The sequence below is a fragment of the Reyranella sp. genome, assembly GCF_004296935.1.
Lineage (GTDB): Bacteria > Pseudomonadota > Alphaproteobacteria > Reyranellales > Reyranellaceae > Reyranella.
This window is the reverse complement of sequence record NZ_SCVH01000075.1, coordinates 1-56367: the sequence shown is the minus strand read 5'-3', so window position 1 is coordinate 56367 and position 56367 is coordinate 1. Positions and strand designations below refer to the sequence as shown.

The following is a 56367-nucleotide window of genomic DNA, read 5'->3' as shown; positions in this document are numbered from 1 at the left end:
AGCTCGGGGGCGCCAATGAAGCTCGCGATCGGCGTACCCTTGGCGGCGTTGATGAGAAACGACACGATCTGCGTCGCCGAGCGGCTGACGGCGCGGCCGAGCAATTCCCGGGTCGGAATCCCCCCCGCCCCCTGCACGCTGCCGCGCTCGGCCCGCAGCGTGTGCATCGCCTCGGCGATGGCCTGGCCGGCATTGCTGCCGTTCATCAGGCCGAGCGCCACAATGGCGGCGCCGATCGCCACGGCCGAGGAATAAGGAAAGAGCGCATGCGCGACGGCGGCGGCGATGACGAGCGTCAACACGACTGGCGAGGACTGCAGCGTGACGGTGATCGCCCGCGCCGGCCAGCGCAGCAGGATCGAACGCGAACTCTGCACGGCACCCAGCACCAGGGCGAACAGCAGCGTGGCCGCGAGCGCACCCGCGACCAGGATGAGCGAGTTCACGATGCCGTCCTTGAACAGCGACCAGGCTGGCATCGTCTTCAGCATCGGCAGCGAAAGCTCGATGCCGGTCACTGTCTTGGTCCATTTCTCGAAGGCCACGACGCGGCCCACGAAGGGCGTCGGCTCGAGATCGGCATTGAGCGCGGGCAGAACGCAGGCGGGATTTTCGCTGCCAGTCTCTGTATTGCACTCGGGTCGCTTCCAGACCGCCTGCTGGCGTTCGAGAAAGCCCAGGCTGACGCGGTTGGCCCGGGCGATCTCGAGGAAAACGCCGTCGCGATGGAAGATCTGGCTCATCAGGTCGAGCGCCCGCGCGAGACGCTCGCTGCTGGCAATGCGGGCCACGGCCATGCCCCAAGGCACCTGGGCGAAACCGAACTTCCTTTCGAAGCGTGCCGCGAAATCCGACTCGATGAAGTAGTAGTCGAAGAAAGAGTCGTCCTGAGCGGCTAGCGCGCAGGTCTCGTCCCGGAGCTGGCCGGGCAGCACGCCCGCCTCGTCGAACAGCATCAGGCGGGCATTGTGCGAGACGATCTGGGCGTTCGAGCCGTTGCCGATGGTGACGCAGACGGTGCGACCGGCGATGTCCGGCCAATCCTTCACGGCGAGCGCACGGGGGCCGACCATGATCGTCTCTGACTGGTAGTAGTGCGGGCGGATGAAGCGAACCTGACCGTCGCGCTGCGTGTTGTGCCCCATGGTCGCGAGGATGACGTCGATGCGGTCCTCGGCGAGCAACGGGATGCGGCTGGCGGCATTGACGCGGACGAAGACGGGCTCGACGCCCAGCCGCTTGGCCAGCGCGCGCGCCACGTCGACGTCGTAGCCGCTGCGGACCTCGCCTTCGCGCGTACCAAACAGCGGATAGTATTCGCGAACGCCGGGGCGGATGCGGCTCTCGCAGAAGATGCGAACGAGCCGGTCGAGATTGGCCGCCGTGCAGGCGGCAGGCGCCGCGGCATCGGCGCGCGCGTCCTCGATCAGCTTGGCGAGCGCGGCATCGGGCGTCTCAGCCGCGGCCGGCAGCGCCGCAAACGCAGCCGCAATGGCGAAAAGCAGGGCTCGCCACGCCCGCATGTCAGCCCGTGACTCCGGCAGCGATTTCAACGATGTGGAGTTCGCCGAAAGTATAGGGCCCGTAGCGATGGATGGTCCGCCCATCCTCGGCACGCAGGACGTCCGGGGTCATGCGGGCGATCTTTTCGGGCGAGATATAGACCAGGGTCGTGAGCGCGATCCTGATCGAAAGCCCGCTTCGCATCAAAAGCTCGCGCGACCGCGCGAGGTCGTCGAAGGCGTTGTGGGTGATGACGGCCCGGCCGCCAGGGGCGAGGTGCTTGGCAAGGCCCACGAGGAAGGGATCGAGCAGGCGGCGTCCATCGGCGCCGCCGGCGCTCCAGGTCGGCAAGCGACCGGCAAACTCGACCGGCTCCATCGGGAAATGCGGAAGATTGGCGACGATCAGGTCGAAGCGGCGGCCGGCAACGGGCTGCCACATGTCGCCCCGGTGCAATTCGAGAGTGGCGCCGTGGCCGAGTTCGTGCAGCAACCGCGTGCTGGCCGCGACGGCATCCTGCTCGATGTCGACACCACAAAGCGAGGCCGCGCCCATTGCGCCCAGCGCCGCGAGCACGACGCCGCTGCCACAGCCGATCTCGAGCACGCGGGCGCCGAGGATGCCGGCTGCCTCGGCACGCAGGGCGTGGATGAGCGCCGAAGTGTATTCGCTGGGACGCAGCGCCGGTACCACCGTGGGGACGGTTGGAGGCGTGGCTGAGCTAGAGTCGAGCAAGGGGGCCTCTCCGCACGCCGTCGGTACTTGCCACGGCCGCGAGCCGCCTCGCCATTTCGGAGGCGACCGGATCGCCGGGATACTCGGCGAGGATCGCGCGGTAACGATCGAGGGCCAGCGCGTTGTCCTGGGCCACGAGCGCCTCGTAGGCGGTGCGCGTCAGCTTGCACAGCCTGACCGTCGCCGCGTCGGGCTCGAACTCGGAGCCCAGCCCGTAGCCGCCCATCACCTCATAGATCGGAATCATCGCCCGGCGGCCCTTGACGGCGACATCGTCGATCGGCCGGACGCATAGCCGGTCACCAGCCTCCTTGAAGACGGAATGGCTGATGCAGATGCGTGTGCCGTATTCCTTGTTGATGCCCTCGAGGCGCGCCGCGACGTTCACGCCATCGCCCATCACCGTGTAGCTCATCCGCTCCTTGGAGCCGATGTTGCCCACCAGGACGGCGTCGCTGTGGATGCCGATGCGGATGTTGAGCGGCTTCAGCCCGTCTGCCTGCCACTGCGCATTGAGCCCCTCCATGCCGCGCCGGATGCGAAGCGCGGCAAAGCAGGCGCGCGCGGCATGATCGTCGAGCAGCGCCGGCGCGCCCCAGAAGGCCATGACGCCGTCGCCGATGAACTTGTCGATGGTGCCCGCTTCCTCGTTCACGGCCTTGGTGACGACCGCCAGGTAAGCCGAGACGCGCAGCAGCAGCTCCTGCGACGGCACCTCCTCGGACAGCGAGGAGAAGGCCTCGAGGTCCGAGAAGAAGATGGTCAGGAACCGGCTGTGCCCACCCAGCTCCAGCTTCTGGTCCGATTCGAGAAGCTGCTTGACCAGGCCCACCGGCACGAAGGCGGCAAACGACTTCACCGCGGCATCGAGCGTGTCGATCGCGCGCGACAGGACGGCAACCTCGCGGATCGGCGATTCCAGCGGCGGCAGGCTCTCGCCTTCGAGATCCTGGATGCGGATCACTTTGTGGGCGAGCTTCTCGAGCGGCGCCGAGATCACGCTCGACAGGAAGTAGATGATGCAGACCTGGAGCACGATCGCGACCACCCCGAAAAGGAAGAGGCGCTTGTTGTGTTCCTGGAAGGCCTCGGTGAAGTCATCGAGCGGCGTCACGACGAAGAGCTGCCACCTCTTGCCGAAGTCGGCCGGCAGGGTCGTCAGGCTTGCCACGTAGTCCTTGCCGGCGTGGGTGAACGAGAACAGCTTCTCGCTGTCGCGCGGCCGGGCGCTGAAGGCGATCGCCGGCAGGTCGTTGCCGAGCGACGTGATGTGCTGCAGTTCCACACGGCCGTTGTAGTTGGTGTAGGTCTTGATGCGCTCGGAATTGGCAATCACCCGGCCCTGATGGTCGAGGATGTAGCTCAGCGTGCCGGGGCTGATCTTGCGCTCGACGAGATACTCGGACAGTCCGTCGAGAGTGATGTCGGCGGCCGCGACGCCCAGCATCTTGCCGTCATGGAAAATCGGTGCGGCGACCGTGAAGCCGATCAGGCCGAGGGCGGCAAAGACGTCCGGATCGGTAATGACCGGCGTGCCGGCCTGCTGGGTCATCCGGTACCACAGGCGGGCGCGCGGGTCGTAGGCCGTGACCTGCTCGGACTTGCCGACTTCCTTTCGCTGGGCATCGAGGAAGAGGTAGTGGTCGATCGGCGCCGTCCCGCGCGGCACCGCGTCGATCCAGCGATCGGCGTATCGCGCATCGGGTGGCGGCAGCCTGCCCTGGACCTCGACCGTGGGTTCGATCTGGCGCGCCTGCCGGAACGAGCCGTCGGCAAGGCCGACGTACATGCTGACGATCTTGTCGCTGTGCTGGATGATGCTGAAGAGGTACCGGAGCGAGCGGTTGTCGGAATAGAAGTCGGGCTGGTCGGCGCCGACGGCGGCGGCGCTCCGCACCAGCGACTTGATGGGGTCGAAATCATTCTGGATGTTGGCGATGGCGTCGGTGCGAAAGCGCTCGACGAGCTGGTCGGCATTCGAGCGCGCGATCTTCTCGTTCGAGAAGTAGGTGACGGCGACGATCGCGAAGAAAACCGGCACCGTCAGCAGCACGAACAACGTCAGAATGCTCGGTCGCAGGCGCAGGTTTTTCACGAGGTTGTTTTTCATGCGCCGGCTGTTGAGGAAGGTCGAGTACTATAGGTGAAAGAGGATTCAGCGTCCACGCAGACAGCGAGCCGGTTCAGGGCGGCGGACGCCTCAAATGCCAGTCGCTCAACTGCTGATAGGCGTGCCCGGCGGCAAGAATGCCTGCCTCGTCGAAGGCGCGGCCGACGATCTGGAAGCCGGCCGGGACACCATCGCGGGTCATGCCGCCCGGCAAAGTGAGCGTCGGATGACCACTCAGGTCGAAGGGTGCCGTGTAGCGCAGGCGCGCCGCCACGCTGTCGGGATCGCGTCCCGCCTTTTGGATCGCCTCGATCGACCATGCCGCCGTGCCCATCACCGGCACCAGCAGGAGATCGACCGACGACATCAGGCTGTTGAGCTCGCCGGCGAGTGCCGCGCGTCGCAACTGCAGCTTCGCGAGATCGGTGGCGGAGAGCTTGCGGCCCGTGTCGAGCAGTCCGGCGAGCACTGGGCCATATTCCTTCGCACGGGCGGGATAGGTCGCCTCGTGGGCGACGGCAGCCTCGACGGCGCAGAGCGGCACCCAGTCGTAGCCGGCCTGGTCGAACGACGCCGGCAGCTTCACGTCGACGACACTGGCGCCCGCCTGTTTCAGGGCCTCGGCTGCGCCGTCGAGCGCGCGTTGGGCATCGCCATCGATTCCGTGCAGGTTGGTCGGCACACCGATGCGGCGACCACGCACGCCGCCACCGATCGACCCGGCATAGTCGGGCACCGGCAGGCTCACTGACGTCGGATCGTCGGCATCGGGGCCTGCGATCACGCCCAGGACGAGGGCGGCGTCGAGGGCGCTTCGTGTCATCGGCCCGATATGGTCGAGCGATTCGGCGAGTGCAAAAACGCCGGCGCGGCTCACTCGGCCCCAGGTCGGCTTCAGGCCGGTGAGACCATTCATGGTCGAGGGAAACCGGATCGAACCCCCGGTATCGGATCCGAGCGAAGCGAAGCAAAGCCCCGCGGCGGTGGCCGCCCCCGAGCCCGACGACGACGAGCCGGTCCAGTAGGCCGCGTTCCACGGATTGAGCGGCGCGGGAATGTCGGGATGGTGGGCACCGTAGGCGCCTTCGGTCATCTGCAGCTTGCCCAGGATCACCGCGCCGGCCGCCTTGAGGCGCGCCACCACCGTCGCGTCCTTGGCCGGCACGTTCTTGCGATGGATCGGCATGCCGGCGGCCGTGGCGACACCGGCGGTGTTGCAAAGATCCTTCACGGCGATCGGCACGCCATGCAGCACCCCGCGCGACGTGCCGGCGGCGGTCTCGGCATCGAGGCGTGCGGCGTCGGCCAGCGCGCGCTCCGTCGTCAGCGTGGCGTAGGCCTTGAGCTTGGGGTCGAGCTTTTCGATGCGACCGAGGATCGACCTGGTCGCCTCGACCGAGGAAAGCTTGCGCTCCTTCAGGCGCCGCGCGACCTCGTCGAGCGACAGATAATGAAAATCTTCCGGCATGCCCGTTCCCTTACAGCGTCCTGTCCATGATCTGGATATGTTCGCCGCGATAGTCGCGCCGCTCGAGCGGTCGCCAGCCGAGGCCTGCGTAGAGATCGGGCGCGGTGGAGGTGAAAAGATAGAGCCGCGAGTAGCCCAGCCGACGCGCGGCGTCCTCGACGGTGCGCACCAGGGCCGACGCGATGCCCTTCTTGCGATGCTCCGACGGCACGAAGACGCTCGCCAGCCAGGGATTGCGCGGGTCGCCCTCGAGATCGTCGAAAATGAGCGAGGCGGTGCCGACGATGCCGCCGGCCCCAGCGCCGGAGTCATCGAGGGCGACGAAGGCAACCGGCACACGATCGAGGTTCATCTTGCCCTCGATCCGGATGACGCGTTGCTTCAGCGTCTCCCCGGGATTGAGATGGCCCCACTCGGCGAAACCCCAGGCCGCGACCTGGGCGGCGAGATCGGGGCGCTCGACGAGAGGAGCGATGGTCACCGTCACATCGTTGCCCCGATCTTCCACGGCTCGAATTCGTCGTCGCCGATGCCCAGCACCTCCGACTTCGTCTTTTGCCCTGACGCGGTGGCGAGGATCAGCTCGAAGATGCGCCGGCCGTTCTCCTGGATCGTCTCCTCGCCGTCGACGATCGTGCCGCAGTTGATGTCCATGTCGTCGGTCATGCGCCGGTAGAGCGAGGTGTTGGTCGCGAGCTTGAGCGACGGCGTGGGTTTGCAGCCGAACACGCTGCCGCGGCCTGTGGTGAAACACAGCACGTTGGCGCCGCCCGCCACCTGGCCGGTCGCCGAGACCGGGTCGTAGCCCGGCGAGTCCATATAGACGAAGCCCTTGGCCGTGATCGGCTCGGCGTACTTATAGACATCGACCAGGTTGGTGGTGCCGCCCTTGGCGACCGCGCCCAGCGACTTCTCGAGGATGGTGGTGAGGCCGCCTGCCTTGTTGCCGGGCGAGGGATTGTTGTTCATCTCGCCGCCCGTCCTGGCGCAGTGGTCCTCCCACCACTTGATGCGCTCGACGATCTTCTCGCCGACCTCGCGGCTCACCGCACGCCGCGTCAGCAGATGCTCGGCACCGTAGATCTCGGGCGTCTCCGACAGCACCGCCGAGCCGCCGTTGCGCACCAGCAGGTCGACCGCCGCGCCCAGCGCCGGATTGGCCGAGATGCCGGAGTAACCGTCCGAGCCGCCGCATTGCAGCGCCAGGATCAGCTCGCTGGCCGGGATCGCCTCACGCTTCACGTTATTCGCCTCGGGCAGCAGCTCCTTCAGGAAACCCACGGCGCGCATCACCGTCTTGCTGACGCCGCCTTCGTCCTGGATCGCCATCGGGATCAGCTTCGGGCCTTCCTTGAGACCCTCGGCGTTCATCAGGCCGGAAATCTGGTTGGTCTCGCAGCCCAGCCCCAGCACGACGACGGCCGCCATGTTGGGATGGCGCGTGTAACCCGCCAGGGTGCGGCGCAGCACATCCATCTCGAGGCCTGAAGCTGCCATGCCGCAGCCGCCGCCATGGGTCAGCGGCACCACACCGTCGATGTTGGGGAATTGGGCGAGCAAGGGCTCGATGTGACGCGCGATCATGCGGCTCGTAGCGGCCGAGCAATTAACGGTGGTGACGATGCCGAGGTAGTTGCGTGTGGCGGCGCGGCCATCGGTGCGGCGGTAGCCCCGGAAAGTCGCCGGCGGCACGAGGTAGTCGGTCGGGTGCGCGTCGGCGCAGAAGGCGTAGTCGCGCTCGAAGTCGCCCATGACGCAGTTGTGGGTGTGGATGTGGGCGCCCGGCGCCATGTCCTCGGTGGCGAAGCCGATGATCTGGTTGTACTTGCGCAGCGCCTCGCCCTTCTTGACCGCGCGGGTCAGGATCTTGTGGCCGGGCGGCACGCGCGTGGCGGCCGCCACCTCGCCCTCGACCCTGGTGCCGGGAAGGATATCCATGCGCGCCACGATGACGTTGTCGCCGGGATGCAGGCGGATGGTGAGCGGTGCGGTCATGATGATCTCCTACGCCGCACGCCTGGCGCGGATGTTGTCGACAGCGGCAAAAAGTTTCACGCACTCGGCCTCGGACAGCGAGCGCAGCGGCGCGCGCATGCGCGACCAGGCCACCGGATCGTTGCGCCGGTGACCGACCAGCGCCTTGCAGGCAGCGGTGAAGGCGAAGGGCACGAGCTCGGCGATGATTTCGGCGATGCGTGGCTCCTCGATGCCGGCGACCGGCGCTTGCATCAGGTCGGGCGCGATGTTGGCGAGACCGCAGATCGTGCCCGAGGCGCCGAGCTTCATCGCCCTGGCGAGGAGCCGCTCGTCGCCGATCAGGATGTGCAGGTCGGCGTGGTGCTCGAGCAGCGCCTGGCTGTTGGCCCAGTCGCCCGACGAATCCTTCACGCCGGTGACCTGCCTGGGAAAGGCCTTCTTGAGCCGGTCGATCAACGCGACCGAGAGCCCGACCGAGGTCACCTGCGGGATGTGATAGAGGATGACGTTGCTGGCCTTGGGCCCGAGCCCCGTCAGCACCGCGGCGAACCAGTCGAACAGCCCCTCGTCGCCCGCTCCCTTGAAATAGAACGGCGGCGCCAGCAGGAAGCTGGGACACCCCAGCATCAACCCCGCGCGGCCCTGGGCGATCGCGTCCTCGACCGAAGAGGCGGCAATGCCGACCACGAGCTGCGTCGCGGGATCGATGCCCGCCCCGACAAGAGCCCCCAGCGCGCGCTGGCGTTCGTTGAGCCCGAGCGAGGCGCCCTCGCCCGTGGTACCGAACACGGTGAGGCTCGCACAGCCGTCGGCCAGCGACTGGCGGCCGTGCGCCACGAGGCGCGGCAGGTCGATCAGCCACTCACCGGTGAAGGGTGTGGCGAGGGCGACCGAGAGGCCGAAGCGGCGGCTGCGAAGCGGCACGATTGACTTTCCTTCCCGTTATTTCTTGGCCCGGATGATAGCGGCTCAGGTGCCGACCAGCAGCAAAATCACGCCGGCCACGCTCACCACGATGCCCAGCAGCCCGACCGCATGGAGCTGCTCGCCGCGCAGGAAGAAGAAGCTCAGCACCACGGCGAACAGCGGGAACAGCGCCACCAGCGGCGCCACCAGGGCGATCGAGCCCAGCCCCAGCGCGGCATAGAGAAGGAACGTCGCCGTGCCGTTGGCGAAGCCCACGGCCAGGAACCAGCGCACGCCCGCCGGATGGCCCGGCCCGGCGCGCCACGCCCGGCGTCCGACCAGCGACAGGATCACGACCGTCGACATGGTGTAGCCGATCGCCGCGGCGGCCAGCGGCTCGTGCCACAGCGCGAGGCCGGTCTTGATCGCGGGCTGGATCGAGCCGCGCACCAGCGCCGCCGCCAGCGGCAGGCCAAGGACCCAGACCGACCAGGTCCGGCCGCCCGCACCCCCACGCAAAGCCAGGAGCGCCACGCCGCCCACGACCATGGCCAAGCCCGCCACCTGCCCCGGCCCCAGGCGCTCACCCAGGAACAGCACGGCGCCCAGCACGGCGAACACGGGCGTCACGTTGCCCACGGCGCCCGACACCGCGGGGCCGAGCTTCTCGTTGGAGCGCACCGCCAGGATCGAGACGGCGACGGGAAAGATGCAGCCCACGGCGGCAAAGATCAGGGCTGCTTCCAGGCTGAAGCCCCGCCAGTCGACGAACACGACGGACAACCCCCACGCCACCACCAGCGCCCCGCCGATCGAATAGAGCGGCGAGCGCCACGACGGCATGGTCCGCAAGCCGTACTGGGTCAGGATCAGGGCCAGCGCAAAGCAGAAGGCCGCGGCAAGCGCCAGCAGGACCGGGGCGAGGTTGGCAGCGCCGCTCATCGTCTGCTAGAAGCGCCCGCTTCCGCAGCGGAGAGAAGAATGGACACGCTCACCTACTGGAACGGCACGTGGCACGAGGGCAACCCCGCGATCCTGGGCCCGCGCGACCACGCCATGTGGCTGGGCTCCATCGTATTCGACGGCGGCCGCGCCTTCGAGGGCTGCGGCCCCGACCTCGACCTCCATGCGGAACGCGCCGTGCGCTCGGCCCGCGCGCTGGGCCTGAACCCCAAGCAATCACCCGAAGAGATCCTGAAGCTGATGCACGAGAGCGTGCGCCGCTTCGGCCCCAAGGCAGAACTTTATGTCCGGCCGATGTTCTGGGCCGGCAAGGGCGGCCAGGGCCCGATCTCGGTCGATCCCGACTCGTGCCAGTTCCTCCTCTGCACCTATCTCTCGCCGATGCGCGCCGGCACGCCGCTGACCCTCGGCCTCTGCCGCAGCATCCGCCGGCCGACGCCCGAGAGCGCGCCGACCGACGCCAAGGCAAGCTGCCTCTATCCCAACTCCTCCCGCGGCGTGGCCGAGATGCTGAAGCGCGGCTTCGGCAACGGCATCGTGCTCGACGCCATCGGCAACGTGGCCGAGACCTGCAGTTCCAACGTGTTCCTGGCCCGAAACGGCATCGTCGCCACGCCGGTGCCCAACGGCTCCTTCCTGGCCGGCATCACGCGCAACCGCACGGTGAAGCTGCTGCGCACCGCCGGCATCACCGTCGAGGAGCGGACCGTCACGACCGCCGAGCTCGACGAGGCCGACGAGATCTTCACCACCGGCAATGCCGGCAAGGTGCAGCCGGTCAGCCGCTACGAGGACCGCGACCTGCAGCCCGGCCCGATCGCCGCCCGCGCGCATGAGCTTTATATGGCGTTTGCGCGGACGCAGCGGATCATCTGAGACCAGGCAACGGCACACGAAACGTGCCGCGAAAGATCGCCAGCCGTGCCGCTGCCTGTGCCGCTGCCGGCAAATCGCCGAGCGCGATCAACGATTTGGCAGAAGGTGCGGCACAGCGCCGACGAGCTCGCGAAGCAGGTCCGAACCGCGGCGTTGTTCCACATCGGCTTCAGCATTCCGCGCGTGCGGCCGTGTCGCCGGTGAACACGGCGATCTCGTCCATCACCTGGTCGGCCATGTGATCCCACGAGTCGGGATCCTCGGCCAGCCAGTCCGCCATGCCGCGGCCGCGGGCTTCCTGCTCGGCCGCGACGAGTTCCTCGGGTAGCCGCAGACCGCGCAGCCGATACTCGGCCTCGAGATCGAACATGCGGACGAGATCCTCGTCGTCGCCGATGTCGGCCGCGCGCGTTCCCTTCATCATCCCAAGCTGGTAACAGATCAGCGACAAACCCCGAGCATCCTGCTCTCGCGGGAGGAAGCCATGGCAACCCCATTCGACCTCGTGGTGCGCGGCGGCACCGTGATCGACGGCACCGGCAGCGAGCCGCGCGAGGCCGACATCGCGGTGAAGGACGGCCGCATCGCCGCCGTGGGCAAAGTCGCCGGCGCCGGCCGCGAGGAGATCGGCGCCACGGGCCTCGCCGTCACGCCGGGCTTCGTCGACATCCACACGCATTATGACGGGCAGGCGACCTGGGACGATCGCTTCACGCCCTCGTCCGGCCATGGCGTGACCACGGTGCTGATGGGCAATTGCGGCGTCGGCTTCGCGCCCTGCCGGCCCGAGGACCGCGACACGCTGATCAAGGTCATGGAGGGCGTCGAAGACATCCCCGAGATCGTGATGCGCGAAGGCGTGCCGTGGAACTGGCAGAGCTTCCCCGACTATCTCGACGCGCTGGCCGCGAGACGCTGCGACATCGATTTCGCGACGCAAGTGCCGCACGCGCCGCTCCGCGTCTTCGTGATGGGCCAGCGCGGCGTCGAGCGCGAGCCCGCGACGGCGCAGGATATGGCGGCGATGAGCGCGCTCGTCGAGGAGGGCTTGAATGCGGGAGCGCTCGGCTTCTCGACCTCACGCTCGCTGTTCCACCGCACCTCCGAGGGCGCGCTCACGCCCACCATCACCGCGGCGGAAGAGGAACTGACGGCGATCGCGCGCGGCCTCGGCCGGGCCGGCAAGGGCGTGATCCAGCTGCTCGACGACTTCGCCGACACGACGACCGAGGGTTCGACCGAGTTCGCCATGCTGCGCCGCCTGGTCGAGGCCTCGGGCCGGCCGCTCTCCTTCACCCTGCTCGACATCTCGATCTATCCCAACCGCTGGCAGACGCTGCTGCGCGAGATCGATCGCGCCAACCGCGACGGGCTGGCGATCCGCGGCCAGGTGGCGGCGCGGCCGGTGGCGCTGCTCTACGGGCTGGAACTGTCCTTCCATCCTTTCTCGACCTGCCCGAGCTATCGCGCGGTCGAGGGGCTGCCGCTCGAGGCGAAGCTGGCGCGGCTGCGCGAGCCGGCGCTGAAGGCGCGGCTCCTGGCCGAGGAGCCGGTCTATCGCAATCCGCAGATGCTGGCCTTCATGAGGAGCGTCGGGAACATGTTCGTGCTGGGCGATCCGCCGAACTACACGCCGCCGGCCGCGGAGCGGCTGGACGCGCGCGCCGCCAAACTCGGCATCCCGCCGCTCGAGCTCGCCTATGACCTGCTGGTGGGCGGCGACGGCCGCACCATCCTGTTCCATCCCGGCGCCAACTACACCGACTGCTCCGACGCCAACATGGCGGCCATGCTGCGCGATCCCAACACGGTGATCGCGCTGGGCGACGGCGGCGCGCACTACGGTCTGATCTGCGACGCGAGTTATACGACGCACGCGCTGACCTACTGGATGCGCGACCGTCCCGGCGAACGCCTGCCGCTTGGCTGGACGGTGCAGCAGCTCACCGACACACCGGCGCGCGCCGTGGGGCTGGGCGATCGCGGCCGGCTCGCTGTCGGCTACAAGGCCGATCTCAACGTGATCGATCTCGACCGGCTGAAAGTGTCGGCGCCGCATCCGGTGCACAATCTGCCGGGCGGCGGCCGGCGGCTGGAACAAAAGGCCGAAGGCTATCGCGCCACGGTCGTGGGCGGCGAGATCACGTATCGCGACGGCACCTTCACCGGCGCCCTGCCCGGCCGGCTGGTGCGCGGGGCGCGGTAACTCGTTCTCCTCCCCTTGCGCAGCAGGGGAGGTATTGGCCTCATAGGCTGACGGAGGGGTAATGAATCTCCACTGGAGCTTCTTACCCCGCCGTCGTCGTAAGACGACGATACCTCCTCTTCGCGAAATCCGCGAACAGGGGGATCGAGCCGGCCGGTCTCCTTTACGCTGCTCGACATCTCGCTCTACCTTGATCGCTGACGGACCCTGCCGCGCGAAGTCGAGCGTGCCAATCGCGACGGACCGCCGATCCGCGGGCGGGTGTCGGCTTCACTGATCATACGGCCGTCCTATTCAGGTGCGGCTGGAATTTGAATCTGGACCTTGGTCTCGGCCAGTGTCCCAGGAAGCAAAGCCGCCGCAACGACATTATCGATATAGAGCTGATAGGTTTTTCTACTCAATCCCATCGCTCGTCCAGCGGCAGTGGCAGCTGGATCCGAGAATAGGTCGGACCGCCATATCAGCCGAGTGTAGAGCGCCGGCAACAATCTCGACGAGCTACGAATCCCTAAACTGCCTATGATCACAAAGGTGGAAACTACTCCCATAGAAAATGCTGTTATCGGACCGAAGGTGCCCAACAGATCTCCACGGCCTACTGAAGTATATGCTTCGTAAACAGCGAAAAATGCACCCAAGGATAATCCCGCGCCAAATGTCCAAAAGTACATCTGCGTTAGTCGATCGCGGACTTCTCGATTGGTATCAGCTCCTCCAAAAATAAGGGCCACGAAGCGATCACTTTCGCTTTCCAACCGCTGTGCGTCCCCAACGCGGAAATACTTCCTAAAGATCGAAACGACGCTCAAAGGGGCTCCCACAACTTCGAATACTAACCTCGAATTGAGCCACATCGCGTGCCCTCCCAACCAGGATGATGAGAGACTCAAGTTCGCGAATACGTCCGGTTCTCTCAGATCGCTCGACCGATCCCCAACGACCGCGATATCTCGAACAAATGATAGAACGACCCGTTGAGCCAGAACGTCCGTCATGCGAAGGGCGCGCCACAATACCGAGAGAGCATGGTGTTCTCTTAGCCCCCTGCAACAATCGCATTAGCCGCTAGGGCTTCGGCAAAAGACTTGTGAGAAAACTTGTAGTGGTCGGCTCTCGCTGGGTCCAATTCGAGAACACCATGCGTCCTTACTGCATGTGCGCATGACTCGATTCTTTTCTCAAGATCAGGAATGCGTTCCGACAAAGGCAATCCCACCGAGCCGCCATCGTGGGTCGTCAACCCAAACCAAGACTCCGGTGCTCGCTCTATAAGTTCGGCGATGGTCTTCCGATACTCAACGGCTGACAGGCTATTGCTTCGCCCGCCACTTAGGGCTGCGATCGCACACCCGCTAACAAAGTAGTCAAGTTCTGACCGTCGCAAAGGAATGAATCTCGCCGCTTGCTGTGCGTGGGAAATGTCCGTCACCTGCTTGTCGACTTGACGATCTAGAGAGTAAGAAATGAAGTCCAATATGACATTTGCCGAGTAGACTGTATCACTATCAATTCTGAGAAGGCCGAGGTGCCAAAGACGTGAGACTTGAAAAAGAAAGCTAGGCCTTCGAACCAGTGACAGCAATTCGGCCTGCGCTGTAACTGCTTTGATAAATTCGCGGAGGCGATATGGCTCCATCCATCTCAAGGCAATCTTCATTTGATCCAGATCAAATGGCTGTATTCTTAGTGCCTGGCAATATGCGCCTGACGCGCTAGCTTCACCGACGCGCAGGGCATTCTTTAACTCTTCATCGTCCAAGAAAAAATTCGGCCGGCCCGTAAACAAAACTTTCCCAGTGGGGCAGGCGAATCGCCATAACATTGAAAAGTGATCAATCCGATCAGCGTGGTCGGAAACATTGGCCATCTCATCAAAGGCATCAAATATAAGAAGCGTCCTGCCTGCTCGATGCAACGCCAATAATGCTCGCCCGTTGAGGCCAAACCGACCGCCCCAAGCGCTCAACAATTCCTCTGGGCTAGATGTCTTCGGACTCTGGCCAGTGAGCCGAACTAGAATTGGCAAGCGGCCACCGGTTGCTCTCGCAAATGCCTCATCAAACAGCATTCGATATGTCAGCGCTAAGACTGCCGTGCTCTTCCCCTGTCCATAATCACCGAGCAAGGCGATCTGTCGATTTTGATCGCCTTCTATCCAAGTGGTGATGTGCGCCTCGAACTGTTCAACGACATCGCTTTCGCGGATCTGACCAGATAAGGCCAGCGTCACGGTGCGTATAGATGCTGGAGCAAATATTTTCTTTGCCGGGAAGGATGCGTTCGGAAGATCCTGTTCGGCGAATTGCCGGGCAATTTCTCGACGATATTGTGCAAGAGGGAGCGCGCGAGAAATCAAATCATCAAACTTAATAATTTCTACGTCAGGTGACATCGAAATCAAATCCGTCTGAATTTGCTCTCGGCCCGCGTCGTTATCGATAACTAGCACTAACCTCGGTAATCTCGCCGCCTTCGCTCCGTGGTGGAATTGCTCTCGCAATCGCAGTGAATTCCATTCACTTTGGTCAACACAACACACAATCCAAAATGGTTGATCTAAAGCTGCGTTTGTTCCACGCCATGTCCTCGTCTCCGCTGTCCATGCGTTTCGTTCAACAAGCAATTCAGGCCATGCTGCTTGGGCAAGATCCAGAACTTGCTCATGAAAAGGAAGGTCAATTAGTGGAGATGCTAAGCGTATTCCATCCAATACCTTTCGCCGCTCAACGAACAGCGGATCCCGCGGAGCACGGCGGATCATTCTAAATGACTCAGTTAGTCCATCAGACAAAAAAGAGGTCTGCTCGCCGCGAAGGCGTGCTTCTGCGCCGGATTGAGTAAGCTGCCCATTCCAGGACCGAGCCCAATGCGAGGCGAGCGCCATGAAGCCCAGCACAAAGCCTACCCCTAAGGCCTTATCACTGAAAGATGCAGGCTCGACTGGGAGGCCAAGATATCGAAGCAACGGCTCCCATGGAGAAACATTGAACAAGACGAACAGCGACGACGTGGCCAACAGGCAACACGCTAAGAACGCATAGAAGCTAAAGCGCTTCTCAGTGTAGGTGTTTCGCTTTATGTGAACATACGCCGCGAAGGCCGCAAGAAGAACACCCAACACCAGCGCCAAAAGGGCAATGAATTGCAACCCAAGCGATTGATACCAAGACATTTTGGCGCCCCCCCAAGGGGACGGTAACCAAAGAGTTCAGGGTTAGTCTACGTGAGATTGAGCCTTAGTATGAAAATTCAACTTCGAGCTACCTCAGCGCAAACCCCTCATACCCGTTGGCCGCAATCTCCTCGCACTTCTGGCGGTATTTCGGCGCGCCGCCGGCGTAGGCCATGAAGGTGCGCTTGAGGCGGCCGGGGACGTTCTTGTTGACGCCGGTCATCCAGGAATCGACCTGCATGGCGAGCAGCCGCGAGCCGGTGTCGTGGACATGGGCGGTCCACGCCTCCTCCGCCTGCGGCGTCGCCTCGACGCGCGCCAGGCCCTTCTTCCGCATGTGGTCGAGCAGCGTGGTCACGAAATCGACGTTCTGCTCGATGCAGCGCGGGATGTTGCAGAAGGTCGCGGCGTTGTGCGGGCCGACCAGGGTCAGCATGTTGGGGAAGCCTTCTACGTTGAGGCCGAGATAGGTGTGCGGGCCGTCGGCCCATTTCTGCCTGAGCTTCTGGCCGCCGCGGCCGGTGATGTCGATGCGGTCGAAGGCGCCGGTGATGGCGTCGAAGCCGGTGGCGAAGATGACCATGTCGAAGTCGTACTGGGCGTCGCTGGTCTTGATGCCCGTTGCCGTGATGCGCTCGATCGGCCTCTCGCGCAGGTCCACGAGCCTGACGTTGGGCTGGTTATAGACCTCGTAGTAGCCGCTCTCGAGCGGCACGCGCCGCGTGCCGTAGCCGTGGTTGGTCGGGATCAGTCTGTCGGCGATCCTCTGGTCCTTCAGGCGGGCGCGGATTTTCTTGGTCACGAACGCCGTCATCGCGTCGTTGGCATCCTTGTCCATCAGCACGTCGCGGAAGTTGCCCTGCCAGAAGGCGAACCCGGGCAGGGCATAGAGCTTCTCGAAGAAGGCCTCGCGCTCCTCGGGCGTCACCTCGGTCGCGTGGCGCGGGTCGGCGGTGTGGATGAAGCAGCCCCAGTTGTCCCGGCACTGGGCGAAGATCTGGTCGTAGCGGGCGCGGATCTCCTCCATCTCCTCGGGCGCGATCCTGCTGTTGCGCAGCGGCGTGCACCAGTTGGGCGTGCGCTGGAACACGGTGAGATGGCCCACGGTCTTGGCGATCTCGGTGATGGCCTGGACCCCCGAGGCGCCGGTACCGATCACCGCCACGCGCTTGCCGGCGAAGCTGACGGGATGATGCGGCCACAGGCCCGTGTGATAGCACTCGCCCTTGAAATCGCCGGCGCCCTCGATCACCGGCATGGTCGGCGCCGACAGCGGCCCGATGGCGGTGATCAGGAAGCGCGCGCGGGCGCGGCGTCCATCCTCGAAGACCGCTTCCCATTCGCCGGCCGCGTCGTCCCAGCGCGCCGCCTTCACGCGGGCATTGAAGGTGATGTCGCGGCGCAGGTCGAACTTGTCGGCGAGGAAGTTGCAGTAGCGCAGGTTGTCGGGCTGGCCGGAGAAATGCTCGGACCAGCTCCACTCCTTCAGCACCTCGGGCGAGAAGGAGAAGCCGTAGGTCCAGCTCTCCGAATCGAAGCGGCAGCCGGGATAGCGGTTCCAGTACCAGGTGCCGCCGACGTCGGAACCGGCCTCGTAGACGCGGGCCTTGAAGCCCATCTGGCGCAGCTTCAGGAGCTGGTACATGCCCGACAGGCCGGCGCCGATGACGATGGCGTCCCAGCGCTCGGTGGTGGCTTCGGCTGTGTTGGCCATGGCGTCTCTCCTTGAACCCGGCCCCAGTATAGACCCTCGCCGCGCCGGAACATCCGGCGGCAATGCGACCCGTTCGACGTGCGAATGGCGCCCGTCAGCCCCGGTGCCGCTCGTGGCCGTACATGTTGGCCAGGCGCGCGATCAGGAAGGCCACGTACATGACCCCCAGCACCTGCTCGATGATAATCAGCGCGCGCGCCAGCGGCGTGGCCGGCGTGATCTCGCCGAAACCGGTAGAGGTCAGCACGGTGAAGGAAAAATACATCAGGTCCGACCAGTTGAGCCGGCCGTCGGGCCCGTGGGCCACGGCGGCATTGAAGGCCTGCGGCTCGAAGACCTGCAGCAGGCCGAAGAGGCTGGCGAAGGAAAGCGCGATCAGGATGTAGGCGGCGACGGCGCCGAACACCTTGTCGGTGGTGATGGCGCGGCGGTCGAGCACGTAGCGCAGCAGGGCCACGGTGACGGTGCTGATGAAGGCGGCAGTGGCGGCGAGCGCCAGCGGGCGTATCCAGGTTTCGCCGAGGCGATCGGCCACCAGCGCGTCGATGGTCAGGAAGGCGAGCGCCGCCAGACCCCAGACGAACGGCTGGCGGACGCGCAGCGCCCACACCGCCAGGATCAGGATCACGAACAGGCTGGCGGCGAGCGCCGTGGCGCCGACCATCGATCCCGAGAGCAGCGGATTGAGCAGGATGAACAGGCAGAGCACGGCCACCAGCACGCTGCAGCGGTTGCGCCGGGCATAGGCCACGCGGCGGAGCAGACGGCTGCGGATCACTCGGTCTGGGGCGGCAAGGGTTGAGCGTCGAGCCACGCACGGGCGGCGTGGAGTTCACGGAAGATCGCCAGCGGGCGGCGGACCTGGGCCGCGGCGGCGAAGATCTGCGCCTGGGCGAAGCTTTCATCGGAGGCGGCGACGATCGCCACCGGCCCCATCTGGCCGTGCTGGGCGTAGTAGATGACGCGTTCGCCCAGCGCCTTCAGGTTGGCTTCGCTCAGCGCCATGGGCGTGTGGGTGATCTCGAAGATCTTGGCGTAGGCCATGGCGCCGTCGGCCGTGATGCCGGCGAAATAGCGCTCGATGTCGGCCGGGGTGACGTCGTCCTTGGCGACGGCGACGACCAGCCGGGCGGAATGGGAGACCGTCCAGTGCACGGGCATGGACGGAGCCTACACCCGCATCACGAAGGCGGCCACGACGCCCATCACGATGCCGCCGAGGCAGAGGCCGAAGAAGACGGCGAAGGCGATCAGGGCGCGCTTGAGATGGTGGCGGCCATCGTCGCTCAGCTCGTGCCACCGCAGCGATCGGGAGAAGAACGAAGTCCGGGGCACGTGGCCCGCGGCCTGGGCGCGGCGGTGCACGACGGCGAAATGGACCGTGTGCCAGACGGCCCCGAAGACGGCGGCGATGCCCAGCAGCCAGAACGGCGCGAACATGAGCCAGACGGTGATGTCGGGATCCTCGACCAGGGTCTTTCCTCCCCGCCGCAGTGTCGGACCGACCGACTCGCGCGGTCAAGCCACAGCGGTCCTGATCCGGAGTCGTTCCGCCCGCGTAGCAGGGATATGTGGGAAAGACGCGCCCTTCAGCTTTCGATCGCGATCGCGGCAGCGCTGCCGGTGGTGTCGGGATTGTGGGGCATCGTGCACGGCGCTTCCGACGGCACCAGGACCGACAATCATCACCGCTATCTCAGCGGGCTGCTGCTGGCGATCGGGCTCGGCTACTGGAGCACGGTGCCCGGGATCGAGGCGATGGGCGGACGCCTCAGATTTCTGACGGCGCTGGTCGTCACCGGTGGCTTCGCACGCATGCTCGGCATGGCGCTGGGCGACGCGGTCACGCCGCCGGTGATTGCAGCGCTGGTGATGGAACTCCTCGTGGCGCCGTTGCTCTGCCTGTGGCAGGTGCGCATCGTCTCGAAATCAAGGCGGCATTTCCCGGGGATTGCCCGATTGGCGCCCCATTTAGGACACATCGCGTCGTAACCCTGTGGACTTCCAGAAGCGCAACGGGGAGTTTCGCACCATGGCCGTCACCAACATCGCCAAGGCTTTCGTCTTTGGCTCCGTCCTGCTCAGCCTCGCCGCCTGTGGCGACACCTGGGGCCAACGCGCCGTGACCGGTGGCGGCATCGGCGCCGGTTCGGGTGCCCTGATCGGCGCCGTGACGCCGATCGGTCTCCTGCCCGGCGCCCTGATCGGCGGCGCGGTGGGCGCCGGCGTCGGTGCCGCGACCACGCCGAAGAAATAGGGCCTTCGGGCCGGACGCTACCAGCTCTCCTTCCACGGCCTGAGGTCCATCTCGAAGGTCCAGGCGCTGCGCTTCTGGCGGTGAAGCTGCCAGTAGGCCTCGGCGATGTCGTCGGGCGCCAGGATGGCGTCGGGGCCGGCGTTGTAGCGCTCGGGGAAGTTGGCTTTTATCCATTCGGTGTCGATGGCGCCGTCGATCACGACATGGGCGACATGGATGTTCTGCGGGCCCAGCTCGCGCGCCATCGACTGGGCCAGCGCCCGCACCGCATGCTTGCCGCCGGCGAAGGCGGAGAAGCCGCGGCCGCCGCGCAGGCTCGCGGTGGCGCCGGTGAAGATCATGGTACCCCGGCCGCGCGGCACCATCGCCTTGGCCGCCTCGCGCGCCGTCAGGAAGCCGGCGAAGGCCGTCATCTCCCAGACCTTGCGGTAGACGCGGGCGGTGGTGTCGCGGATGTCGAAGCGGACGTTGCCGCCGATGTTGAAGACGAAGACTTCGATGTCGCCGATCTCGGTCTCGACCTGGCGGAAGAGCTTCTCGACCTCGGCCTCGTCGCGCGCATCGGAACCGAAGGGATGGACCTTGCCGCCCTCCTTCACGATCTCGGCCACCAGATGCTGCAGCTTGTCGGCGCTGCGCCGCGTGACGACGGCGGTAAAGCCCTCGCGCGCGAAGCGGCGGGCGATCGCGCCGCCGGTCGCGTCGCCGGCGCCGATCACGACGCAGACCCTGTCTCTCGCCATGGCGTTTCTCCTTCGTCGGCACTCTGCCGTCGCGACGCTCAGCGCTCAAGCGCCACGCGTTCCACAAACCGGAGAAGCTCGTCCTGCCAGTCCTCGCACCGAGAATCATGCGAGCTCGGCACTTCGGCAAGCGTGAAGTCGATGTGCAGGCCGGTGCCGCCGGGAAAGGCGCGGCCGGTCAGAAGCTCGGCATAGGCGGCACCCGACGCCTGCGCCGTGCTGGTGCCCGGCAAGGCGCGGGCCACCACTGGCAGCACATTCGACCAGGCCCAACGTTCCAGACCCGACCGCTCGCGTGCCAGGCCGGTGCCCGGCATCAGACCGGGATCGAAGGCGATGAAGTGCGGACCGTCGGCCGTCGCCCGCCGCGCCAGGGCATAGACATGCAGGATGACACAGAGCTTCGACGTGGCGTAGCGGTCCATGCCCTGCTGCTTCACCGACGCAGCCGGGTCGAGATCCCCCTTGGCGACGCGGTCGGCGCCGACGAATAGCCCACCCCGGAAGCCGAACATCCGTGCCGCCCGGATCGCCGGGTCGTGCGTGCCGCTCGCGGTCAGAATGACCGGTGCGCCCGGAGCGAGATGCGGCAGGAGTCGCTCGATCAGCACGGCATGCCCCAGGAAGTTCGCCTGGAACGTTTCCTCGTATCCGTCGGCGGTCAGGCGACACGGCCCGGTGATCTGCAATCCGGCATTGGCCGCGAATGACGCAAGCTTGTCGCCGGCGAGGTGCCTCTCCACCAACTCGGCGAAGGTGGTGGTCGAAGCGAGCGACGCCAGATCGAGCGGCAGAATCGTCAACCGCTCGGGGCCGGCCAGCGCCCGGAGCACGGCCGCCGCCTCGGGGCGGCGCGCGCCGACGACGAGGCGGCAGGTCGGATCGGCCAGCAGGCGGCCGGCCAGCTCCAGTCCGATCCCCGAGGTGGCGCCGGTCACGAGATGATGGGAAGAAGACATCGGCATTGGCTCCATAAGCGACGTCCTGAAGATGGTTGCCGCCTCGGAGTCCGTCCATTCGCATGGGAGATCGCCCCTTGGCAGGTGCGCCAAAGCAACGGAAACAGCCGACCCAGGACCGTTCCACGGCCACGGTGGAGGCGATCGTCGAGGCGGCGATTCGCATTCTTCGGACCGACGGCTGGGCCCGGCTCACCACCACCCGTGTCGCCGAACGGGCCGGCGTGTCGGTCGGATCGCTCTATCAGTACTTTCCCAACCGCGAAGCGATCGCCGTCGAAATCGTGCGGCAGCGTACGCGCGCCTTCCTCGACGCGGTGGTTGGCGTCGATCTCGCGGGCGTGACCAATCTCGACGAAGCGTCGCGCCGGGCGATGACGGTGTTCCTTGCCGAGAAGCGGCGCACCCTCGACCTCTCGCTCGCGCTCCGTGATACCTTGCCGGAAGTCCAGGGGCGCCAGGCGATCCTGGAAGAGGCGCGCGTCTACGTCCCCGCCCTCCAAACCAAGTTCGCGGGCGTCGCCGGCGCGATGCTCGACGCGGCGCGGCTCGCCATGGCGCTGGCCGCCGTCGAGGGCACGGTATGGGAAGCGCTGGCCCACGATCCCGGCGTGCTCGACAATCCGACAACGGTGCCCATGCTGGCGCGCGTGTTCATGGCGGCACTGGGCGACGCTACCTCATAGCGGGCTGAACCGATAAACCCCGCTTCTTGAGCTCCGCCGTGGTGAGGCCGGCGCCATTCGGCCGCCAGCCCGGCGGCGCGAACAGGTACATCCAGACCTCGCGCGGCGAGCGGGCCGAGGCGAGATCCTTCGCCAGGCCGATCCACGGCCCGACATTGACGACGAACGGATTGCGCGAGGAGACAACCGGCGAGACCAGCCCGAAATCGCAGGGCACGTCCTTCTTTTCCTCGACATAGGTGCCGAACAGCCGGTCGAAGACGATCAGCACGCCGCCGAAGTTGGCGTCGAGATACTCGGGATTGCGCGCGTGATGGACGCGGTGGCTCGACGGCGTGTTGAGCACATATTCCAGCCAACCGAGCCTCGGGATCCAGTCGGCATGGATCCAGAACTGGTAGAGCAGGTTCAGGAACAGCGCCGTCAGCACAGCCGTCGGCGTGAAGCCCAGCAGCACGAGAGGCGTGAAGAAGAGCGAGGTGCCGGTGAAGCGGCCGAACCAGCCCAGGCGATAGGCGGCGGCGAGGTTGAACTGGTTGGGCGAGTGATGCACCGAATGCGACGCCCAGAACCAGCGCGAGGTGTGCGCGGTCCGGTGGTACCAGTAGTAGAAGAATTCCAGCCCGATGAAGAGCAGCAGCACCGAGCCGACGCTGTCGAGCGACTGGGTGAACAGCCGGTGCTGCCACACCCAGTCGAGCCAGGGTGCTGCCAGCCCATAGGGAATGAACCCCAGCAGGCGGCGGCCGGCGAGGTCGGCCAGCGAGCATGCCCAGGCCTTCCAGTCGTAGGCTTCGGTGCGGCTGCGCGCGAGCCACAGACCCTCGGCCAGGGCCGCGACCACCACCATCGGCAGGAGGGCGAAATAGAGGAAGGCCAGGCTGTCCATGGTGAACTCCTTTGTCTTTGCCGAATGGGAATATATGAGCGATGCTCATGTTTCCGTACTCGCCTTTGCCGCCGGAGCATCGCTGTGGCCGCCCGCCGCCAACCCCCTGAGATCAAACGCAGAATTCCCCGCCAGTCGCGCGCCGCCGAGACCGTGGTGGCGATCCTGGAAGGGGCGGCTCAGATTCTGGAAGCGGGCGGATTGGCCGCCTTCACCACCAATGCGGTGGCCGAACGCGCCGGTGTCAGCATCGGCACGCTCTACCAGTACTTCACCGACAAGAACGCGCTGTTGCTGGCGCTGGCGCGGCGGGAGATGGAAGTGGCCCTGGCCGACGTCGGCCGCGCGCTCCGCGGCGAGAGCGATCCCTCGCTCGAGGGCCGCGTGCGCGCCATGGTGCGGACGATCATCCACGCCTTCCGCGGCCGGCAGCGGGCGCGCAAGGCGGTGGTGCAGGCGATCCTGGCGCAGGGTCTCGGCATCGAGCTGATGGCGCCGGTGGCCTCGTTCATCGCCGCCGCCGGCGCCGAGGTCGGCAGCGGGGCGCACCCGATCCTGCCGGCGCTGTCGCGCGAGCAGCTGTTCGTGATGTCGCGCGCGACGCTCGGCGCCATCCGTGCCGCGGTGCTGGAGGAGCAACCCTTCCTCCGCAGTCGCGCCTTCGAGGACGAGATCGTGCGGCTGGCCGTGGCCTATCTCGGCGCGATCACGGCCGCGGCCGATCCCGGTCGGAATCGAACCACAGTTTGAGCCGGTCGAGCAGCGCGAACAGCGTGCGCTGATCCTTCTCCGGCCAGTCGGCGAAGGCGCGCGCCAGCCCCGGCATGAGAGCCGCGATCGTGGCGCGATGCTTGGCGAGGCCGGCCGGCGTGAGGGCGAGCAGCTTGGAGCGGCCATCGCCGCCGTTGACGCGCTCGCGCAGCCAGCCCTTGGCCACCAGCTTCTGCACGTTCTTGGTGACGCCCGGCTGCGGCTGCTGCAGGGCGCGGGCGATCGAGGTGATGGTCTTGGTCTCGTCCGGCCGATGGCTGAAATGGTTCAGCACGATGAACTGCGGCTTCTGCAGGCCGAGCGGCCGCAGGAGCCGGTTGGCATCGGTCGAGGCCAGCTGGTCGATGATGCCGATCCAGTTGACGATGCGGAAGGCAAGCGGCGGCTCGGTCACGCGGTCACGAAACTGTTGAGCGCCCGTCGGGGCGACGGGCCGGGATCGCCAGCATAGCCCAGGCGGAAGAACATCTGCAGCGTGGCGCCCGCTGCCGTGCCGGTTTGCCTGTGCATGGCCGCGCGCAGCGGGGCCATCTCGGGATATTCCTGCAGCGTCTGGCTGTGCGGCTGAAGGGCCACGCCCAGAGCCGACGCCGCGAGCTGCAGGCGAACGAAGGCGCGACCGGCGGCGATCTGCGTCTCGCGCGCGTTGTCGCCGCTGGCGATCCAGCCGAAGGCGCGGGCGCTGGCGTAGCCTGCCATCACATAATCGCGGCCGCCGTTCCAGGCGAGCGTGCCCGGCGTCATCGCCTTGGCCGGGGTCATCTGGCCGGCATGGCGCAGCGCCCAGATCATCGGCCCTTTCAGCGAAATGCCGTCACGATGGGCGGCGATCTCGGCCGCGCCGATGCGCGCCACATCGATACTCTCCTTGTGGGTGCGATGGGTGTTCATTTCCATCTCCGAGCCGGCGACGGCCAGTTCGCGCAGGCGCTCGACGCTCTCCGCATCGTCGACGAGGACGAGCGGCAACCCCGATGCCGCCTGACCGGCCAGCAACGCTGCCTTGTGCGCGGGATCGAGGGCGCGCGCCTCGAACCTGCCCTTCACCGTGCGTCGACGCGGCACTTCGGCGAACAGCGGATCGACGGCGATCCCCGGTTGCCTGGTGAACGTCACGCGCGCAACCGGTCTGTCGAGGCTCCAGGGACCGTCGGGAAAGAGCGTCACCTCGGTCCGGTAGCCGTCGGCCGCCGCGGCCATCGCGAGGATCTCGAGGAAGCAGCCGTGGCCGATCAGGATCTGGCGCGAGAACGGGTCGGTATGGGGCAGCAGCCGCGCGGCGTCGACGTGGAGGACGATCTCGTCGGGCCGCGAGAGATCGACCGCCCAGGATTGCAGATTGTGCGGGTTGGGCGCGAGCAGCGCCCAGGCGAGCGCCCGCCGCCGCGGATCGGTCTCGTCGGGTCCGGGTCCGCGCCAGCCCTCGACGGCCACGGCCGGCATGGCGTCCAGCCGCGGGACGGCAATCGCGGCCCCGGCCGCCACCACGATGCCGCCACCCAGAATCCGGAGAAAAACCTTGCGCGAAAGAGCCATCGAATCCTCCATAACATTCTATGGAATGTTCTTATATTCGTTGGAATATTTATGCGCAAGCAAAAAATATTCTCCGGAATGCTTTGCTAGATTACGTGGGGCAGCGGCACCGACAGGAGGACGCCGAACTCGCGCGCGAGGTCGCAGCTCACCCGGGCATGCACCTTGCCCTGCTTGTCGAAGAAGCGGCCGGCCGGCGTCACCGGAAAGACGCCCTCGTGCCAGATGCCGGGATGGATGTAGATGCCGAAGCTGCCATCGGACCAGAAGGCCACGAACGACTCGGGCTCGAGGTCGTCGCCGGGTTTGGCCACCGGCACGACGAAGGGCTTGCCGTCGAGCGGCCAGAAGAGCTGGCCGCCGTCGGGGTGGTAGTTGCAATGCCACAGCAACACGCGGTCCTGGGCCAGCGCCACGCCGGGCAGCGCCTTTTCGGGCAGGTCGCGAAAGCCGATGACATAGTGGCCGCCCACCGCCTCGTTGCGACCGATCAGCTCGTTGCCGCGCCACTCGCAGGCGAAGATGCCCTCGGTCGTGCCGCCTTCGATGCCGGTGCCGGCGTCGAGCCTGCGCGAGCCGCTGAGCGGCCACGGCACGATCTCGATCCTGTGCTTCTTGGGGTCGCGCACGATCTCGCCATAGCCCTTGATCGACTCGCGATTGGCGCGGACCAGCGGCACGTCGAGCGTCTTCAGCCCTTTGGGGATATCGGGATTGAGATAATCGAAGACGACGCCGTCGCTCATGACGCCTCCTTACGCCGCCTTGCCGAGATCCTCGCCGGCCAGCGCACGCTCGATCAGCGACACGACATTGTCGCGGCCATAGAGCTTGATGAAGGCGCCCATGCGCGGCCCCTGCTCGCTGCCCAGAAGCACCTCGTAGAGCGCCTTGAACCACTGGCGCAGCTCTTCCTTGGCGAAGTGGCGCTTGCCGGCCTCATAGACCTCGTGCTGGATGAACTCCGCGCTTTCGTCCTCGGGGATCTTGCGCAGCGTGTCGGCGAGATCCTGGAGCGCCGCGCGTTCCTTGCCGACGGGCAATCTGAACTTCTTCGAGGACTTCACGAAGTCCTGATAGTAGGCCACGGCGCCCTGCAGCAGGCGATCGAGGTAGGGCGCGGTCTCGGGTGTGGCACCCGGCACGTAGCGCCGCAGGTATTGCCACAGCACATCCTTGTCGTCGGTGTGCGCCACGCTCGCCAAGTTCAGCAGCATGCCGAAATTGACACCGGCTGCCGAATTGGCCGGCGCCTTGCCGTCGTGGATGTGCCAGGCGGGATTCTCCAGCACCTTCGCCGGCTCCTCGGCCGGCATCTTCTCGATCGCGGCGAGATAATCGTCGATGGCGCGCGGGATCACGTCGAAGTAGAGCCGCTTGGCGCGCCGGGGCTGCTGCTGCATGTAGAGCGCCAGCGATTCGGGCGGCGCATAGCGCAGCCACTCCTCGACCGAGAGCCCGTTGCCCTTGGACTTGGAGATCTTGCGGCCCTGGTCGTCGAGGAAGAGCTCGTAGTTGAAGCCCTCCGGCGGCTTGCCGCCCAGGATCCTGACGATCTTTGCCGAGAGTTCGGCCGAAGGAATGAGATCCTTGCCGTACATCTCGTAGTCGACATCGAGTGCGAACCAGCGGCCGGCCCAGTCGGCCTTCCACTGCAGCTTGACGTTGCCGCCGGTGACGGGCGTCTCGACCAGCGAGCCGTCCTCGTCGCGATAGACGATGGTGCCGGCATCGGGGTCGGTCCTGACCACCGGCACCTGCAGCACGCGGCCGGTCTTGGGCGAGATCGGCAGGAAGATCGAATAAGTCTGCTGCCGCTCCTCGCCCAGGGTCGGCAACATCACCGCCTGGACCTCATCGTAATGGCGCAGCATGGCGAGCAGCATCGGATCGAAGCGGCCCGACTTGTACCACTCGGTCGCCGACTGGAACTCGTACTCGAAGCCAAAGGAATCGAGGAAAGCGCGCAGGCGGGCGTTGTTGGCGGCACCGAAGCTCGGATGCTCGTTGCTGAAGGGATCGGGCACCGCCGTCAGCGGCTTGCCGAGATGGGCCGCCAGCATTTCCCTATTTGGCACGTTGTCCGGCACTTTGCGCAGACCGTCCATGTCGTCGGAGAAGCAAAACAGCCGCGCCGGCACATCGCTCAGGCGACGAAACGCCTGGCGCACCATCGTGGTGCGCACGACTTCGCCAAATGTGCCGATGTGCGGCAGGCCCGACGGACCGTAGCCGGTCTCGAACAGCACATAACCCTTGGCCGGCGGTTTGCCGCCGATGCGGGCGACAAGCTTGCGGGCTTCTTCAAAGGGCCACGCGCGCGCGGCTTCGGCGAGGGAACGATCGATCTGGGACATGGTTGACCAAGTTGGGGGCCGCCAAACTAGGTGCGGCGGCCATTTGCGTCAATTGCAGGGACTTCCGGAGTACCGTGCAAGCAATGCGCAATCGGCCCGTTCTGGACGCGTTCGGTCGCCTCTTCGCTCTCACGGTCGTTCATGGCTTGCCGACAGACGACGGCGCGGCGTGCCCCCGGGGCCCAGAACTCCTAGCCGGAAACCGCCCGCATCGTACGATGATACAGTTGCACGATCAGCAAGACAAACACGACAGGCGAGGCGATCATCGCCACGCTTGCGAAATTGTCACCGACCACCTTGAATGGCGCATCACTCCCTGTGGCGCCAACGACGCCGGCAAAGACGACACCAAAAAGGCTTTCACCGACGATAAGACCTGTCGCGGCCAGAACGCCCATGCGCTTTGCGAATTCAGGTCGCGACTGCCGATCCGACCACCGATCGTAGGCCCAGCCGATCGCGGCGCCGAGCGGAATCAGCAAGGTCATCGACATCGGAAGATAGATCCCCATCCCGACGCCCAGCGGCGGCAAGCGCGTCTTGCCCGCCCTTCCCATCGCCTCGTCGATCAGGATGACGATCATGCCGATGCCGCAGCCCACCCCGATCAGGGTCCAATCGAGGCTGCCGCCCAGGACGCCCGTGGCCAACGCCGAGATCAGTGCCGCCTGTGGGGCAGCGAGCGCCTGGGAACCGGCACCTGGTGCTCCGGCGAAACCAAAGGCGGTATTCAGGAGGTCGAGCACCGGCGGGATGACCAGGGACCCGAATACCACGCCTAGGATCAGAGCCACTTGCTGCCGCCATGGCGTCGCGCCGACCAGTTGCCCGGTCTTGAGATCCTGAAGGTTGTCATTGGAAATGGTCGCGATGCTGAACACGAGGGCGGTAGTGAATAGAGCATAGGCAACCAGGGCTCGCGACGTGGACGCATCGCCGCCTTGCCCGAAGTAGAGCACGAGCAGCAAAGAGGCTCCGAGGATGGCAAGAATGCCAACCCCCGAAATCGGACTGTTCGACGCGCCGATAAGGCCAGCCATGTAGCCGCACACCGCCGCGACCAGCGCGCCGGCGACCACCACATAGACCAGCGTCGCGGAGATCACGACCGCCGCATGGTCCGCGACGGGCCCGCTCTTGGCGAACCACCACAGTAAGGCAGCAATGGGCAGAAGCGACAGGACGACGGTGCCGCCGACGATACCGATCGGCAGGTCGCGCTCGATGACATCGAGCATCACTCCGCCGCGTCGCGCCTGCGCCGAGGCCATCGCAGCCTTCACGCCGCTCACGATGGGCTGCAAGATCTTCAAGAGGGTCCAGATCGCGGCGATGCCAATTGTGCCAGCACCGATGAAGCGGATCTCCTGGCCGAATATCGCCGAGACGACTTCGTCGGCGGGCCCAGTGACGCCGCGCTGTGCGGTCAAATAAGGCACCAGGATTGCCCAACAGAGGGCGGTTCCCAGAAGCATGGCAATGCCGACAGACAACCCGACCAGATGTCCGATCCCGATCAGTGCCATCGAGAAACTCGCCGAAAGCCCGGTCGCAGCACTTCCGACCTTGAAGCGAACCGCCACATGGGACGCCACCAACTTCATGGCTGCCAGGACGGCAAACCCCGCGGAGATCAGCCCAGCCCAAATGATGACGCGAAGGCCGCGGGCGTTCTCCTCCGCTCCTTCCTGAGATGTCGAGCCGACTTTCAAAACCGCGGCCGCCGCCACGCCTTCGGGATAAGGTAGGTCCGATCCCGTCACCAGAGCACGCCGCAGGGGGATAGAATACATGACGCCTAGAATCCCGCCGATCGCGCACGCGGCCGCTGTCATCCAGTACGGAAAGCCCTGCCACCAACCGATCATGACCAGTCCCGGCAGGACGAAGATGATCGCCGCCAGCGTTCCGGCTGCAGAAGCAATGGTCTGCACGATGTTGTTCTCGAGGATATTGCTGTTCCCAAGAAGCCTGAGCAGGGCCATGGAGATGACGGCCGCAGGGATGGAAGTGGCAAAAGTCAGTCCGACTTTCAGTCCGAGATAGACATTGGCGGTGGTGAACAGCACGGTGATTACCGCACCCAACGCCATGCCGCGCAGAGTAAAGTCCCGCATCAAAGGCTTTCCCAACTTCCCTGTCGCAGTAGAGCGCGATTGTAGCTAATCGGCAATCCAACGTGCCGGCCGATTGCGGCAAAGGCACCGCCGGCCCACAGCGCCTAGCGAGTCATGAACAAGCCCGTCGTGATCGCCGCCGGCGGCCTTCCGGCCATGGTGCGCCACGCTATCGCTTCGCGCCCAGCAAGGCCAAAGCCTCCTTGGCGGCGCGCAAACCCGAGGCATAGGCGCCGCCCACCCGCGTCGCCCACACCGGATCGGTCGCCTCGCCGGCGAAGAAGACGCGGTCGTGATGCGGCTGCGCCAGCACCGCGCGCTTGTCGGCGTGGCCGGGCCGGGCCACCGACCACGAGCCCAGCGCGTAAGGATCCCGGCCCCAGCGGGTGGCGTGCGACTGCGCGAGGGCGCCCCGCAGATCGTCGCCGAAGATCTCCGCCAGTGCCGACAAGGCGAAGGTGACCGCGGCACGCCCGCCCTCCTCCTCGAGTGCGCGGGCCTGCGCGCCGCCGATGAAGACGATCGCGGCATCGCGATTGGCCGGCCGCACGATGGCGTCGAAGGCGAATCCCTTGCCTGTCAGCGCGGTCACGCTACGGCCCGCCGGGGCGTCGATCACCTTGCGCGAGAACAGCAGGGCCACCTTGTTGAAGGATGCCATCGGCAGCTGGGCGATGGCCTCGCGCCTGGCGGCGCTCAATTGCGGCGCGAAGCCGAAATTGCCGGTCGCCAGAACGCCGGTCGGCACGGTGACGATGGCGGCCCGGGCGCGGATCTGGCCCGCGGTGGTCTCGAGCGCTACCTGGGTGCCGGTCGAATCGATCCTGACGACGCGGGCGCCCAGCTTCACCGGCACCTTGGCGCCCCAGCGCGCGATCATCGCGCCCATGCCCTCGGCGATGGCGTATTGCGGCTCGGCCTCGGGCTGGCGGGTGAAGTCGCGCGCCGACAGCTCACCATTCTCGACGCCCTGCTCCAGCGGCCCGACCATCGCGTAGGCCAGGCGTTCCAGGGAGTCCTGCGGTACCAGCAGCCGGCCGACCGCCACGTCGGGCTGCTTCTTCAGCGCCTCGGCGATCCGGCGCGTGGCCTCGTTGGCGATCTTCTCGAAACGCTCATAATCCTCTTTCGAGAGTTCCTTGCCCGCGAGGTACATGGCCTGCTCGGACCGGTCGAGGATCGCCTTGGCGGCCGCCTCGCGCACGATCGCCATGGCTGGATTGATCTTGCCGGCCTCGATCCATTGCGCCCCATGATCGAAGGGAAAGCCGAAGGTCGTGCTGTCAGTGAAAGCACGGCCGCCGATGCGCTCGCGCACCTCGACCACCTGCACGCTCTTGCCCGCCGCCATCAGGGTTCGCGCCGCGGCGAGACCGGCCACGCCGGCACCCACGATCGCCACGTCGGGATCGGCCGCATGGGCCGGCAACGCAACGGCCGTTCCCAAAGCGGACATCAACAGGCTGCGGCGATCGAGAAACCTGCGGGGCAAGGTCATTGACAGCCATTGTATGCTATCGAAACCGAAATGGCGTCTTCCCCTCCAACCTGGCCGGCCTTGATCGCAACGGCGCGCGGCGCCTTGTGGCGCCTGCCGGATGGCCGCATCGAGCGCGTGTCGGCGTCCGACGCCGCCTTGCGCGCCGCCGGCAGTGGCCCATTGGTCTGCCACGCGCCTGCGGTCGCGGCGCGGCTCGGGCTCGACGATCTGCCGGCGCGCGACCTGCTGGAACTTTACGCCTTCGTGCGACCGGCGACCTTCTGTCTGCCGACCCCACGCGGCCTCTGCGAGGCGCTCGATCTACCGATCCCGGCCACGCCCGAAGAAGAGGTGGCGAGCCTGCCCGAGGTCGCACGCGCCCTGCTCAACGAATTGGACGATATGGCGGCGTTGGCGTCGCCCGACCTGAAGGACACAGCACTCGCCATGGCGCGAGGCAAGTGGCCATGGGGTGACGTGGTCCTGGCGGCGCTGGGTATCGAACAAGCCGCCAGGAAGCCGCGACCCGGCGCCGGCCTCGATGTCTGGCGCACCCTGCCGCAATGGGAGGAACCGCCACCCGCACCACCGCCGGGCAGCGCACCCGTCGAGTCGCGCGAGGCGCGGTTGCGTCTGGCGCAAATGATCTCGGCCGGCCCCAACATGGCCGAGGCGCGACCGACCCAGAGCGACTACGCATCCGCCGCCAGCCAGGCCTTCGCGCCCCGCGAGGAAGAGGACAAGCCCAACGTCGTGCTGGTCGAAGCCGGCACGGGCGTCGGCAAGACATTGGGCTACGTCGCGCCTGCGTCGCTGTGGGCCGAGAAGAACGGCGCGCCGGTGTGGATCGCCACCTACACCCGCAACCTGCAGCGCCAGATCGACAACGAACTCGACCGGCTGCATCGCGATTCGTCCGAAAAGCGCCGCCGCGTGGTGATCCGGAAGGGCCGCGAGAACTATCTCTGCCTGCTGAACTTCCAGGAGGCGGTGCAGCGAAGCGGCCTGCAGCCGGAGAACGCCGTCGGCCTCGGCCTGCTGGCGCGCTGGGCGCTGGCCAGCCGCGACGGCGACATGATCGGAGGCGATCTCCCCGCCTGGCTGCTCGACCTCGTCGGCCGCAGTCGCGTCACCCGTCTCGCCGACCGGCGCGGCGAGTGCATCTATTCGGCTTGCGAGCACTACCGGAAGTGCTTCGTCGAACGCACCATCCGTCGCGCCCGCCAGGCCGACATCGTGATCGCCAACCACGCGCTGGTGATGATCCAGGCGGCGATGGGCGGCCTCGACGATGCGACGCGACCGTTGCGCTACGTCTTCGACGAGGGCCATCACTTGTTCGATGCCGCCGACGGCGCTTTCGGTGCGCACCTGAGCGGCGTCGAGGCTTCCGACCTCCGGCGCTGGATCCTGGGCGCCGAGGGACGGCGCGGCAGCCGCGCCCGCGGCCTCGAACGGCGCGTCAGCGATCTTTTGGGCGAGGATGTCGAAGCTCTGAACGCGCTGAAGCGGCTGCTCGATCTAGCGCAACGCCTGCCCGGCACCAACTGGCAGACGCGGCTGGCCGACGGCACGGTGCTGGGCCCGGCCGAGGAGTTCCTGGCGCTCGTGCGCCAGCAGGTCCGCGCCCGGTCGGCCGGCGACGACCAGGGTTTTGGCCAGGAATGCGACGTGCGGCCGCTCAATCCCGGCCTCATCGAAGCCGCCGACCAGCTCGCCCAGTCGCTGGAGCAGATGCTGGTGCCGGTGCGCCGCCTGCGCCAGGCCTTGCGCGCCAAGCTCGAGACCGAAGCCGAGTCGCTCGATTCCGGCCAGCGCGGGCGCATCGAAGGTGTGGCCCGTTCGCTCACTAACCGGTGCGAAGTCACGCTCGAAGCCTGGCGCGCCATGCTGCGCGGTCTGCACAACGATCCTGACCCCGCCTTCGTCGACTGGTTCGCCGTCGAGCGCAGCCAGCAGCGCGAGGTCGATGTCGGCATGTACCGCCACTATCTCGATCCCACCGAGCCGTTCGTGAATTCGGTGATCCGGCCGTCGCACGGCGCGGTCATCACCTCGGCGACCTTGCGCGATTCGTTGGGCGTGCCGGCCGCCGCCAACGACGAGGCGCCCGACATGAACGCCGATTGGGCGGTGGCCGAGGCGCGAACCGGTACAAAACACCTGCTTCAACCGGCAATGCGTGCGTCGATGGCCTCGCCGTTCGACTATGCCCATGCCACCAAGGTGCTGATCGTCAAGGACGTGCGGCGCGACGATTCCGACCAGGTGGCGGCGGCTTACCGCGAACTGTTCGTGGCGGCGGGTGGTGGCGCGCTGGGGCTGTTCACCGCCATCGGAAGATTGCGCGCCGTGCACCAGCGCATCGCACCGGCGTTGGAAGAAGCGGGCTTGCCTCTTTACGCGCAGCATGTGGGTGGCATGGACGCGGCCACTCTGGTCGACATCTTCCGCGCCGAAGAGCATTCCTGCCTGCTCGGCACAGATGCCGTGCGCGACGGCGTCGATGTGCCGGGACGCTCGCTCAGGCTGATCGTGTTCGACCGCGTGCCGTGGCCACGCCCCGACATTCTCCATCGCGCCCGGAAAGCGGCGTGGAAAGCCGCAGGTGCGGGCGCCACCGCCTACGATGACATGCTGGCGCGACTTCGCCTGAAACAGGCCTATGGCAGGCTGATCCGCCGTGGCGACGATCGCGGCGTGTTCGTGATGCTGGACTCGCGCCTGCCGACGCGGCTGCTCGGCGCCTTTCCGCCGGGGGTCAGCGTCGACCGCGTCGGCCTCGCCGACGCAGTGGCGGCGACGCGCGATTTCCTGTCCTCTACGGATGCCTGAACCGGAGAATTGCATGGCCAAGCAACCGCACAGCGCCCCCGCCGACAGCGTCGGCATACAAGTGCCGGCGGGACGGATCGTGGCCGGGTCGACGCGCTGGCAGACCGTGCTGCTGGCCCCCGACAAGCCCTCGATCTACCGGATTCACGCCACCGACGGATTGATCGTCGAAGCCGATGGCGCGGCGCGGACGATCCGGGTCGAGCCCGGCGCCTCGCTCGACGTGCTGGCCAGGAAGATCCGGGTCAAGGCGGCCGCCGGCGGCGCGGGCCACATCGCCCAGGGCTGGTACGTGATGGTCTCCTAGAAAGCCGGCCCTACCATTTGCCGCCCGTAGCCATTCTTACCTCGTCATAGAGCAGCCGGTTGCCGGCCTCCGTAAAATGGACATCGCCCGGGATGAAGTACCGGGCGATCGCCGCCTCGGGCGGGCCACGGAAGAAGGGCGCGAAGCCGTCGACGAAGCGCACGCCGCGCGCCGCCGCCCAGTCGCGCCAGTGCCGGACCTGGAGGCTGTCGCGGTCGCCCACGGCGACATTGTCCGGCCAGGGATAGACCACCAGGGTGACGCGGCACTGCCAGTCCCGGCAGATCGCCACGACCTTGTCGAGATTGCCGCCCGCCACTTCCAGGCCGCGCCGGCCCCAGTCCTCCAGCAGCACCGGATCGAACGCCCAGCGCGCGCGGGGCCGGCCAAACGACATCTGCTGATTGAAGGAGGAGGCCACGGAGAGGTCGTGAGCAAGATGAACGACCGCGAAGTTGTTGACGAAAAAGAGTCCGATCTCGTCCCAGGGAACCGCCCAGCGATCGGCCTTGGCGACACTCGCGCCGCCGCCCCCGCCGCTCTCGCGATAGACGTTGGCGTCGTCATCGATGTCCGAGAGGTCGAGGAAGACAAAAATCTCGGCCGGCGTGATCCCCAGCCGCTGGGCGGCGGCGCGGATCTTCTGATGATAGATCGCCGGGCTATAAGAGGCGACGCCGAGATTATAGACCGCCTTGCCCTGCCTCGCTGCGTCACACGCCATCAACCCGACGAAGCTCTGCTCATAGCTCGAGCCCAGCGCCTCGCTGAAGGAATCACCCACGACGAAGACCGCCTGTCGCCCCTTCTCTGGTTCGCCCGGCGCGCAATCGCCGGTGCGGAATCCAAACCGGTCGGTCTTCCACGGATAGCGGACCCTGCCCCAGACGCGCACGAGCTCACGGTTGGGGACGAGATCGTGATGGTGGGCAGCCGGCATATAGACCCCGGGCCGGGCCGCCTCCGCCCAGGACTTCTTGAGGCTCGAGAAGAGCGTCGCCGTCAGGACGAAATCCAGCACCAGGGTGATCGCCCCAATGGCGAGCGTCTGGGCGAGCGCCTGGCCGACAAATCGCAGGACAGATTTCAATCGATGTTCCCTGTTGGTCGTCCGCCGCCGTCGGATGGTACGGTCTGGTCTCCTAGGAGGAAACGACAATGAAGCTGGGCCTCTCCATCGGCTATTCCCGCGCCGCCCTCGATATCCCCGTGAAGCTGGTGCAGCGCGCCGAGGAGTTGGGCTACGATTCGGTGTGGACGGCCGAGGCCTACGGCTCCGACGCGGTGACGCCGCTCGCCTTCCTCGCCGCCCACACCAAACGGATAAAGCTCGGCACCGGCATCATGCAGCTCGCCGCCCGCACGCCCGCCAACGCCGCCATGTCGGCCGCGACCGTCGATGCCATGGCCGGCGGCGGCCGCTTCCTCGCCGGCATCGGCGTGTCGGGTCCGCAGATCGTCGAGGGCTGGTACGGCCAGCCTTGGGGCAAGCCCTACTGGCGCATGCGCGACTACGTCACGATCATGCGCAAAATCTTCAAACGCGAGGGACCCGTCAGCCACGAGGGCCGCGAGATTTCGCTGCCCTACACCGGCCCCGGCGCCATGGGCATCGGCAAGCCGCTGAAATCCATCCTGCACATGAACCCCGACATCCCGATCTATCTCGCCACCGGCAACGAAGCGACGGTGAAGCTGACCGCCGAGATCGCCGACGGCTGGCTGCCCATGGGGTTCATGCCCGGCGCCATGGATGAATACCGGCCATGGCTCGAAGAAGGTTTTAGGCGCGCCGGCAACGGCAAGGGTTTCAAGGACTTCGCCATCGCCGCCAACGTCCACGTCGAGGTCGACAACGACGTGAAAGGCGCCCTCGCACGCCTGAAGCCCGAGATCGCGCTCTACGTCGGCGGCATGGGCCACAAGACCAAGAACTTCCACAACGACATCATGGTGCGCCGCGGCTTCGGCGATGCGGCCAAGCGCATCCAGGAACTCTATCTTGCCGGCCACAAGGATGAGGCCATCGCCACGGTGCCCGACGAATGGGTCGACATGAAATCCATCGTCGGTCCGCCGGCCCGCATCCGCGAACGCTACCGCGCCTGGGAGGACTGCGGCGCCGATACGCTCAATGTGCGGTCACGCCAGCCCGAGGCGATCGAAGTGATGGCGCAGGCGGTGCGGCTTAATTGATCTGACCCTTCCACTTCTTCGGTCCACTTTCGACTTCGACAACGGCGTGCATGGCCAGCCGCTCGACGGGCCATCACGCCTAAGTGTCGGCAGGCAGCTGCTTTTTTATCTCGTCCCGCCCTCTCTCGAGCGCCTGGCCGAGCCCACGAAGTTCATCCTGCCATTGCTTGGGGACTGACTTTAGCTGGCTGACTAAGAAGTCCGAAAAAACGTCGAGGACCAGCACGAACGACAACAGCAGCTGAACGAAGTGAAGCTTGCGCTGGGCATCGTTGCGCGAAAACTGGAAATACTGAATTTGAACAAGCGGCTTTTCATCCTTCTCTGTGATTTCTACCCTATGCATGAAGCTGTCGATGTCAGCGTGGCTGGCAAAGCGGCTGATATTGCCGTGGACTTCTCGGAGCGCCGGAACGAGACGGTGAGGCATTGGCTTTTTCTCTCGAACCATATTGCCCAAGTGCCGCGCGAGATTGTTGAAGGGTGCCTCCCGCTTCAAGTACTGCACTTGAAGGGAACGATCATCGATGATGAATGCGCCGATCAGAGCCGCATCAATCGCTGATCGAGCCGATGCAAATGCTTCCGAAAGGTGACACCGGAAGAGGCAAGCGTGAGAATAAACAAAATGGTAGTGAATGAAGACCAGCAGCTGGATCAATACCATGTCGTCTTCCGGGACCTCAGTCTGGGACAACACGGCTTGGAACAAGCCCTGCAGGTGAGAATGAGCGTCAAACTCCGGTCGGGATTTCACCATAGAGATCAGGAACTGCTGATGCTCCGCGCTGACGAATTGCAATAGGTCGATAGGACCCTGCGTAGCATTATTTGGTGTCATGCGGCGGTCTCCTCTATGGCGATCCTTACCATCGCGCGAAGATGTTGCCACAGCACGACGTGTGCCACACACTGCCGGTGATGGCACTTATAGATCAGCAGCGGGCTGAACTCGAAAAGCTAGGCCTCGCCATGGTGCAAATGAAGTTGGCGAACTCTGGCCCTGGGCTCGGCGCGACCGTCCAGCACATGGCGTCTGGCGTAATGACCCGGAGAGACGTTGAGGACTGGGTTGCGCAACGGACCAGCGAGCAGGTCGAGCAGCAGACTGAGATGCTCCGATTGGCGCGGGCGTCGAGCCAACAGCAGAGTGCGACGCTTACATGGGCGCGGATCGCGGGCTGGGCAGCAATTGCCGCCGTCGTGCTGGCGATCCTCGTGCCCGTCGCGCAAGCGCTCATCAGCCGCTGAGAGAGCTTCCCACATCTAGTGGCGCAAGCACTGCCAGCGCAGCGCGGCATCTCGACTGGGCGACGTCGATAGGGTGCGCTATTGACCGGGCGCGGCGGAACTTCTCGACCGTAGGAACTGGTTGCAGTCGCTGCTCGCCGATCTTGACCAACCGGCTACGCGGCTTGACCCCTAGCCCCCGTGACCGCCCGAGATGTCCGCTTCCGAGGCCAAAGAGGACATTTCGGCGACCAGTCATCACGTCGCTTCATGACCCGAAGCGGAAATCGGCCATTTTCCTGGCTCTCCTCCAAGAAGCCTTACCTGGCAGACTGCAGCCAGGTTGAAAGTGCAGCTATTTCCCGCCCGCGCGGATGGCCGAACGAATGGACCAAATAGAAGCCGAAGCCCGACAGCTTGAGGTCGAGCGCCTTCATCAAGGTACCGGCTTTCAGTTCGTCACCGACAAGCAGGTCGCTGAACATGCCGATGCCTTGTCCAGCGAGCACCGCTTCTATCGCATGCAGCTCTTCGCGAAAGCTTAGGTGATTCATTTCGCTGAAATCCGGCACAGCTCGCCATCTGCGTCGGGCGGCCGTGAACCATCGCTGCCATGTCGCGGCATGAGGGACAAACGGGGGCCAGTGAAAGTGGACGAGGACTTGACCGCGAAGGTCCTCCGCTCGCTTGAGCGGACGACCCGACGAAAGTAGCCGGGGACTGCACACGGGCCAGAACGAGTCACGGAAGAGCTGTTTTGCAACGCCATCTGTCGGAAGGGTTGCAGCGTTTCGGATGGCGACGTCCGCATCGCCGCCGTGGAGGTCCAAAACTGCGTCCGTGCCTATAACCTCCAAGGGCAACACGCCGCGTTGCCTATGCCAGAGAGACAGGCGCGGTACGAGCCATCGACTGGCAAAGGCGTTGGTTGTCGTTATTCGAAGCGGTTGCTTCCCTCCGTCGCGCTTCACAGTCGCGACGGCTGTGGCGAACGCTCCGAGCCCGTCGTGAATTACGGGAAACAAGCGTGCTCCCACTTCGGTCAGCGTCAGCGGTCGCGGCCGACGTCGAAAAAGCGGCTGCCCACAATATCGCTCAAGCAGCCGTATCTGATGGCTGACTGCGGTTGGCGTTACGCAAAGCTCGGCAGCCGCTTTCTTGAAGCTCATATGTCGTGCCGCCGCCTCGAAGGCACGTAGCTCTATCAGGGGGGGAAGCTTCAGCATCTCCCCATTGTAGATGAAGTGAATTCATCTGCAGCTGAAATCTGCGCGTTTGCTCCGATAAGACGAGTTGAGAATGATCAGGATAACCACCCTGAGGAGAAAAGTCATGGCGCTGGACATTGTCAACGCCGCCGCTGAGCTCACCCCCACATTTTCGGGACAACTCCTCAAGCCTGGCGACGCGGCCTACGACGAAGCCAGAAGCGTTCACAATGGCCTGATCGACAAGCGTCCGGCGTTGATCGCCAGATGTCGCGGCGTGGCCGACGTCGCCGACACTATCGGTATTGCGCGAAAGCTACATCTCGAGACAGCCGTTCGTGGCGGTGGTCACAATGTGGCGGGGCGCGCAACGGTCGACGGCGGCGTGATGATCGACCTTGCCCCGATGAAGGGCATTTATGTCGATCCAGTTCGCCGTACGGCACGCGCCCAAGGGGGCGTCACGTGGGGCGAGTTCAATCGCGAGACGCAGCTGCACGGCTTGGCCGTCACCGGCGGCGTCGTCTCGAGTACGGGGATCGCAGGTCTCACGTTGGGGGGCGGACTCGGTTGGTTGATGGGTAAGCATGCGCTGGCGTTGGACAATCTCTTGTCGGTCGACCTGGTCCTGGCGAGCGGACGCGTCGTCACCGCCAGCGAGCATGAGAATGCCGACCTGTTCTGGGCCGCGCGCGGCGGTGGCGGCAATTTCGGTGTGGCGACCTCCCTGGAATACCGATTGCATCCTGTCGGGCCTCAGATCACCGGCGGTTTGATTGCATATCCGTTCGACATGGCCTGGGATGTCTTGCGCCATTACCGCGACATGACCGACCAGCTCCCCGACGAACTCGCCCTGTTTGGCGGCTTCGTTCATGCGCCCGACGGTTCGGGGCAGAAGCTTGCGGCAATGGTGCTTTGCCATTGCGGATCGCTGGCTGAAGGCGAGAAAGCGGTCCAGCCCATCAAGGCATTCGGCAAGCCGGCGATGGATGCCATCGCGGCGATCCCCTATACGCAGATGAACGCCATGCTGGATGCTGGCTATCCGCGCGGCGCGCTCAACTACTGGAAGTCGAGCTTCCTCGCGACGCTGAGCGACGATGCCATTCGCGCCATGATCGATTGCTTCGCGCGCTGCCCGACGCCTATGGGCCAGCTGCTGCTTGAACACTTCCACGGCGCCGTCACGCGCATTGGTCCGACCGACACTGCCTTTCCTCACCGGTCACCGGGCTACAACATGCTGGTGCTGGCGCAATGGATGGAACGCCGGCAGAACTCGGCCTGTATAGCCTGGGCGCGCGACTCCTATGCCAACCTGCAGCCCTTCATGGGCGCGGGCAGATACGTCAATTATTTCGATGACGACGAGCCGCGTGATGCCATCGCGGCGGCCTACGGGTCGAACTATCGACGCCTGCAGCAAATCAAGGCGAAATACGATCCTGGTAACTTCTTTCGTATGAATCAGAACATTCGACCACTCGGTTCGAAGCCCTGAAGCCCGAAGAGGGAGAAGAGCCATGGACGGCGCCCTGACGACGAGAGCAACACCGCGCGAGGTCGACCACATGATCGAGGCCGTCCGGCGCCTGAAACCCGAAATCGATGCCGTCCGCGACGAGCTCGACCAGCGGCGGCGCATGCCGCCCAGGCTGGTCGACTCGATGCGCACGGCCGGCCTCTTCGGCCTGTGGCTGCCGAGGCCACTTGGCGGCGCGGCCCTGGATCTCGTCGACTACGTCAAGGTCATCGAAGAATTGGCGCGGATGGACGGCTCGGTGGGCTGGTGCGCATCGATCGCCGCTTCCTACAGCCGGTTGGCGGGCTACCTGGCGCCGGGTGTGGCGAGCCGGATCTTCGACGGCGGCGGCACCGTGGTCGCGGGACAGCTCATGGCCACCGGAAGAGCCGTCGCCGTCGCCGGTGGTTATCGTGTATCCGGCCGTTGGGCCTTTGGCAGCGGCATCGAGCACAGCGACTGGACGATCGGCATCTGCGTCGTTCACGATGGCGATGCGCCGCGCCTGGAGCCGGACGGTGCGCCCGTCGAGCGCCTGGTATTCTTTCCGACCAGCGCCGCTGAAATTATCGATACGTGGCATGTCTCGGGCCTGCGCGGCACCGGCAGTCACGACTACAGCGTCACCGATCTGTTCGTGCCCGAGAACCACTCGATTGAAATCGTCACCCCCGTGCCGACGACGCCAGGTCCGCTCTATGCGCTACCATTCAGGACGGTGTTCGGCGTTGCGATCGCGTCGGCGGCCCTCGGGATCGCGCGCGGTGCGATCGATGCATTCGAAAGGCTGGCCATCGCCAGAGCTGGAAGAGGCGGACCTGGGCAGCTGCGCGACACGCCGGCCGTACAGGGTGATGTCGGGCGCGCCGAGTCCCTCCTGCGCTCGGCCCGCGCTTTTCTACTCGAGACCGCCCAAGAGGCCTGGGACGAAATAGAAGCCGGCCGTTCGGATTTACTGCGGATGCGCGCTTTGTTGCGGCTAGCCAATACACAGGCGGCCGCGGCATCCGCCCAGGTCGTCGATCTCATGTACAACGCCGGTGGCGGCAGTTCCGTCTACGAAAGCAGCCGCCTGGAGCGCTGCTTTCGGGATGTCCATGCCGCCATCCAGCATCGGGCTGTAAGCGCCGGCAACTATGAGCTGGCTGGCAGCGTCCTGTTAGGCCTCGACCCCGGAATACGGAGATTGTGAGCTGGTGTGAACGCCAAGGTTCAACGTCCGCTCATGGCCCGAAGCCGACATCACCCGGCGTCAACCCGCGATGGCGGCCCTGATGCGGTCGACCGCGGCATCGGGCGCGGTGAGCACCGGTGTCCCGACCGCGGCGGTGACAGCCGCCAGCGCACGCGACGTCGAGAAGTGCGCGAGCATGATGGCGTCGCAGTGCGCGAGCTCGGGCGCCCGCGCGGCGATCAGCGCGTTGTGCCGGTCGGCGTCGCCCTTGCGCAACGCGTCCATGGCCCCCTCGACGACGATCGTCTCGAGCGTCGCCCCGGCACCCGCCCCGCCGCCCGCCTCGCCGACGAACTGCTCGAACTCCTCCGTCATGGTCAGCACCGACGGCGCGAAGGTCGCAAGCATCCCGATCCGCCGTCCCCGGCCGATCGCCTCCCGGAACATCGCTTCGTTGGGCTTCAGCACCGGGACCGGCAGTTCCCGCGCCATGCGCTCGATCGCCGGCCCGAACGCCGAACAGGTGACGAGGATCGCCTCGGCCCCGAGGCGATGCGCGTAGTCACCGAGCTCGACGAAGCGCTCGAACATGCGCGGCGTCAGGTCAGGGTCCTTGGCGCGATCGACCGACAGCGAGGCGTCGAGCAGGTCGACGATCTCGGCCTCGGGCCAGCGCGTGGCGAACGCGCGCTGGATGGGTTCCACGGCGACGGGTGTACCATGCAGGAGGACGACGCGGGGCTTCTTCGACATGCATCAGGTCTTTCGAAAGGAGAGCGTTTTCAGGAAGGCGGCAGGCGGGATACCAGACCACCATCGCCATAGGCCTTCGCCGCAGCGGGCGAGGCGAGCAGCGCCATCAACGCGGCGGCACCGTCCGGGTTCGCGGCATCGGCAAAGATGGCGGCATCGAAGGTCGAGACGGTCTGGACCTCCGCAGGAAACGGACCGGCGACGGCAACGCCGGGGACCGACATCAGTTCGCTCACCTGCTGGATCGCAATGTCGGCCTCGCCGCTCGCGACCTTCTCGCCGGTGAAGCCCATCGGGATCGCGACGGCGCGCGCGTTGACCTCCGCGGCAATCCCCAGCCGCTCGACCAGCCCGGTGAAGTAGATGCCGCTCGCCCCCGCCCGGGAGTAGGCCACCCTCGCAGCCACCAGCGCCCGCTTGAAGGCCTCGACCGTCGAGACATCGGGCTTCGGCGCGCCCTCGCGGACGCCGACGCCCAGGACCGAGTCGGCGAGACAGAGGCGGGTCTCGGGACGCACGATGCGGTCGGTGCAGAGCTTGTCCATGGAGCCGTCGATGGCGATGACGACGTCGGCGCGCTGGCCTTCGGCGATCGACTTCATGATGGCGGTGGTCGGACGCCAGTCGATCTCCAGGCGATAGGGCGAGGCGGCCTCGAAGGCCGGTTTCAGCCAGCGGTTGACGGCCACCTCGAGGGCGAGACCGCTCATGACGGCGACAGACGACGGCGATGCCACTGGACTTCACTCCTCGCACAACGGACACCGCCTATATAGCGCGATGCAGCCGTGGAGGGCGGCAAAAGTTGATCTAGAGCCGGTCTCCGAGAACGGGCACGAGACGAGCCCTGGAGAAAAGGCCTGCATTTCCGAGCACTTTGCGGCGCCGACACGCTCAACATCCGCTCGCGCCAGCCCGAAGCGATCGAGGTGAAGGCCAAGGCGGCACGGCTCAATTAACGGCGGCGCCTAATACGTAAGGCCGCGCAGAGTTGCGAGGTCTTGTTGTCGCAGCACCCCAGGATCGCCCCAATCTGCCACGCATCCAGCGCCGAGGACCTCGCGTTTATTCGCTCGGACGTCGCGCCCTGCGGCGCCCGTGCGAGACCAACCCACGAGACAACCAAGGAGACGAACATGCCGCTGTTCTTCCTGATCGCCATCGGTGCCGGTGCATTCAGCCTTGGCGCCGTGACGGCCGACGTCGTGGACGACGGCCACCTGGGGCAGACCAATCACTACGCCTACTCTGCCCCGGCCCAACCTCAGTCTCAGCCTCAGTTGCAGGCGTCGCTGGCGCCTTCCTTTGATGCCAGCGCCTATGCGACCACGACCGACTGCCTGAACGCAGCGGCTGCGCAGGGCGTGTCGACGACGGCCTGCCCGAAGTAACAGTCGTGCTCCCTCCCCTTCGCAGACTGCGCGGAGGGGAGGATTGCGGCGACGATCACCGCGGCGCGAACTTGTAGCGGAAGGTACAGCTCGGCGCGCCCTGCATGAGCGTCTGAGCGCGCTCGAGGCTCACCTCGCCCTCGCCGGCCGCGGCAATGTCGAAATCGGCCGCGCAGATCAGCAGCGCCCCCAGTTCGGGTTCGCCCAGACCGCGGAAGAACTCGGCGAAGCGGCAGCGCGTCACGTCGATGTCCAGCGCCTCCTTGTCCTGGCGCAGGACATCGACCTCTACTTCCTTGCCGGAGACCTCGCCCCAGACGCTTTGGATGGTCGCCCATTTGCGCCGTGGGCTGCCTTCGATGCCCTCGCCGATGGCGGCGAAGAGCTGCTTCGACCAGTCGCGCAGCGCCTGGGTCACGAGGACGTCCGCCCTGTCCTTGCCCAGTTCGGCCCTCAACGCGCGCAGCACCGGCACCAGGACCTGGGCTTGTATTCGCGTCTTATCCAGGAGCGATACCTGGGGATCCACCAGGTACCCATCGATCACACTCGTCATTCCATCTCTCCAACGCGGAGCGTCAGTAACCCGCGGTGCGGTCGACGACTTCCTTGAGAGGCGCGCCGTCGAGGAAGCGTTCGAGGTTCTCCACGAACAGGCGCGCCACGAAGCGGTCGCGCTGCGGATGAGGTCCGCCGATGTGCGGCAGCACGATGATTCCCTCGGCCTTCCAGAAAGGATGATCCGACGGCAGCGGCTCCTGGCGGAAGACGTCGAGCACGGCGCCGGCGATCTTCCTGTTCTTCGCCGCCGCGATCAGGTCGGCGTCGACGATGGTGTGGCCGCGGCCGAAGTTGATCAGCCAGGCCGTGGGCTTCATCGCCGCCAGCCGCTCGGCGTTGATGAAGTTGTCGGTCTCGGGCGTGGCCGGCAGCAGCAGCAGCACGAAGTCCGATTGGCCCAGCACCTCGTTGGTGCGCTCCGGCGGAAACACCTGGGCGACATTGTCCATCGGCCCGGGCCGGCGCTTGGTGCCGATCACGCGCATGCCGAGCGCCACCGCGATGCGGGCGACCTCCTGGCCGATGACGCCGAGACCCAGGATGCCGAGCGTCTTGCCGGTGAGCGGCTGCGGCACGGTATGGACCCACTTGGCGCTCTTCTGGTTCTCGACCGCCACCGCCACCGGCTTGGCGACATAGAACAGCGAGGCGATGATGTTCTCCGGCATCGATTCCTTGTGCGTGCCGCGAGCGCAGGTGAGCGTCAGCCCCTTGGGCAGGTCGGGCAGCGCCATCCAGCCTTCGACGCCGGCGCTCATCGCCTGGGCCCAGCGCAGCCTGGGCATCGACGGCAGCAGTCCCGCCGGCACGCCGCCCGCCATCAACGCCTCGGTGCGCGCGAGCTGGTCGGCGGTGGGCTTGTCCTTGCGCGGCAAGGTGTCGATCGCGACTCGATGGTCGAGGCCGGCCACCTTCACGGCCTCCAAATAGGCGTTGGGAGAGTCGGTCCAGAGCAGGACATGGGCACGATTGGTGGTCATGAGAGTGGCTCCCGGGGCATCAGGGGATGCGTGTGACGGCACAGTAGCACGGTCGACAACGAGACCTCGTGCTGACGAGAGCAACGCCTTCTCCTATCGCCGCACGGAATAACGAGCCGCAGATGGGAGATGGCGCATACCGGAACGACTTGCATAGAATATGAACCAAGAAGAATACCCATTGGAGGCTACGTCTAAGATGTCCAAGTTTACCCTTCCCCGCCGGCCCATTTCACGTAGGCGGGCTCTCGTTCTGTCCGGTGGCGCCCTTTCACTTGCTCCCATGATCGCGTCCGGCGTTGCGCGGGCGGCCGACGACTGGCCCAACAGGTCCGTCCGCTACATCGTGCCCTTCCCGGCCGGTGGCCCGACCGACACGCTGTCGCGCATCGTCTGCGCCGAGCTCACCAACCTGACCGGCCAGACCTTCGTGATCGAGAACAAGAGCGGCAACGGCGGCGTGCTGGGCGCCGACCTGGTCGCCAAGGCAACGCCCGACGGCTACACGATCGGCCTCTACACCATCGCCGCCCACGCCATTGCGCCGACGCTGTTCGTCAAGATGCCGTTCGACGCCGGCCGCGATGTCACCGGCATTTCGATCCTGTGGGAAGTGCCGAACATGCTGATGACGCGGCTCGATTTCCCGGCCAACACGGTGCCCGAGCTGATCGCGCTGCTGAAGGCCAACCCGGGCAAGTATTCCTTCGCCTCCTCGGGCGCCGGCACCAGCCCGCAGATCACCGGCGAGCTGTTCAAGAGCATGGCCGGCGTCAACATCCTGCACGTGCCCTATCGCGGCAGCGCGCCGGCCCACCAGGACATCCTGGCCGGTCAGGTCGATATGATGTTCGACAACATCCCGGGCCCGCTCGGCCTGATGAAGGGCGGCAAGGTCAAGGCCTTTGCCGTGACCTCGGCCAAGCGTCATCCCGCGGCGCCCGACACACCGGCCATGGCCGAGTTCCTGCCCGGCTTCGAGATCGTCTCATGGGGTGGCTTCTGCGGACCGGCCGGCATGCCCAAGCCGATGGTCGACAAAGCCAACGGCCTGCTCAAGAAGGCACTCGAGAGCCCGAAGGTGATGGCGGCGTTCGAGAAGGCGGGCGCCACGCGCCGCTGGCTCAGCCCCGCCGACACCGCCAAGTATCGCGCCGACAACGAGGCGCGCCTCGCGCCGGTAATCAAGGCATCGGGCGCGAAGGTGGAGTAGCCGGTCGCCGCGAGGCGACTATCGCGGAACGTTCCCCATCCGACAGCGTTGAAGCCCCAGTCCATGCCGGGCGCGAGGGGTTTCAACGATGTGCGATCACGATCCACGGCCCACCAGCGTCAATGTCACGGCCACGCCGGCCAGCGGCGGCAGTTCCGGGCTGGCCTTCATTGTCGGCGGCCTGGTCGTGGCTGTCCTCGCCGGAGGTTATTTTCTTCTGGGCATGCCGGGCACCGCTGCTCCCTCGACACCGGCGGCGCCCCGCCAGTAGAGCAGCCATCTGCCAGCGTCGTCGCCCTGTTCCTTGATCTGGCGCAAAAGACAGCAGGCGCAGAAAGAGCAAGCTGGACGCTCAACTGCCAATCCCCTCAACTGCCAATCCCATGGCTCATGGCTGGAGGATCGCGATGCGCGCCAAACATGTGATGTCCGAGTTCGTCTATGCCTTGGCGGCCGACGCGTCGATCTTCGACGCTGCTGAGTTGCTCGTTACCGCCGGCGTCAGCGCGGCGCCGGTTGTCGATGGATCGGGAAAGATGGTCGGGATCGTGAGCGAAGCCGATCTGATGTGTCGCGCCGAGATCGGCACGAGCCCCGACAAATCCTGGTTGCAGCGTCTTTTCACCGACGATGCCGTGACCGCAGGCAACTACGTCCGGTCGCATTCCCACAGGGTTACCGACGTCATGACGAAGAACGTCGTGACGGCCACGGAAGATACCAAGATCGGCGAGCTGGCGAAGCTGATGCACAAGCATTCCATCAAGCGTGTTCCCATCCTTCGCGACGGCCGGATCGTTGGCATCGTCAGCCGTGCAAACCTGCTTCAGGCCCTGCTTTCCCGGGAGCCTGCCGGCGATGCGCCGCAGCACTCGGACGAGGAGACACGCCGCGCGGTCGTTGCCGAACTGGCCAAGGACGGCCTGTCGTCGGCCTGGCCAACCAACGTGGTTGTGAATGCCGGCGTCGTCCATCTCTGGGGTTTCGTCGCCAGCGACATCGTCTCCAAGGCCTTTCGCGTCGCCGCAGAGAATGTCCCGGGCGTGAAGGCCGTGAAGAACCACCTGCGCCCGGCCCCACCCAGCGTGAACATGGGCGTGTAGCGACCCATCGGACATCTCGCCCGCGCCGCGACAAGGTGAAGGCAGCGCACGTCCCTGGCGGAATTTGATTCTGCATGGCAGTAGAAGCGGCGTAGGATGCCCCCAACAAAGAAACGATTGGGAGGCTCGCTATGATCAAGCTTCGGCTTTCGCGCAGGCGTGCGTTCGCTCTTTCCTTGGCCCCGATGATCGCTTCGGGCGTCGCCCGCGCGCAGGCCGACTGGCCGAGCAAGTCGGTACGCTACATCAACCACTTCCCGCCTGGCGGCGCGACCGACGTGCTGAGCCGCGTCGTCTGCCAGGAACTCTCCGAGCTCACCGGCCAGCAGTTCGTGGTCGAGAACAAGGGCGGCATGGGCGGCAATGTCGGCGCCGACCTGCTCGCCAAGTCAGCGCCCGATGGCTACACGCTCGGCCTCTACACCATCGCCTCGCACGCCATCGCGCCCACGCTCTACGCCAAGCTGCCGTTCGACGCGGCCAAGGACTTCACCGCCGTCTCGATGCTGTGGCAGGTGCCCAACCTGCTGGCGGTGAGACTCGGCCTGCCGCCCACGACGGTGCCCGAGTTGATCGCGTTCGTGAAAGCCTCGCCCGGCAAGTACACCTTCGGCTCGGGCGGCCAGGGCACCAGCCCGCATCTCTGTGGCGAGATGCTGAAGCAGATGGCCGGACTCAACATGGTGCACGTGCCCTACCGCGGCGGCGCACCGGCGTTGCAGGACCTGCTCGCGGGCCAGATCGACATGGTCTACGACAACCTGCCCGGTATCATCGCCCAGGTGCGTGCCGGCAAGGTCCGGCCACTGGCCGTCACCTCGCGCGAACCCAGCCCGCTGTTGCCCGAGATCCAACCCATGTCGAAGTTCCTGCCCGGCTTCGAGATCACCTCATGGGGCGGCATCTGCGGCCCGGCCGGCCTGCCGCCGGCCATGGTCGAGAAGTGCGCCGCGCTGACCAGGAAGGCGTTGGAGAGCGAGAAGGTGAAGGCGACCTTCCTCGCCCAGGGCGGCACGCCGCTGTGGCTCGGCCCGGCCGACGCCGCCAAGTTCCGCGCCGACAACGAAGCCAGGCTGGCGCCGATCATCAAGGCGTCGGGCGCACGGGTGGAGTGAGGACTTTTTTGTCATTGCTGGCGTGAGGTAGCTGCAGGCATGACAAGCTTGGTAGAATCGCAATGACCATCGTATCGAGGATCGTTCCAGGAACAGGGCCGCACGACCATGACGACAATCGATGCCTTCCGAAGCAGCGTGTCCCAGGCGGCGCCGCCGGGCGACCTCGGGCCTGCACTGCAGGCGCTGTGGTGGGCGCGTCGGGGCGATTGGGGTCGGGCGCATGAGTGCGTCCAGAGCCACGAAGGCGAGCCCGACTGCGACCGGGTGCACGCGCACCTGCATCGCCAGGAAGGTGACATGAGCAACGCCGGCTGGTGGTACCGGCGCGTCGGTCGACCCCTTCCTGTCCTCTCGCTGGAAGAGGAGTGGGACAATCTCGCGGCGGAGATGCTGTCGCGAGAATAGACGGAGGCGGCCACCGCAACCCTTTGGAAGACCCGGCGTTAACGAAACGCCCGCCTTACCAGCGGACCGTCTTTCACAAGGGAACTCCCATGCGCCTCCATCTCCTCGCCACCGTTTCGGTCGGCCTGTTCTCGGCCGCCTGCTCGAGCCCCTACGAGAACAGAAACATCAGCGCCGCCACCGGTAGCGGCATCTATGCCTCGTCCAACCAGGCCTGTGTCGACTATGGCTTCGTGCCCAACACGTGGGCCTACAGCCGCTGCGTGACTGCCGAGCAGCAGGCCCGCCTCAACTATCGCGCAACGCCGGGCTATGCGCCCTCGCTCGTCGTCGCCGATTCGCGGAACGCCTGCCACTCCTATGGCCTTACCGCCGGCACGGCGCCCTACGACCGCTGCGTCGCCCGCGAGACCGAGGCCCGCGCCTACCGCGACTCCGCCGCCGCTCCGGCCTATCGGGTCGATGCTCAGGGCTATCGCGTCGACGCCAACGGTTACCGCCTCGCGGGCCAGCCCGCGCCGGCCTACTACCCGGCAGCGACAGTGACGCGCGACGAATTCGGCAACCGCTACGATTCGCAGGGCAACCGGATCAATGCGAGCGGCCAGATCATCCCGATGCGCGAGAGCCGCTACTAGCCGGCAGCGTTCGGACAACGGGTCGCGAACAGGTATCGAGGGGAGTCCTGCGAGGCTCCCTTCCCGATTTGCCGCGGTGGCGGCTGATTGCTTCGTGAATGCGAATTGTCGTCGTCTCGCGGGCCGTTGACGTCTGCCTGATATGCCGCAAAGTCGTCGTGAATTCGGCTATAGTGCATCTGCAACACCTCAGGCGGGAGTCCATCATCGCCGCAAACGCGCGGTGCGACGTCCTCATCGTCGAGGACAGCACCATCCAATGCCTCGAAATGGCGGACTATCTCCGCCACGCGAATCTTGTCGTCGAGACGGCATTCGATGCGGCGGCGGCGCTTCACAGCGCCAATAAATTCGAGCCCCGGGTGGTGCTGCTCGACTACAACCTCCCGGACATGACGGGCGTGCAACTCGCAGAAGCGATCCGCGCACTGCTGCCGTCGGCCGCCATCCTCATCATGTCGGGACGCATCGACGGGCTCTCCGAGGAGACCCTGCAGGCACTTGGCATCACCATTTTCGTGAACAAGCCGGTGCCGCTCGGCCCGCTCCGCCAGGCGGTGGTGAAACTGGTCATGGAGAGCTCGAAGGGCCAGACGGCCCCTCGGCCGAAGGGCTGGCTGTCGACCGGCACGGGTGGGACCCGCCGCCCCGACGACTAGCGTCGTCGGCCCACCCGGTCCAGCATGGTGCGGGCAAGAAAATACGCGGAAAACACCGGGGGCTGATCATGGCATCGAGCGAGCTCGCACGGCCGGGGGCGCCGAACTTCGTCGACCTGCTGCGTTCCTTCCCGAGCCAGGCGCGCCTCGCCCTGGGAACGCGCGGCGTGCTGTGGGCCACCTTCGCCGGCATCGTCGGCGTGATCTGCTGCGTCGTGGCGTTCGCCGATATCGCGCTGTCGCTCCACCGCTCCGACGTTGACCCGCAGCGCCGCCAGGCGCGCGAAATCCTGGCGCTCGACAATGCGAGCCGCCTGCTGATGCGGGGCATTCTGGCCAGTTCTGCCGCCGGTCAGGGCGCCGGTACCGCACCGGTCGCCGGCGAGCCGTGGCGCCATTTCACAGAGTCGCTCGCCACGGTGTGCCGCGATTTCGAGGTTTCGCCGCGGACGGCGCTGGCCGACACCTGCGCGGCGCAGCAGGAGTTCAGCGACCGGGTGGGCCAGGAAATCCGCGCCTTCGAAACCCAACGCAGGCCGATCGACGCCGTCATATTGCGCGAACTCCTCCAACTCAGGGACCAGATCACCGAGCTCAGCCTGTCGACGACACGCGCCGCCGATGACATGTTCGGTCGACTGGTCGACGACTACTCCGAGGCGCTGCTGGTGCTGACGCTCAGCACCACGGGCTTCGTCTGCGCCGGGCTCGTCCTCATCCTGCTGGTCGGCCGCACGTCTATGGACTACCACGCGCAATGGCGCCTCGCCGCAGAAGCTGCACGACAGGCCGGCGGCTCGCGCGATATGCTGAACGAGGTCGTCGAGGCGCTGTCGGCAGGCATCGTCGTCTACGACGCCAGCGAGCGCCTGATCCTGTGCAATTCGGTGGCCAGGACGCTGACGCCGGCGCTCCGAAGGCCCGACGCGATCGGCCGGACCTACTCGGAACTGGCGCACGACTCGGCCCGCGCGCTCGAGGCGGCCGGCCTGGGACCGCAGCCGGTCGAGGAATGGATCGCGCGCTTCCGCACCAAGACCACCGAGCGCACGCGCCAGTCGGACGACGGGCGGTGGTTCGACTGGTCGGAGAAGGGCACGGCGAGTGGCCTCACGGTCGGGCTCCGGGTCGACGTCACCGATATCAAGCGGCACGAGTTCGCACTGGAGAAGGCGCGCGCCGAGCAGGAACATGCCCGTGCGCGCTACCAGTCCCTGGTCGATTCGATGGTCGACGTGGCCTACACGCTCGACGTCGAGACCGGCAAGTTCACCTTCGTCAACGCCGCCGTCGCCGACCTGTTCGGCATGCCGCCGGAGAAATTCGTCGGCACCCACTTCCTCGAGCTCATTGCGCCTGACTCGGTGGAGCGGGTGCGGAGCCAGACCACCCGGCAATACGATCCAAAGGATCCCGGCACCTTTGCCCGCTTCTCGATGATCACGGCGGGCGGTGCGGTGCGCACCGTCGAGGTGCGGGCACGCCGCTGGCTCGACGAGCAGGGACAGGTGGTCAGCACCGGCGTGATCCGCGACGTAGAGGAGCGGGTACAACTCGAGCGCCGGCTCGAGTCGGAGATGGCCCGGCTGCGCTCGGTTGTCGAATCGGGCGGTGCGCTGATGGTGCTGGTCGACCGCGCCCTCAACGTGGTCATGGTCAACGGCGGCTTCACCGCCCTCACCGGCATCGCCGCTGCAGATGCGGTGGGCCGTCCGTTGCAGGAAATCCTGCCCTGCCCGCTCAACCCCGAACGCACCAAGCGCTCGCGGTTCGTGTTGAAAAGGCCGGATAGTTCAGGCCGTGAGCGGCTGATCGCGGTCACCGCCACGCCGGCCACCGATGCCGACGGCGCGGTGAGCAGCATCGTCCTGCTGGGCGTCGACGACACCGAACGCCGCGAGGCCGAACAGGCGCTCTACAACGCCGAGCGCTTCGCCACCGTGGGCGAGATGGCCGGCACCATGGCGCACGAGATCAGCCAGCCGCTGCAGGTCATCAACATCGCCTGCGCCTCGGCGCTCGATGCGCTCGCCCAAGCACCGGAGCGCGGCGGCCCGGCGGACGCGACAGTCGTGCAGGGCAAGCTCGAGCGCATCAACCAGCAGGTCGAGCAGGCCAGCCGCATCATCGGCGACCTGCGTGCCTTCGTGCGCGGCACCTCATCCGACACGCCCGAGCCATTCGATCCGAACGAGGCGGTCCGCCGCGCCATCGACCTCACCGGCCACGGCGTGCGCGAGGCCGGCATGACGCTGTCGGAGCGGCTCGACGGGCAGCTGCCTTCGGTCGTGGGCGACGTCGGGCGACTAGGACAGGTGCTGGTCAACCTCATCAACAATGCCCGCGATGCCGGCGGCGGCACCATCTCGATCGCCACAGAGACGCTGCAGAAGGACGGTCGCACCTTCGTGCGGATCGCCGTCGAGGATTCAGGGCATGGCATTTCCGCCGAGATCCTGCCCAGGCTCTTCAATTCCTTCGTCACGACCAAGCCGAGCGGCAAGGGAACCGGCCTCGGGTTGCGCATCTGCCGCCGCATCCTGGAGGAGATGGGCGGCCGCATAACCGCCGCCAATCGTGCCAAGGGCGGTGCCCGCTTCGAGATCGTGTTGCCGAGCCAGTAGTGGTCAGAAAAGTCCTGATCGCCGGCGCCACCGGCCTCGTCGGCCATGCCGCAATGAAGCACTTCTCGGCCGAGAAGGGTTGCGAGGTGATCGCCGTCTCGCGCCGACGGCCGGACGAAACGCATGGCGCGCGCTGGCTGCCCCTCGATCTCACGGACGCCGCGGCGTGCGCCGAGTTCACCCCGGAGCTCGCGGATGTCACGCACCTCGTCTATGCCGCGCTCCATGAAAGGCCGGGGCTGGTCGCGGGCTGGCAGGAAGAGGAGCAGATCCGGATCAACGACCTGATGCTCAGGAACCTGTTCGGGCCGCTCGAACGCGCGGCGCCGGGGCTGCGCCACGTGACGCTGCTGCAGGGCACCAAGGCGTATGGCGTGCATGTCCGCCCACTCATGGTGCCGGCGCGCGAGAACCGCTCGGAGATGCACGAACAGCCGAATTTCTACTGGAACCAGGAGCGCCTCGTCCGAGAGGCGCAAACGGGCAAGGCATGGAGCTGGTCGATCCTGCGGCCGGTGCTGATCGTGGGCGATTCCGTAGGCAGTGCCATGAACGTAATTCCGGCCTTGGGCGTCTATGCGGCGATGCAGAGACGCGCTGGCAAGTCCCGGCTGGATTATCCCGGTGGCGTCGGCCGCGTGGCGCAGGCCGTTGATGCCGACCTGCTGGCGCGCTGCATCGGCTGGGCCGGGCAGGCTGAAGCGGCGCGCAACGAGATCTTCAACGTCACCAACGGCGACGTGTTCGTGTGGCCCAACGTCTGGCCCGCCATCGCCGACGCGCTGGGCTTTGCGGTCGGCGATCACGTGCCGCTGGCGCTCGATCGGGAGATCCGGCCATGCGAGCCCGAGTGGGTGGAGATCCGCGCCGCGCACGGGCTCAAGTCGGGCACCTTGAAGGATTTCGTCGGCCTTTCATTCGAGTACGCCGACTACACGATGGGTTTTGGCCGCGACCGACCCGGCCCGGCCGCACTCGTCTCGACCATCAAGCTGATGCAAGCGGGGTTCACCGAGGTGATGGACACCGAGACGATGTTCCGAAAATGCTTCGCCGAAATGCAGGCAAAGAGGCTGTTGCCGCCGCCGTAGGGATCGTATCTTTCCGGGCATGATCAAACGCAAGTTGAACGTCGCCATCGTCGGCGCGGGCATGGGTGGGCTGGCGGCGGCGGCGGCGCTCCGGCTCAAGGGCCTCGACGTCACGGTCTACGAGCAGGCGAAGCAGTTCGCGCGAGTGGGCGCCGGCATCCAGATCGGTTGCAACGCCATGCATGTGCTGCGCGGCCTCGGGTTGGAGGCGCGCCTGCGTGCACAGACCTTCTATCCACGCTCGTGGAACAACCGCGACTGGCGCACCGGCGAGGTCATGTTCGACATGATCTTCGGCTCCGCGGCCGAGGCAAAATACGGCGCGCCGTATCTTTTGGCCCATCGCGGCGATCTGCATGAGGCGCTGGCCAGCATCGTGCCGGCGGAAGTCATTCGGCTCGACCATAGGCTGGTCGGTGTCGAGGCCACGTCAGGTGGCGTGCGGCTCGCCTTCGCCAATGGCGCGAACGCCGAGACCGACGCCGTGATCGGCGCCGACGGCGTGCATTCGGCGTTGAAGAAAATCCTGTTCGGCGAGGACATGCTCAACGTCACCGGACGCATTGCCTACCGCACGACCTATCCGGCGAAGTTGCTGGAGGGCTTCGAGATGGACGAATGCGCGAAGTGGTGGGGCGAGGACCGCCACATCGTCATGTACTACGTGAAGCCCGACCGCTCGGAAGTCTATTTCGTTACCAGCCAGCCCGAGCCCGAATTCGGCCTTGAGTCATGGTCGGCGGAGGGCGACGTCGACGTCCTGCGGACGGCGTTCGAAGGCTTCCATCCCACGGTGCAGCGCGTGCTGGCGGCCTGTCCCTCCGTCCACAAGCGGGTACTGGTCGACCGCGAGCCGCTGGAGCGCTGGGGCGACGGCCGCGCGGTGCTGCTGGGTGACGCCGCCCATCCCATGACGCCCTACATGGCGCAGGGCGCAGCAATGGCAATCGAGGACGCGGCGGTGCTGTCGCGCTGCCTCGACGGCGTCGAGCCGGACGGCGTCGGCGCGGCGCTCGAGCGCTACGAGGCGACGCGGACCGAGCGGACCGCGCGCATGCAACTCACCTCACGCCAGAACGCCTGGGGCAAGGGCGCCACGGAAACCGATTGGGTCTATGGCTACAACGCCTGGACGGCGCCGCTGGCCGGCTAGGACCGTCAGGGGCTGGCGCTTGTCGCGGTCGAGAGCTTGAAGCGCTCCCACGGCCGACCGGCGATCCGCTTGAGCAGCGACACCGGACCGCCCGGGCCCGGGCTTGGGCTCAGCCGCGGGCCGCGGACGCGACCGACCCAGCGGTCGTCGGGCTCGTAACCAAGCGACTGCAGCAGGCGGGGGAACTTCCAGCGGAAGGCGGCGGCCAGCGGCGGCGTGAATTCGCGCTTCCACTGGGCGACGTCGCCCGAACGGACATGCTTGTGGCCGCGACCAAGGTTGCCGAACAGGCTGTACTGCCAGAAGCGCTGGCGGCAGACCTTCTGCTCGGCCGCATCGAAGCCCAGAAACGACATGGCTCCGGACCAATAGGACATCTCGGTGTCCTGCCGCAGCTTCTCGTAGCGGGCCTCGAAACAATTGGGCCGGCCATAACGCCACTTCTGCATGTCGCGCAGCGTGCTGAAGGTCGAATTCTCCATTTCGAACACGTACTGCTCATGACGTGTCGCGAAGGCATTCAACCGACGCTGGTAGGTGACATCGTCGTAGCCCGGCACCGGCTCGTGCAACCAGGTCTCGCCCGCCTTGCAATGATAATGCATGGCCGAGATCAGCACGTCGCGCGGATCTCGGATGAGATGGAGGATCCGGACGTCGTCGCGGTCGAGCAGATCGGCATGACCGCGGAAGTCAGAATCGTAGTTGAAGAGAACGAACGGCGGCTTGAGCGCTTCCGCGAGGTTGTCGCGCTCGGCCCAATAGTCGACGT

The 56367-nt window shown here is 66.0% G+C and carries 55 protein-coding genes (1 of these 55 only partly in view); 23 read left to right on the top strand and 32 right to left on the bottom strand.

Annotation, left to right across the window (positions count from 1 at the left end):
* The 8 genes from EPO55_RS10145 to EPO55_RS10110 all read right to left on the bottom strand — a co-directional run.
* Positions 1 to 1523, bottom strand: the 5' portion of a protein-coding gene (locus EPO55_RS10145; RefSeq protein ID WP_296336608.1) for a transporter substrate-binding domain-containing protein. Its footprint begins 154 nt before the window's first position; only the first 1523 of its 1677 coding nucleotides appear in the window; the start codon lies at positions 1521 to 1523; its stop codon lies beyond the left edge, outside the window.
* A 1-nt stretch (position 1524) separates the two neighbouring features.
* On the bottom strand, positions 1525 to 2238 hold the full coding sequence (locus tag EPO55_RS10140; RefSeq protein WP_296336606.1) for a methyltransferase domain-containing protein: 714 nt from the start codon (positions 2236 to 2238) through the stop codon (positions 1525 to 1527).
* Entirely contained in the window at positions 2225 to 4348 is a 2124-nt protein-coding gene (locus EPO55_RS10135; protein WP_296336604.1) for an adenylate/guanylate cyclase domain-containing protein, read from the bottom strand. Before EPO55_RS10135 ends, EPO55_RS10140 begins: the two co-directional genes overlap by 14 nt.
* A 73-nt stretch (positions 4349 to 4421) precedes the next feature.
* Positions 4422 to 5816: an amidase gene (locus EPO55_RS10130; RefSeq protein WP_296336602.1), complete on the bottom strand. Its 1395-nt coding sequence runs from the start codon at positions 5814 to 5816 to the stop codon at positions 4422 to 4424.
* A gap of 10 nt (positions 5817 to 5826) precedes the next feature.
* Positions 5827 to 6297 (bottom strand): GNAT family N-acetyltransferase, encoded by a 471-nt coding sequence (locus EPO55_RS10125; protein ID WP_296336601.1) that lies wholly within the window; start codon positions 6295 to 6297, stop codon positions 5827 to 5829.
* Positions 6298 to 6299: 2 nt separating this feature from the next.
* Entirely contained in the window at positions 6300 to 7811 is a 1512-nt protein-coding gene (locus EPO55_RS10120) for an altronate dehydratase family protein (RefSeq protein WP_296336600.1), read from the bottom strand.
* Between the two features lie 9 nt (positions 7812 to 7820).
* Complete coding sequence (locus tag EPO55_RS10115; RefSeq protein ID WP_296336599.1) at positions 7821 to 8717, bottom strand: dihydrodipicolinate synthase family protein; 897 nt, start codon at positions 8715 to 8717, stop codon at positions 7821 to 7823.
* 45 nt (positions 8718 to 8762) lie between these two features.
* Positions 8763 to 9641, bottom strand: coding sequence for a DMT family transporter (locus EPO55_RS10110; protein WP_296336598.1), 879 nt, complete (start codon positions 9639 to 9641; stop codon positions 8763 to 8765).
* A 39-nt stretch (positions 9642 to 9680) separates the two neighbouring features.
* On the opposite strand from EPO55_RS10110, the gene EPO55_RS10105 reads away from it, so the two are divergent.
* On the top strand, positions 9681 to 10538 hold the full coding sequence (locus EPO55_RS10105) for a branched-chain amino acid aminotransferase (protein WP_296336597.1): 858 nt from the start codon (positions 9681 to 9683) through the stop codon (positions 10536 to 10538).
* Positions 10539 to 10707: 169 nt separating this feature from the next.
* Here EPO55_RS10105 and EPO55_RS10100 read toward each other — a convergent pair whose 3' ends face one another.
* Positions 10708 to 10989: a hypothetical protein gene (locus EPO55_RS10100; protein ID WP_296336596.1), complete on the bottom strand. Its 282-nt coding sequence runs from the start codon at positions 10987 to 10989 to the stop codon at positions 10708 to 10710.
* A 33-nt stretch (positions 10990 to 11022) separates the two neighbouring features.
* Here EPO55_RS10100 and EPO55_RS10095 point away from each other — a divergent pair, with 33 nt between their 5' ends.
* Positions 11023 to 12744, top strand: coding sequence for an amidohydrolase family protein (locus tag EPO55_RS10095; RefSeq protein WP_296336594.1), 1722 nt, complete (start codon positions 11023 to 11025; stop codon positions 12742 to 12744).
* 290 nt (positions 12745 to 13034) lie between these two features.
* On the opposite strand, the gene EPO55_RS10090 is transcribed toward EPO55_RS10095, so the two are convergent.
* The 6 genes from EPO55_RS10090 to EPO55_RS10065 all read right to left on the bottom strand — a co-directional run bounded on the left by EPO55_RS10090 (position 13035) and on the right by EPO55_RS10065 (position 19073).
* Positions 13035 to 13601: a hypothetical protein gene (locus EPO55_RS10090; RefSeq protein ID WP_296336593.1), complete on the bottom strand. Its 567-nt coding sequence runs from the start codon at positions 13599 to 13601 to the stop codon at positions 13035 to 13037.
* A 182-nt stretch (positions 13602 to 13783) separates the two neighbouring features.
* Positions 13784 to 15919: a hypothetical protein gene (locus EPO55_RS10085; RefSeq protein ID WP_296336592.1), complete on the bottom strand. Its 2136-nt coding sequence runs from the start codon at positions 15917 to 15919 to the stop codon at positions 13784 to 13786.
* Between the two features lie 88 nt (positions 15920 to 16007).
* Positions 16008 to 17633, bottom strand: a complete 1626-nt coding sequence (locus EPO55_RS10080) for an NAD(P)/FAD-dependent oxidoreductase (RefSeq protein ID WP_296336590.1) — start codon at positions 17631 to 17633, stop codon at positions 16008 to 16010.
* A gap of 94 nt (positions 17634 to 17727) precedes the next feature.
* Entirely contained in the window at positions 17728 to 18411 is a 684-nt protein-coding gene (locus EPO55_RS10075) for a potassium channel family protein (protein ID WP_296336589.1), read from the bottom strand.
* Entirely contained in the window at positions 18408 to 18794 is a 387-nt protein-coding gene (locus tag EPO55_RS10070) for a hypothetical protein (RefSeq protein WP_296336588.1), read from the bottom strand. The genes EPO55_RS10075 and EPO55_RS10070 overlap by 4 nt, the downstream gene beginning before the upstream one ends.
* A 9-nt stretch (positions 18795 to 18803) precedes the next feature.
* Positions 18804 to 19073: a hypothetical protein gene (locus EPO55_RS10065; RefSeq protein ID WP_296336587.1), complete on the bottom strand. Its 270-nt coding sequence runs from the start codon at positions 19071 to 19073 to the stop codon at positions 18804 to 18806.
* 129 nt (positions 19074 to 19202) lie between these two features.
* On the opposite strand from EPO55_RS10065, the gene EPO55_RS10060 reads away from it, so the two are divergent.
* A complete protein-coding gene (locus tag EPO55_RS10060; RefSeq protein ID WP_296336586.1) occupies positions 19203 to 19625 on the top strand; it encodes a DUF4345 domain-containing protein in 423 nt (140 codons plus the stop codon).
* Positions 19626 to 19665: 40 nt separating this feature from the next.
* Positions 19666 to 19890: a hypothetical protein gene (locus EPO55_RS10055; RefSeq protein WP_296336585.1), complete on the top strand. Its 225-nt coding sequence runs from the start codon at positions 19666 to 19668 to the stop codon at positions 19888 to 19890.
* A gap of 17 nt (positions 19891 to 19907) precedes the next feature.
* Here the strand turns inward: EPO55_RS10055 and EPO55_RS10050 are convergent, their stop codons facing one another.
* Together EPO55_RS10050 and EPO55_RS10045 are read right to left on the bottom strand one after the other, a co-directional pair.
* Positions 19908 to 20633 (bottom strand): SDR family oxidoreductase, encoded by a 726-nt coding sequence (locus EPO55_RS10050; protein WP_296336584.1) that lies wholly within the window; start codon positions 20631 to 20633, stop codon positions 19908 to 19910.
* A 38-nt stretch (positions 20634 to 20671) separates the two neighbouring features.
* Positions 20672 to 21592, bottom strand: a complete 921-nt coding sequence (locus EPO55_RS10045; RefSeq protein ID WP_296336582.1) for an SDR family NAD(P)-dependent oxidoreductase — start codon at positions 21590 to 21592, stop codon at positions 20672 to 20674.
* A 62-nt stretch (positions 21593 to 21654) separates the two neighbouring features.
* On the opposite strand from EPO55_RS10045, the gene EPO55_RS10040 reads away from it, so the two are divergent.
* Positions 21655 to 22278, top strand: coding sequence for a TetR/AcrR family transcriptional regulator (locus EPO55_RS10040; protein WP_296336580.1), 624 nt, complete (start codon positions 21655 to 21657; stop codon positions 22276 to 22278).
* Here the strand turns inward: EPO55_RS10040 and EPO55_RS10035 are convergent.
* On the bottom strand, positions 22268 to 23167 hold the full coding sequence (locus EPO55_RS10035; protein ID WP_296336579.1) for a sterol desaturase family protein: 900 nt from the start codon (positions 23165 to 23167) through the stop codon (positions 22268 to 22270). The two genes, EPO55_RS10040 and EPO55_RS10035, sit on opposite strands and share 11 nt — an antisense overlap.
* Positions 23168 to 23251: 84 nt before the next feature.
* On the opposite strand from EPO55_RS10035, the gene EPO55_RS10030 reads away from it, so the two are divergent.
* Positions 23252 to 23917 (top strand): TetR/AcrR family transcriptional regulator, encoded by a 666-nt coding sequence (locus EPO55_RS10030; RefSeq protein WP_296336578.1) that lies wholly within the window; start codon positions 23252 to 23254, stop codon positions 23915 to 23917.
* Here the strand turns inward: EPO55_RS10030 and EPO55_RS10025 are convergent.
* The 6 genes from EPO55_RS10025 to EPO55_RS10000 form a co-directional block, all read right to left on the bottom strand.
* Positions 23874 to 24332 carry a MarR family winged helix-turn-helix transcriptional regulator gene (locus tag EPO55_RS10025; RefSeq protein ID WP_296336577.1) on the bottom strand — a complete coding sequence of 153 codons (459 nt, stop codon included), beginning with the start codon at positions 24330 to 24332 and terminating at the stop codon, positions 23874 to 23876. The two genes, EPO55_RS10030 and EPO55_RS10025, sit on opposite strands and share 44 nt — an antisense overlap.
* Positions 24329 to 25474: a twin-arginine translocation pathway signal protein gene (locus EPO55_RS10020; protein ID WP_296336575.1), complete on the bottom strand. Its 1146-nt coding sequence runs from the start codon at positions 25472 to 25474 to the stop codon at positions 24329 to 24331. The genes EPO55_RS10025 and EPO55_RS10020 overlap by 4 nt, the downstream gene beginning before the upstream one ends.
* 86 nt (positions 25475 to 25560) lie before the next feature.
* On the bottom strand, positions 25561 to 26220 hold the full coding sequence (locus tag EPO55_RS10015; RefSeq protein WP_296336574.1) for an ureidoglycolate lyase: 660 nt from the start codon (positions 26218 to 26220) through the stop codon (positions 25561 to 25563).
* 9 nt (positions 26221 to 26229) lie between these two features.
* Positions 26230 to 27831 carry a lysine--tRNA ligase gene (locus tag EPO55_RS10010; protein WP_296336571.1) on the bottom strand — a complete coding sequence of 534 codons (1602 nt, stop codon included), beginning with the start codon at positions 27829 to 27831 and terminating at the stop codon, positions 26230 to 26232.
* A gap of 191 nt (positions 27832 to 28022) precedes the next feature.
* A complete protein-coding gene (locus EPO55_RS10005) occupies positions 28023 to 29951 on the bottom strand; it encodes an oligopeptide transporter, OPT family (protein ID WP_296336569.1) in 1929 nt (642 codons plus the stop codon).
* A 169-nt stretch (positions 29952 to 30120) separates the two neighbouring features.
* Entirely contained in the window at positions 30121 to 31407 is a 1287-nt protein-coding gene (locus EPO55_RS10000; RefSeq protein ID WP_296336567.1) for an NAD(P)/FAD-dependent oxidoreductase, read from the bottom strand.
* A gap of 72 nt (positions 31408 to 31479) precedes the next feature.
* Here EPO55_RS10000 and EPO55_RS09995 point away from each other — a divergent pair, with 72 nt between their 5' ends.
* On the top strand, positions 31480 to 34266 hold the full coding sequence (locus EPO55_RS09995) for an ATP-dependent DNA helicase (RefSeq protein ID WP_296336565.1): 2787 nt from the start codon (positions 31480 to 31482) through the stop codon (positions 34264 to 34266).
* Between the two features lie 13 nt (positions 34267 to 34279).
* Entirely contained in the window at positions 34280 to 34573 is a 294-nt protein-coding gene (locus EPO55_RS09990) for a hypothetical protein (RefSeq protein WP_296336563.1), read from the top strand.
* 10 nt (positions 34574 to 34583) lie between these two features.
* On the opposite strand, the gene EPO55_RS09985 is transcribed toward EPO55_RS09990, so the two are convergent.
* Positions 34584 to 35663, bottom strand: a complete 1080-nt coding sequence (locus tag EPO55_RS09985) for an SGNH/GDSL hydrolase family protein (protein ID WP_296336561.1) — start codon at positions 35661 to 35663, stop codon at positions 34584 to 34586.
* A gap of 68 nt (positions 35664 to 35731) precedes the next feature.
* On the opposite strand from EPO55_RS09985, the gene EPO55_RS09980 reads away from it, so the two are divergent.
* Positions 35732 to 36769 (top strand): LLM class F420-dependent oxidoreductase, encoded by a 1038-nt coding sequence (locus EPO55_RS09980; RefSeq protein ID WP_296336559.1) that lies wholly within the window; start codon positions 35732 to 35734, stop codon positions 36767 to 36769.
* A 79-nt stretch (positions 36770 to 36848) separates the two neighbouring features.
* Here EPO55_RS09980 and EPO55_RS09975 read toward each other — a convergent pair whose 3' ends face one another.
* On the bottom strand, positions 36849 to 37610 hold the full coding sequence (locus EPO55_RS09975; RefSeq protein WP_296336557.1) for a hypothetical protein: 762 nt from the start codon (positions 37608 to 37610) through the stop codon (positions 36849 to 36851).
* 272 nt (positions 37611 to 37882) lie between these two features.
* Between EPO55_RS09975 and EPO55_RS09970 the strand changes: the two genes are divergently transcribed.
* Entirely contained in the window at positions 37883 to 38020 is a 138-nt protein-coding gene (locus tag EPO55_RS09970; protein WP_296336555.1) for a hypothetical protein, read from the top strand.
* Between the two features lie 299 nt (positions 38021 to 38319).
* Here the strand turns inward: EPO55_RS09970 and EPO55_RS09965 are convergent, their stop codons facing one another.
* A complete protein-coding gene (locus EPO55_RS09965) occupies positions 38320 to 39225 on the bottom strand; it encodes a LysR substrate-binding domain-containing protein (RefSeq protein WP_296336554.1) in 906 nt (301 codons plus the stop codon).
* A gap of 106 nt (positions 39226 to 39331) precedes the next feature.
* On the opposite strand from EPO55_RS09965, the gene EPO55_RS09960 reads away from it, so the two are divergent.
* Both EPO55_RS09960 and EPO55_RS09955 read left to right on the top strand, forming a co-directional pair.
* Positions 39332 to 40711, top strand: coding sequence for an FAD-binding oxidoreductase (locus EPO55_RS09960; RefSeq protein ID WP_296336552.1), 1380 nt, complete (start codon positions 39332 to 39334; stop codon positions 40709 to 40711).
* 22 nt (positions 40712 to 40733) lie between these two features.
* A complete protein-coding gene (locus EPO55_RS09955; RefSeq protein ID WP_296336551.1) occupies positions 40734 to 41924 on the top strand; it encodes an acyl-CoA dehydrogenase family protein in 1191 nt (396 codons plus the stop codon).
* 60 nt (positions 41925 to 41984) lie between these two features.
* On the opposite strand, the gene EPO55_RS09950 is transcribed toward EPO55_RS09955, so the two are convergent.
* Entirely contained in the window at positions 41985 to 42659 is a 675-nt protein-coding gene (locus EPO55_RS09950) for an aspartate/glutamate racemase family protein (protein ID WP_296336550.1), read from the bottom strand.
* 29 nt (positions 42660 to 42688) lie between these two features.
* On the bottom strand, positions 42689 to 43396 hold the full coding sequence (locus tag EPO55_RS09945) for a substrate-binding domain-containing protein (protein WP_296336549.1): 708 nt from the start codon (positions 43394 to 43396) through the stop codon (positions 42689 to 42691).
* A 399-nt stretch (positions 43397 to 43795) separates the two neighbouring features.
* Here EPO55_RS09945 and EPO55_RS09940 point away from each other — a divergent pair, with 399 nt between their 5' ends.
* Positions 43796 to 44050, top strand: a complete 255-nt coding sequence (locus EPO55_RS09940) for a hypothetical protein (RefSeq protein ID WP_296336548.1) — start codon at positions 43796 to 43798, stop codon at positions 44048 to 44050.
* Positions 44051 to 44105: 55 nt separating this feature from the next.
* Here EPO55_RS09940 and EPO55_RS09935 read toward each other — a convergent pair whose 3' ends face one another.
* Together EPO55_RS09935 and EPO55_RS09930 are read right to left on the bottom strand one after the other, a co-directional pair.
* A complete protein-coding gene (locus tag EPO55_RS09935) occupies positions 44106 to 44606 on the bottom strand; it encodes an L-2-amino-thiazoline-4-carboxylic acid hydrolase (RefSeq protein WP_296336546.1) in 501 nt (166 codons plus the stop codon).
* A gap of 22 nt (positions 44607 to 44628) precedes the next feature.
* Positions 44629 to 45591, bottom strand: coding sequence for a D-2-hydroxyacid dehydrogenase (locus EPO55_RS09930; protein ID WP_296336545.1), 963 nt, complete (start codon positions 45589 to 45591; stop codon positions 44629 to 44631).
* 283 nt (positions 45592 to 45874) lie between these two features.
* Here EPO55_RS09930 and EPO55_RS09925 point away from each other — a divergent pair, with 283 nt between their 5' ends.
* From EPO55_RS09925 to EPO55_RS09880, 10 genes are all read left to right on the top strand, one after another.
* A complete protein-coding gene (locus tag EPO55_RS09925) occupies positions 45875 to 46804 on the top strand; it encodes a tripartite tricarboxylate transporter substrate binding protein (protein ID WP_296336544.1) in 930 nt (309 codons plus the stop codon).
* 88 nt (positions 46805 to 46892) lie between these two features.
* A complete protein-coding gene (locus EPO55_RS09920) occupies positions 46893 to 47075 on the top strand; it encodes a hypothetical protein (RefSeq protein ID WP_296336543.1) in 183 nt (60 codons plus the stop codon).
* 154 nt (positions 47076 to 47229) lie between these two features.
* Positions 47230 to 47907 carry a CBS domain-containing protein gene (locus tag EPO55_RS09915; protein WP_296336542.1) on the top strand — a complete coding sequence of 226 codons (678 nt, stop codon included), beginning with the start codon at positions 47230 to 47232 and terminating at the stop codon, positions 47905 to 47907.
* A 131-nt stretch (positions 47908 to 48038) separates the two neighbouring features.
* Entirely contained in the window at positions 48039 to 49022 is a 984-nt protein-coding gene (locus EPO55_RS09910) for a tripartite tricarboxylate transporter substrate binding protein (protein ID WP_296336540.1), read from the top strand.
* Positions 49023 to 49130: 108 nt separating this feature from the next.
* Positions 49131 to 49430 carry a hypothetical protein gene (locus EPO55_RS09905; protein WP_296336539.1) on the top strand — a complete coding sequence of 100 codons (300 nt, stop codon included), beginning with the start codon at positions 49131 to 49133 and terminating at the stop codon, positions 49428 to 49430.
* Positions 49431 to 49519: 89 nt separating this feature from the next.
* The gene (locus tag EPO55_RS09900) at positions 49520 to 50068 is read left to right on the top strand and encodes a hypothetical protein (RefSeq protein ID WP_296336538.1); all 549 of its coding nucleotides are present in this window, start codon (positions 49520 to 49522) and stop codon (positions 50066 to 50068) included.
* Between the two features lie 98 nt (positions 50069 to 50166).
* Entirely contained in the window at positions 50167 to 50727 is a 561-nt protein-coding gene (locus tag EPO55_RS09895) for a response regulator (RefSeq protein ID WP_296336537.1), read from the top strand.
* A gap of 68 nt (positions 50728 to 50795) precedes the next feature.
* Positions 50796 to 53351: a PAS domain S-box protein gene (locus EPO55_RS09890; RefSeq protein WP_296336536.1), complete on the top strand. Its 2556-nt coding sequence runs from the start codon at positions 50796 to 50798 to the stop codon at positions 53349 to 53351.
* Positions 53351 to 54442 (top strand): NAD-dependent epimerase/dehydratase family protein, encoded by a 1092-nt coding sequence (locus tag EPO55_RS09885; protein ID WP_296336534.1) that lies wholly within the window; start codon positions 53351 to 53353, stop codon positions 54440 to 54442. Before EPO55_RS09890 ends, EPO55_RS09885 begins: the two co-directional genes overlap by 1 nt.
* A 19-nt stretch (positions 54443 to 54461) precedes the next feature.
* On the top strand, positions 54462 to 55595 hold the full coding sequence (locus EPO55_RS09880; RefSeq protein ID WP_296336533.1) for an FAD-dependent monooxygenase: 1134 nt from the start codon (positions 54462 to 54464) through the stop codon (positions 55593 to 55595).
* 5 nt (positions 55596 to 55600) lie between these two features.
* Here EPO55_RS09880 and EPO55_RS09875 read toward each other — a convergent pair.
* Positions 55601 to 56367: sulfotransferase domain-containing protein (locus tag EPO55_RS09875; protein WP_296336531.1), on the bottom strand; the 767-nt coding region annotated here is incomplete at its 5' end.

Bases quoted from the DNA above. Each gene is read 5' to 3' on its own strand.
- EPO55_RS10135 (WP_296336604.1), bottom strand. From the start codon at position 4,348: ATGAAAAACAACCTCGTGAAAAACCTGCGCCTGCGACCGAGCATTCTG.
- EPO55_RS10130 (WP_296336602.1), bottom strand. From the start codon at position 5,816: ATGCCGGAAGATTTTCATTATCTGTCGCTCGACGAGGTCGCGCGGCGC.
- EPO55_RS10120 (WP_296336600.1), bottom strand. From the start codon at position 7,811: ATGACCGCACCGCTCACCATCCGCCTGCATCCCGGCGACAACGTCATC.
- EPO55_RS10110 (WP_296336598.1), bottom strand. From the start codon at position 9,641: ATGAGCGGCGCTGCCAACCTCGCCCCGGTCCTGCTGGCGCTTGCCGCG.
- EPO55_RS10105 (WP_296336597.1), top strand. From the start codon at position 9,681: ATGGACACGCTCACCTACTGGAACGGCACGTGGCACGAGGGCAACCCC.
- EPO55_RS10095 (WP_296336594.1), top strand. From the start codon at position 11,023: ATGGCAACCCCATTCGACCTCGTGGTGCGCGGCGGCACCGTGATCGAC.
- EPO55_RS10090 (WP_296336593.1), bottom strand. From the start codon at position 13,601: ATGTGGCTCAATTCGAGGTTAGTATTCGAAGTTGTGGGAGCCCCTTTG.
- EPO55_RS10085 (WP_296336592.1), bottom strand. From the start codon at position 15,919: ATGTCTTGGTATCAATCGCTTGGGTTGCAATTCATTGCCCTTTTGGCG.
- EPO55_RS10080 (WP_296336590.1), bottom strand. From the start codon at position 17,633: ATGGCCAACACAGCCGAAGCCACCACCGAGCGCTGGGACGCCATCGTC.
- EPO55_RS10070 (WP_296336588.1), bottom strand. From the start codon at position 18,794: ATGCCCGTGCACTGGACGGTCTCCCATTCCGCCCGGCTGGTCGTCGCC.
- EPO55_RS10065 (WP_296336587.1), bottom strand. From the start codon at position 19,073: ATGTTCGCGCCGTTCTGGCTGCTGGGCATCGCCGCCGTCTTCGGGGCC.
- EPO55_RS10060 (WP_296336586.1), top strand. From the start codon at position 19,203: ATGTGGGAAAGACGCGCCCTTCAGCTTTCGATCGCGATCGCGGCAGCG.
- EPO55_RS10055 (WP_296336585.1), top strand. From the start codon at position 19,666: ATGGCCGTCACCAACATCGCCAAGGCTTTCGTCTTTGGCTCCGTCCTG.
- EPO55_RS10050 (WP_296336584.1), bottom strand. From the start codon at position 20,633: ATGGCGAGAGACAGGGTCTGCGTCGTGATCGGCGCCGGCGACGCGACC.
- EPO55_RS10045 (WP_296336582.1), bottom strand. From the start codon at position 21,592: ATGTCTTCTTCCCATCATCTCGTGACCGGCGCCACCTCGGGGATCGGA.
- EPO55_RS10040 (WP_296336580.1), top strand. From the start codon at position 21,655: ATGGGAGATCGCCCCTTGGCAGGTGCGCCAAAGCAACGGAAACAGCCG.
- EPO55_RS10035 (WP_296336579.1), bottom strand. From the start codon at position 23,167: ATGGACAGCCTGGCCTTCCTCTATTTCGCCCTCCTGCCGATGGTGGTG.
- EPO55_RS10020 (WP_296336575.1), bottom strand. From the start codon at position 25,474: ATGGCTCTTTCGCGCAAGGTTTTTCTCCGGATTCTGGGTGGCGGCATC.
- EPO55_RS10015 (WP_296336574.1), bottom strand. From the start codon at position 26,220: ATGAGCGACGGCGTCGTCTTCGATTATCTCAATCCCGATATCCCCAAA.
- EPO55_RS10010 (WP_296336571.1), bottom strand. From the start codon at position 27,831: ATGTCCCAGATCGATCGTTCCCTCGCCGAAGCCGCGCGCGCGTGGCCC.
- EPO55_RS10005 (WP_296336569.1), bottom strand. From the start codon at position 29,951: ATGCGGGACTTTACTCTGCGCGGCATGGCGTTGGGTGCGGTAATCACC.
- EPO55_RS10000 (WP_296336567.1), bottom strand. From the start codon at position 31,407: ATGTCCGCTTTGGGAACGGCCGTTGCGTTGCCGGCCCATGCGGCCGAT.
- EPO55_RS09995 (WP_296336565.1), top strand. From the start codon at position 31,480: ATGGCGTCTTCCCCTCCAACCTGGCCGGCCTTGATCGCAACGGCGCGC.
- EPO55_RS09990 (WP_296336563.1), top strand. From the start codon at position 34,280: ATGGCCAAGCAACCGCACAGCGCCCCCGCCGACAGCGTCGGCATACAA.
- EPO55_RS09980 (WP_296336559.1), top strand. From the start codon at position 35,732: ATGAAGCTGGGCCTCTCCATCGGCTATTCCCGCGCCGCCCTCGATATC.
- EPO55_RS09975 (WP_296336557.1), bottom strand. From the start codon at position 37,610: ATGACACCAAATAATGCTACGCAGGGTCCTATCGACCTATTGCAATTC.
- EPO55_RS09970 (WP_296336555.1), top strand. From the start codon at position 37,883: ATGCTCCGATTGGCGCGGGCGTCGAGCCAACAGCAGAGTGCGACGCTT.
- EPO55_RS09965 (WP_296336554.1), bottom strand. From the start codon at position 39,225: ATGCTGAAGCTTCCCCCCCTGATAGAGCTACGTGCCTTCGAGGCGGCG.
- EPO55_RS09960 (WP_296336552.1), top strand. From the start codon at position 39,332: ATGGCGCTGGACATTGTCAACGCCGCCGCTGAGCTCACCCCCACATTT.
- EPO55_RS09955 (WP_296336551.1), top strand. From the start codon at position 40,734: ATGGACGGCGCCCTGACGACGAGAGCAACACCGCGCGAGGTCGACCAC.
- EPO55_RS09950 (WP_296336550.1), bottom strand. From the start codon at position 42,659: ATGTCGAAGAAGCCCCGCGTCGTCCTCCTGCATGGTACACCCGTCGCC.
- EPO55_RS09940 (WP_296336548.1), top strand. From the start codon at position 43,796: ATGCCGCTGTTCTTCCTGATCGCCATCGGTGCCGGTGCATTCAGCCTT.
- EPO55_RS09935 (WP_296336546.1), bottom strand. From the start codon at position 44,606: ATGACGAGTGTGATCGATGGGTACCTGGTGGATCCCCAGGTATCGCTC.
- EPO55_RS09930 (WP_296336545.1), bottom strand. From the start codon at position 45,591: ATGACCACCAATCGTGCCCATGTCCTGCTCTGGACCGACTCTCCCAAC.
- EPO55_RS09925 (WP_296336544.1), top strand. From the start codon at position 45,875: ATGATCGCGTCCGGCGTTGCGCGGGCGGCCGACGACTGGCCCAACAGG.
- EPO55_RS09920 (WP_296336543.1), top strand. From the start codon at position 46,893: ATGTGCGATCACGATCCACGGCCCACCAGCGTCAATGTCACGGCCACG.
- EPO55_RS09915 (WP_296336542.1), top strand. From the start codon at position 47,230: ATGTCCGAGTTCGTCTATGCCTTGGCGGCCGACGCGTCGATCTTCGAC.
- EPO55_RS09910 (WP_296336540.1), top strand. From the start codon at position 48,039: ATGATCAAGCTTCGGCTTTCGCGCAGGCGTGCGTTCGCTCTTTCCTTG.
- EPO55_RS09905 (WP_296336539.1), top strand. From the start codon at position 49,131: ATGACGACAATCGATGCCTTCCGAAGCAGCGTGTCCCAGGCGGCGCCG.
- EPO55_RS09900 (WP_296336538.1), top strand. From the start codon at position 49,520: ATGCGCCTCCATCTCCTCGCCACCGTTTCGGTCGGCCTGTTCTCGGCC.
- EPO55_RS09895 (WP_296336537.1), top strand. From the start codon at position 50,167: ATGCGAATTGTCGTCGTCTCGCGGGCCGTTGACGTCTGCCTGATATGC.
- EPO55_RS09890 (WP_296336536.1), top strand. From the start codon at position 50,796: ATGGCATCGAGCGAGCTCGCACGGCCGGGGGCGCCGAACTTCGTCGAC.
- EPO55_RS09880 (WP_296336533.1), top strand. From the start codon at position 54,462: ATGATCAAACGCAAGTTGAACGTCGCCATCGTCGGCGCGGGCATGGGT.